Raw genomic sequence first — 57671 nt, 5'->3', positions numbered from 1 at the left:
CCCATCTTCGTCGGCACCCAGCCGGGGTCTACCGCGTTGGACAGCACGTCCGGCCACAGCCGAGCGACGGCGAACGTCAGCAGTACGTCGTACAACTTGGAGTCCGCATACGCCTGCGCTCCGCGCCACCGGCGCCGTACCCACTGGAGATCGTCAAGCTCGACGTCGCCGCCCTCGTGCATCCCGGAGCTGAGATAGATCAGCCGGTCCGGCCGGTCGATCAACGCGGTCAGCAGGTACGGCGCCAGCGCGTTGATGGCGAAGACGTGTTCCAGACCGTCGGCTGTCTCGACCCGTGGCTCCTGGTCTCCGACCGCCGCGTTGTGTACGACGACATCGAATCGACCCGACGCGTTCGCCTGCTCCGCCACCTTTCGGGTCTCGGCGATGCTCGCGAGATCACCCACCAGCACCGCCGCGGCACCCGGCACGGCTGCTGTCGCGTCAGCCGCGCGTTGCTCGTTGCGAGCGTGCAGGACGACCTCATGCCCTTGGTCGACGAGCTCACGCGCAACCATTTGCCCGAGGCCGTCGGCCGAACCGGTGATCAGAGTGCGAGTCACGCCCCCACTCTGCCTCACACCAGGACGTGGCCGCCGTCGACGGTGAGGATGGAACCGGTCGCGTACGGCTGGTTCATCAGGTACACGTAGGCGGCGGCGATGTCCTCCGGTTCGCCGACGCGTTGGACGGGGAGGTGGCGGGCGGTCTCGTCGTAGTCGAGGGCGTCGCGCCACAGTGGCGTGCGGACGACGCCGGGTTTGACCGCGTTCACCCGCAGCGGCGCCAGCTCGACGGCGAGTGCGCGGGTGAGCGAGTCCATCGCGCCGCAGATGCTCGCGGCGACCGACCAGCCGGGCCCGGGACGGTCCCCGGCGGCGCCGGTGGTGAGGACGATCGAACCGCCAGGACGGATCTTCGGTACGGCGGCACTCACCGCACCGAGCGCGCCGAAGTACCGCAGCTCGAAGGCCGTTCGCGCCTGGGCCAGATCCATCGAGCCGACCTCGAGCAACGTCAACGCCTCCCCGGCAGTGAAGACCAGGTGGTCGAACGGATCGAGCTCGGCGAAGAACGCGGCGACAGCGCCGGCATCGGTGAGGTCGACGGTCGCACCGGTGGCCGAGCCCGGGAGCATCTCGACAGCCCGCTTCACCGACTCAGGGTTGCTGGAGGCAACAATCACGGTGGCGCCGGCGCTCGCGGCGAGTTGTGCGGTGGCCAGGCCGATACCCGACGTACCGCCGAGGACGACGACGCGCTGATCCTGCAGAGTCACTGAACTGCCTTTCGTGGGAAGGGATTTCGCTTCCTACGATGCGGCGGCCCGGGCCCGGCCGTCCAAGACCTGTTCCGGCCGCTGTAATACCCTGAAGGTATTATGGATCTCGACCTCCGGAAGCTCCGGTACTTCGTCGCCGTCGCCGAGGAACTGCATTTCGGCCGCGCCGCCGAGCGCCTGCACATCGCGCAGCCGGTGCTGTCCCGGCAGATCCGCGCGCTTGAGGTCGAGCTTCGCGCGCAACTGTTCGTCCGCACGAAACGCAGTACCGAGTTGACCGCGGCCGGACGTCAGTTGCTCGACGATGCCCGCCCGCTGCTCGCCGGCGCGGACGCCACCCGCCGTCGGGTGGCCAGGGCGGCGCGCGGTGCGAAGACGTTCACGATCGGTTTCATGCCGGGGCTCACGGTGACCGAGGCGGTCCGCGCGTTCGGCGCGCTGCATCCCGAGATCGAGGTCGAGCTGATCCGGTCGACGTGGAACGACCAGGTCGACGTACTGCGGGACGGCCGGGCCGACGTGAGCGTGGTGCGGCTGCCGATCGATCAAGCGGGGCTGACGGTTCGGCCGTTGTTCGAGGAGCCACGGGTCGCGATGCTGCCGACCGGACACCGGCTGGCGGGCAAGCCGGCGATCGACATCACCGATCTCGCGGACGAGCACCTGCTGCAGGACCCGGACGCCGTACCGGAGTGGCGGGACATCGCGGTCGAACTCCGCACCGGAACGGCCAAGCCGGTGCCCGCCATGCGCAGTGTCGAGGAGAAACTCGAGCACGTCGCCACCGGTCGCGGCGTCTCGATCATCCCGCTCTCGGTCGCCACCTTCTATCAGCGCTCCGACGTCGTCGCGGTTCCCGTCGGCAACCTGGCCCACAACACCGTCTGCCTGGCGTGGACGGCCACCCGCCGCTCCCACCTCCTCCAGGACTTCGCCGCCCTGGCGCCCACGGTCGCCTGGACGACCTAGCCAAGCCGGGATTCGGTGGCATCATCGGAAGATGAGGTGGAGCGCAACCGCCCTCCTGGTGATTGCGTTGGTGGGGTGCTCTGGTGGGGGAGACGAGCCGGTACCCTCGCCCGGCACGCCGTCGGCCCGTAGTTTCCCGGAGCCCGGTGTGCAGACCCTCGACCCGGCGCGAGCACGGGCTTTGCAGACGGCGCTCTCGCGGATCACGGAGTTCCCGGACAGCCCGTCCGGGGCGAGCGGCGCTACGGCCGCCGTGGTCACCGATCACTGGACGTGGTCAGGCGCTGTCGGCAAGGACGCCCGCGGTACGCCGTTGCGCCCGGACACCAGCATGGGGATCGCGAGCATTACGAAGACCTTCGTCGCCGCCGAGGTACTGCGGCTCGCGCAGGAAGGGAAGATCAACCTGGACCTGCCGATCTCGAGGTACGTCCGCCACAGGCTGACCGCCAACAGTGCGACCGTTCGTCAGCACCTCGCGATGACCTCCGGCGTTCAGGACTTCCAGGAGTCCGACTACGAGCGGATGGACCGGGCAGTTGCCGCGGCGCCGGCCAAGCACTGGACACTCGCGCAGCCGCTCGACTACTACACGTCGACGGTCGGTTCACCGGACGGCGACTACAGCTACAGCAATCCCAGCTACGCGCTGCTCGGCATGCTGATCGAGAACGTCACCCGCGAGCCGCTCGCCCTTGCTCTTCGCCACGACCTGGCCACGCCGGCGCGGTTGCCGCACGTGGCCTTCCAGGACGGTGAGAAGCCGGAGTCGCCGGTGGTGGGTGACGCCAACGAATCCTGTGGCGCGCCGGACGGCTACGTCCCGTGCCGGGCGTTCGCGAGTGCCGGGGCCGCGTTCGGCGGCGCGGCGGCGGACGCGCCGACGGTCGCCCGCTGGGGATACCAGCTGTACGGCGGTCGCGTGATCCCGTTCGACCTGGTCGACCAGATGACCGCCGGCGACGGCGAGTACGGACTCGGGACGATGCGGTTCACCCGGGAGTTCGGCATCGGCGACGCCTACGGTCACGCCGGCATTTCACCCGACCACACCAGCCTGCTGGTGGTGATCCCGGACAAGCACGTCTCGATCGCCCTGATCCTCGCCGACGGAGACCGCAACATCGGCCGGCGCATGGGCGACCTCACCGACGCGCTCCAACCCCTACTCAGCTGAGCCCCGGACTCGGTACCGGATGTGGGTGGCCTGCACCGTGTCGATCACTCGAACGATCTCCAGCTCGATGCGCCGCGGCACGTTCTCGTAGCTCACCCGGCCCGGATCGTGACTCACCACGAAGATCGGTACGCCGTGGTGGTCGCCGCCGTAGTAGTCGACCTGTTCCGCCGTACGCCGACCGACCAGTACTGCGCCGGTCGCGTTCAGCTCGTCCCAGATGGCACCGGCGGCACCAGCCGGACGGCCGACCTCGCCGTCGCCGTCCTGGTACCACTCGTGCAGTCGCATGAAGCCGTCGCCGCCCGGGTTGTCCGGCCCGTCGTGTGGCGCCGCGATGTAGCCGTCGACGGACATCGACATCAACAGCACGGATGAAGACATGAGCGTTCTCCTTCGCTCCGCGGGCACGGTTCTTCCCTGCCCTCCTGTCTTCGCGTCGAAGCGACGACGGCCGATTCGACATCACTCCGCGGTGAGTGCCTCCAGGACGCCCTCGCCGTACTTGGCCAGTTTGTTCTCGCCGATGCCGCTGATGCTGCCGAGCTCGGCCAGCGAGGACGGCATTTCGGTCGCGATCTGCCGCAGCGTCGCGTCGTGGAAGATCACGTACGCCGGGACGCCCTGCTCCTTCGCCACCGCTGCCCGCCACGTGCGCAACCGCTCGAACACCGGCGCTGCCTCGGGCGGCAGATCGACCGCCGCCTTCTTGCCGCCGGACGACCTGGACTTGGAGCGCACCCGCTCGGGCTCGCGGCGCATCATCACCTCGCGCCGCCGGCCGAGCACCTCGGCGCTCTCCTCGGTCAGCACCAGCGTGCCGTAGTCACCCTCGACCGCGAGCAACCGCAACGCGAGCAGCTGCCGGATCACCCCGCGCCACTCGGTGTCCTTCAGGTCGGTGCCGATCCCGAACACGCTCAACTGCTCGTGCCGGAACTGCTTGACCTTTTCGGTCTCCTTGCCGAGCAGGATGTCGATCAGCTGGCCGGCACCGAACTTCTGACCGCGCTCGTGCTGCAACCGGTACACCGTGGATAGCAGTTTCTGCGCCGCGATCGTCCCGTCCCAGGACTCGGGCGGCGTCAGGCAGGTGTCGCAGTTGCCGCAGGCGTCACCGTGCTGACCGAAGTACGCGAGCAGTTGCGACCGCCGGCACTGGACGGTCTCGCACAGCGCGAGCATCGCGTCGAGGTGCGAGCTGAGCCGGCGCCGATGCGCGAGGTCGCCCTCGGACGTGTCGATCATCTTCCGCTGCTGCACGACGTCCTGGAGCCCGTACGCCAGCCAGGCGGTCGACGGCAGTCCGTCCCGCCCCGCGCGACCGGTCTCCTGGTAGTAGCCCTCGACCGACTTCGGCAGATCGAGATGCGCGACGAACCGGACATCCGGTTTGTCGATCCCCATCCCGAACGCGATCGTCGCGACCACGACCAGCCCGTCCTCGCGCAGGAACCGCGACTGGTTCGTCGCACGGGTCCGACTGTCCAGACCGGCGTGGTACGGCACGGCCTCGATCCCGTTCTGGGTCAGGAAGGCCGCGGTCTTCTCGACACTGTTGCGGGACAGGCAGTAGACGATGCCCGCGTCACCCGCGTGCTCGGTGCGCAGCAGATCGAGGAGCTGCCGCTGCGGGTTGTCCTTGGGGGCGATCCGGTACTGGATGTTCGGCCGGTCGAAGCTCGCGACGAAATGCTTCGCGTCGGACAGATTCAGGCGGGTCGCGATCTCCTGGTGCGTCGCCTCGGTCGCCGTCGCGGTCAACGCGATCCGCGGTACGTCGGGCCAGCGCTCGTGCAACTCGGACAGCATCAGGTAGTCGGGCCGGAAGTCGTGGCCCCACTGGGACACACAGTGCGCCTCGTCAATCGCGAACAGCGCGATCTTGCCCTGGTCGAGCAGCCGCACTGTCGCGTCGACCCGCAACCGCTCGGGCGCCAGGTACAGCAGGTCGAGCTCGCCGGCCAGGAACGCCTGCTCGACCTCACGCCGCTGCTCGAAGTCCTGTGTGGAGTTCAGGAATCCGGCGCGAACGCCGAGCGCCGTCAGCGCGTCGACCTGGTCCTGCATCAGCGCGATCAGCGGCGAGATCACCACACCGACGCCGGAGCGGACCAGGGACGGGATCTGGTAGCACAGCGACTTGCCGCCACCGGTCGGCATCAGCACCAGCGCGTCACCGCCGGCGACGACGGTGTCGATGATGTCGGCCTGCTCGCCGCGGAAGGCGTCGTACCCGAACACCCGCCGGAGGACCTGAAGGGCTTCGGAGTCGGGCAGTTCGGAAATCTGGCTCACCTCGGCGAGTTTAGTGAGATCGCGCCGACGATGCTGGCGCGATCGCCGATGCCTGTGGATTACTCGACAGGTTCGGCAGTTCCTCGCGCATCCACTGCCGTGGCGAGCAGCCCGCGATCGCCCGGAACTCGCGGGTCAGGTGCGCCTGGTCGGCGTACCCGGCGGCGGCCGAGAGGTCGGACAGCCGGATCTTCGGTTGCCGCCGCAGTCGTCCGGTGACGCGCTCGAAGCGCAGTACCCGCGCCGCGACCTTCGGTGGCAGACCGAACTCCGCGGTGAACCGATCGGTGAGGTGCCGCCGACTCCATCCGACCTCACTCGCCAGTTCCTGTACGCCGATTGCGCCGCCCGCCGCACACAGTCGCTGCCACGCCCACCCGAGCTCCGGCCGGACGCGTCCGAGACGGGTCTCGTCGAGTCGACGCAGCAGCAGGTTCTCGAACAGGTCGAAGCGTGTGTCCCAACTCGGCGACTCGCGCAGTTGCTCGGTCAGCTCGCGCGCGGGTCGACCGAGGACCTCGTCGAGACCGACCACCGTCGATGCGAGTGCCCCCGGTGGCAGGCCGAGAAGCGCGCGCGCCGCCGGGGGAGTGAGCGATACCTGGACGCCGGCGCGGCTCGGCGTCTGCCCGATGTGGACCGCGCTCGAGTGCAGTCCGCCGACGAGTGCGTCGTACTTCTCGACCGGACTGCCCGGCCACGCGACGCCGAGTGGCTCGTCGAGGGTGATGACGAGTGTGAGGTGGCGCGAGGGCAGGCCGCGGTGCAGTTCGGGGGGATCACCGGCGTACGCATATCCGCTGATGTCGCCCACGAACGGGCGCAGCGCGGGATGCGCCGTCCGGGTGTGATGCCCGAGCCCTGCCATGACCTCAGGCTAGGACCGTCCACCGACAGAAACCGCGGCTCCAGAATCCGGGACCCGCATACCGTCATTCGGACGGGCGTGGCACTATCAGGAGATACGCCACACCTAGCTAGGAGATGTTCGTCGTGCCTGCTCTGAGGTCCCGCACTGTCACCCACGGCCGCAACATGGCGGGCGCCCGCGCGCTCATGCAGGCCTCCGGGGTACTCCGGGAGGACTTCGGGAAGCCGATCATCGCGGTGGCGAACAGCTTCACCGAGTTCGTGCCCGGCCACACGCACCTCGCGCCGGTCGGCCGGATCGTCTCCGAGGCCATTCACGCGGCTGGTGGTATCGCGCGGGAGTTCAACACGATCGCCGTCGACGACGGGATCGCGATGGGCCACGGCGGGATGCTCTACAGCCTGCCGTCCCGCGACCTGATCGCGGACTCGGTCGAGTACATGGTCGAGGCGCACTGCGCGGACGCGCTGGTCTGCATCTCGAACTGCGACAAGATCACCCCCGGCATGCTGAACGCCGCGCTCCGGCTGAACATCCCGACCGTGTTCGTCTCCGGTGGCCCGATGGAGGCCGGCCGGGCGACGCTGGTCGACGGCACCGTCCGCAAGCTGGACCTGATCGACGCGATGTCCGAGGCCGTCAACGAGAACGTCTCCGACGCCGACATCCTGCGGATCGAGGAGAACGCCTGCCCGACCTGTGGGTCCTGCTCCGGCATGTTCACCGCGAACTCGATGAACTGCCTGACCGAGGCGATCGGCCTGTCGCTGCCGGGCAACGGTTCGGTCCTCGCGACGCACACCGCCCGCCGCGCGCTGTACGAGAAGGCCGGCGAGACCGTCGTACAGATCACCAAGCGGTACTACGACAACGACGACGCGACCGTGCTTCCGCGCAACATCGCCTCCAAGGAAGCGTTCGGGAACGCGATGGCGCTGGACATCGCGATGGGCGGGTCGACGAACACGATCCTGCACCTGCTCGCGGCCGCGCAGGAGGCCGAGGTCGGGTTCGACCTGGACGACATCAACGCGGTCTCGCGGCGGGTTCCGTGCCTGGCCAAGGTCGCGCCGAACGTCGCCCCGCAGGGCACGTACTACATGGAGGACGTGCACCGCGCCGGCGGCATCCCGGCCATCCTCGGCGAGCTGCACCGCGCCGGTCTGCTGAACGAGAACATCCACACCGTGCACAGCGACTCGATCGACGACTGGCTGAAGACCTGGGACGTGCGGGGCGGTTCGCCGTCGCCGGAGGCCGTCGAGCTGTGGCACGCGGCGCCGGGCTGCAAGCGGTCCGCGACCGCGTTCTCGCAGTCGGAGCGCTGGGAGACTCTCGACACCGACTCCGCGAACGGCTGCATCCGCGACCGCGAGCACGCGTACTCGAAGGACGGCGGTCTCGGCGTCCTGAAGGGCAACCTGGCCGTCGACGGCTGTGTCGTGAAGACGGCCGGCGTGGACGAGTCGATCTGGACGTTCGAGGGTCCCGCGGTGGTCTGCGAGTCGCAGGAAGAGGCCGTCGAGAAGATCCTCGCCAAGCAGGTCACGCCCGGCGACGTCGTCGTGATCCGGTACGAGGGCCCGAAGGGCGGCCCGGGCATGCAGGAGATGCTGTACCCGACCTCGTTCCTCAAGGGACGCGGCCTCGGCAAGGTCTGCGCACTGATCACCGACGGCCGCTTCTCCGGCGGTACGTCGGGACTCTCGATCGGTCACGTCTCGCCCGAGGCGGCGTCCGGCGGCACCATCGCGCTGGTCCAGGACGGCGACCGGATCAAGATCGACATCCCGAACCGCTCGATCGAACTGCTGGTCTCGGACGAGGAACTGGCGGCCCGCGAGGCGGCGCTGAACGGCGTCTACGCCCCGAAGAACCGCGAGCGCAAGGTCTCCAACGCCCTCAAGACCTACGCCGCGATGGCCACCAGCGCCGACAAGGGCGCCGTCCGCGACATCTCGAAACTGGGCTGACCCTGACGACCGACGAAGTCCTCCCCGGCGGCCGCTTCTCGAAGCCGGTCCGCCGGGGCGACACAGTCCCCGCCGCCGCGGTACGGCGAACTCCCACGCCCTGCTCCGGCATTTCGAGCACGTCAGCTTCGACCTCGCCCCGCGCTTGGTTGACGAACGCGTGCGGGCGGCTGACCCGGCATTCGCCGTACATGCCGAAGAGGATCACGCGGGTGGTTATCGCGCGGCAGCGGCGTACGTGCTGGCGCATCGGGGCGAGTTGCTCTAGAGCTCCAGGTTTGCTTTACAGCTCCAGGTCGAAGGCGAGGTTGATGGCTTCGGCGAGGGCTGGCTCCTGGTCGGTGTGGAGGTAGCCGATCAGGCGGCCCAGCTGGGACTTCGGGATCGTCTGGATGTTGTCGCAGGAGATCGCGCTCGTGTGGTCGAGGCCGTTGTCGGGGCCGACCAGGACCTCGGTGGACAGGCCGCGGATCGTGCTGGTGATGGGGGCGACCGTGACGTTGGTCAGCCGGGGGCGGATGAGTTCCCGCGTCAGCACCACCACCGGCCGAGGCTTGTCGAGCCGGGCGATGTGCAGCGGGCGCATCAGTCGAGGTCGCTCAGCACCGTGCCGGCGGCGGCCGGCGCCAGGCCTTCGAGGTCGGGGTAGTCGCCGTGCTCGGCGAGGATCGCGAGATCCCGCGCGGCCAGCTCGCGCCGGCGTTCACGTTCCATCGCCCGAGCGACCACGGAGGCCCGGCTGGTCGCCTTGTCGGTGGCGACGAGCTCGTCCATGAAGTCGACCAGGTCGTCCGGCAACCGGACAGTGATCTGCTTACTCATACCAAAACCATACCGCCCCGGGATTCATTTCGGTAGCGCAGTCTGTCCCTCCAGCGTCGTCCACAGCCGCTCGGCGGCCGCCCGGTCCTGCGCCGCCGCCGACGGGTCGGTACGCCGTTCGCGCGAGTAGTAGAGCCCCGACTCGTCGGCCACGTCGGGGGAGGTGGCCAGCCAGACCATCGTCTCGGCGCCCTGTTCCGGGGTGCGGGCGAACGGTTTGGTCATCGCCATCATCAGCTTCATCAGCCGGCCGTTGTTCAAGTTGAACCCGGTCGCGACCAGGCCGGGCTCGAACGTGTAGGTGTGGATCCGCGGCATCCGGCGCGCGAGTTCTCCGCTGAGCAGGATCAGGGCGAGCTTCGTCTCGCCGTACCGGCGCAGTGATCCGCCGGTCAGCTTCGCCGACGCGGAGAAGTAGCGCTCGCCGCCCAGATCATCGAAGTCGACGGACTTCGCCTTCTCGTGCTCGTCCGACGCGGTCCCGATCACGCGCGCGCCGGACACCAGCCGATCGGCCAGCAGCGTGGTGATCAGGTACGGCGCGACGACGTTCAGCGCCCACGTCAGCTCGATGCCCTCGGCCGAGACCTGGTGGCTGCCGTAGATCGCGCCCGCGTTGTTTACCAGCACATCGATCATCGGCGCCCGCCCCGCGACGTCGTCGGCCATCGCTCGGATCGAGGCCTGTGAGGTCAGATCCGCCTCGAAGACGTCCGCGCCGCCGAGCTCGGCGGCGACCTGCTCCGCCTTCGCCCCGTTCCGCGCGACCAGCCCGATCCGGGCACCCTGCTTCGCGAGCGCCCGCGCCCCCGCCAGCCCGATTCCGTTGGTCCCACCCGTGATCAGTACATACCTGTCGTTCATCGCCTGGGTCCCCTCCCCGTTGTCCCGATCGCAGTCTAGGGACGCCAGGCGGCCGGCGGGATCAGTTCGGGGAAAGCGCCGACCAGGAGATCAGGTCGGTGGCGGGGAGCGAGGGGAGTGCCGCGATGGCGGCCATCTCGCTGTCCATCAGGCCGACGAGCTGAACCAGCCGCGTGGTGGTGTCCGCGGCCTCGAGGAGTTTCTGCCGGTCCGGGGTCATGAGCTTCATGGCGGCCGACATCAGGTACGACAGCGTGCCCGGATCGTCCGGGAGGTCGCCGATGTGCAGGCCGGGCCGGCTGATCTCGCTGACCGCCGCGGCGTACTTCCGGAACCGTTCGACCGCGACCATCGCCGTACCCAGGGGGTCGTCGCCGCGTTCGTCGTCCAGCCACTCGACGTCCGCGACCAGGTAGTCGCCGCTGCCGTCGAGCTCGGACACCTTGAACCGACGGTTCCCGGTGAGCGTGACCTCGACCGGTCCGTCGTCGTCCGGGTCCAGCGTGATCTCGGAGATCGTGGCCGCGCAGCCGGTCCCGTACAGCGACCGGAAGACCCGCTCACCCAGCTCGTACCCGTCGCGGACCGCGAGGGCGCCACAGGCCAGCTCGCCCCCGTTCTCGACCAGGTCGCGGACCACCGCGCGGCCCTGGACGTCGGTCACCGGAATCGGGAGCACCAGCCCGGGAAAGATCACCGTGTCGACAGTGAGCAACGGCAGGCGGGAGTCCATGTCGACGAGCGTAGTGGACGCGGGCGGAGATCACGCCCGGTGACTGGCCGCCCTGTGGATGCGGCGCGGGGCCGAGGGGGTGTCACCACTAGACTGACGCCATGATTCGCCGCGTCGACCTGCGGGGCCGAGTGGCGGCCGGAGAGGTGACCGACCTCCAAGCCGAAGTACCTGCCCTCGTTCCCCGAGCCGTGTTCGACGTCGAGAAGGCCCTCGACGTCGCCCGACCGATCTGCCTGGACGTCCGCCATCGCGGCCTCGAGGCGATCAGGGAGTACGGCGAGAAGTTCGACCATGTGCGCGTCGACGACATCCGGGTCCCGGCCGCGGCGCTGAAGACCGCGCTCGAGGAGCTCGACCCCGAGGTGCGCAGCGCCTTCGAGGAGTCGATCCGCCGGGTCCGCGAGGTCAGTCAGGACGAGCTCACCGCCGACGTCACCTCCGAGCCCGCGCCCGGTGGCCGGGTCACGCAGCGGTTCGTCCCGGTGCAGCGCGTGGGGCTGTACGTCCCGGGCGGCCGCGCGCCGCTCGCGTCGTCGGTGCTGATGAATGTCGTACCGGCGCAGGTCGCCGGCGTGCCGTCGCTTGCTGTGGCTTCGCCGCCGCAGAAGGAGTTCGCCGGTCTGCCGCACCCGACCGTGCTGGCCGTGTGCGCGCTGCTCGGGATCGACGAGGTGTACGCGATGGGTGGCGCGCAGGCGATCGCCGGGTTCGCGTACGGCTTCGACGGGTGCAAGAAGGTCAACCTGATCACCGGTCCGGGCAACATCTTCGTGGTCGCCGCGAAGCGCTTCCTGCTGGGTGAGGTCGGTATCGACTCCGAGGCCGGCCCGACCGAGATCGCCGTCCTCGCCGACGACACCGCGGACCCGAAGTACGTCGCCGCCGACCTGATCAGCCAGGCCGAGCACGACCCGATGGCCGCCAGCGTGCTGGTCACGCCTTCGGAGGTGCTGGCCACGGCGGTCGAGGCCGAGCTGCCGCTCCAGGTCGCGAAGACCAAGCACCAGGACCGCGTCACCGAGGCACTGTCCGGTCAGCAGTCGGCCGTTGTGTTGGTCGACGACCTCGACCAGGGCACCGCGTTCGTGGATGCCTACGCGGCCGAGCACCTGGAGATCCAGACCGCGGACGCCGAGGAGCGGGCCGGTCTGATCACCAATGCCGGTGCGATCTTCGTCGGCAGCTGGTCCCCGGTGTCTCTCGGCGACTACTGCGCGGGTTCCAACCACGTGCTCCCGACGGCGGGTTGCGCCTGCCACTCGTCAGGCCTGTCCGTGCGCAGCTTCCTGAAAGCCGTGCACGTCGTGAACTACACCCGCGCCGCGCTGCAGGACGTTGCCGGCCACGTGGTCACGATGGCGCACGCCGAGGACCTGCCCGCCCACGGTGCCGCGGTGTCGGTGCGATTCCCAGAGGAGAACTGATGGGCCGCTTCGACGGGTTGCCGATCCGCGAGGAGCTGAAGAGCTTCGAGCCGTACGGCGCCCCGCAGCTCGACGTCCCGGTGCTGCTCAACGTCAACGAGAACCCGTACCCGGCGAGTGAGGCGACCGTCGCGGATATCGCCGCGGCGGTCACCGAGGCCGCCCGCGGCATGAACCGGTACCCGGACCGCGAGTTCCTCGGTCTCCGCGCCGACCTCGCGGCGTACCTGGCCCGGGAGTCCGGCGCGCAACTGGAGCCCGAGCAGATCTGGGCGGCCAACGGGTCCAACGAGGTGATGCTGCATATCCTGCAGGCCTTCGGCGGTCCCGGCCGTACGGCGTTGTCCTTCGCGCCGACGTACTCGATGTATCCGGAGTACGCGCGGGACACCAACACCGGCTGGGTCACCGGGCGACGCGCGGAGGACTTCACGCTGGACCGGAGCAAGGCGATCGCCGCGATCTCGCGACACCGTCCGTCGGTCGTGCTGCTTGCCTCGCCGAACAACCCGACCGGTACGGCGCTGCCGATCGACGTGACCGAGGCGATCGTCGCGCAGGCCGCGGCGCTCGGTTCGGTCGTCGTGGTCGACGAGGCGTACGCCGAGTTCCGCCGGGCCGGGACTCCGAGTGCGGTGTCCCTGCTGCCGTCGTACCCGAATCTGGCGGTGGCGCGGACGATGTCGAAGGCGTTCGCGATGGCCGGTGGCCGGGTCGGATACCTTGCCGCGAGCAAGCAGTTCGTGGACGCGCTGCGGATCGTCCGGCTGCCGTACCACCTGTCCGCGGTGACGCAGGCGACCGCCCGCGCGGCCCTGCGGCACTCGGACGAGCTGCTCGGCCGCGTCGAGCAGTTGCGTATTGAGCGCGACGAGACCGTCGACTGGCTGCGGTCGCTGGGACTGCGCGCGGTCGACTCGGACGCGAACTTCGTCCTGTTCGGCACGTTCGCCGACCGGCACGCGGTCTGGCAGGCGTTGCTCGACGACGGCGTCCTGATCCGGGAGACCGGACCGGACGGCTGGCTGCGGGTCTCGATCGGCACCGGCGAGGAGATGGCCGCGTTCCGCGCTTCGCTGGAGCGCATCCTCAAGACAGACACGGGAAGGCTGACATGACCCGCACCGCGCGGATTGATCGCGAGACCAGTGAGTCGAAGGTTCTCGTCGAGCTGAACGTCGACGGCGAGGGCCGGGCCGACATCTCGACGGGTGTCGGGTTCTACGACCACATGCTCAACGCGCTCGCCAAGCACGCGCTGCTCGACCTGCACGTGAACACGGTCGGCGACCTGGAGATCGACGCGCACCACACGGTCGAGGACACCGCGATCGGGATCGGCCAGGCGCTGAAGGAGGCGCTCGGCGACAAGCGCGGGATCCGCCGGTTCGGCGACGCGACCGTCCCGCTGGACGAGGCGCTCGTGCACTGCACGGTCGACCTGTCCGGCCGGCCGTACTGCGTGCACACCGGCGAGCCCGAGGGTCAGGTGTACGCGATCATCGGCGGCGACTACGCCGGTTCGCTGACCCAGCACGTGTTCGAGACGCTCGCGTTCAACGCCGCGATCTGCATCCACATCCGGGTGCTGTCCGGCCGCGACCCGCACCACATCGTCGAGGCGCAGTTCAAGGCGTTCGCCCGGGCGCTCCGGGCCGCCGCCGAGCTCGACCCGCGGCAGCCCGGCATCCCGTCGACCAAGGGCGCCCTGTGACGAAGGTCGTCCTGCTCGACTACGGCTCCGGCAACATCAGGTCGGGGGAGCGGGCGCTGCAACGCGTCGGCGCGGACGTCACGGTCACGTCCGACTTCGACGAGGCGATGAACGCCGACGGCCTGCTGGTGCCCGGCGTCGGCGCCTTCGAGGCCTGTATGACGGGCCTGAAGGCGGTCCGTGGCGATGTGATCGTCGACCGGCGGCTGACCAGCGGCCGCCCGGTGCTGGGAATCTGTGTCGGCATGCAGATCCTGTTCGCCCGCGGGATCGAGCACGGTGTCGAGACCGAGGGCTGCGACCAGTGGCCGGGCACGGTCGAGCGACTCCAGCCGGAGACCGGTGAGCCGGTCCCACACATGGGCTGGAACACGATCGACGTACCGTCCGGCAGCAAGCTGTTCGAGGGCATCGACAAGGAACGCTTCTACTTCGTGCACTCGTACGGCGTCCGCGCCTGGGAGCTCGTCGGCACCCGGGCGTCGGTCGCCCCGGCGGTCACCTGGACGTCGTACGGCGGCGACTGGTTCGTCGCGGCGGTGGAGAACGGCCCGCTGAGCGCCACGCAGTTCCACCCCGAGAAGTCCGGTGACGCCGGCGCGGCCCTGCTGGAGAACTGGGTCCGCTCGCTCTGACGGTGCGACGGCCGCCGGCTTGCGTCACCGACTGCGGCGAGCCCGCTGCCGGCGGTCGATGGCGACGGCGATCGCGGGGTACACCAGCACCGACAGGGCGCCCGCGCCGACCAGCGCGGCGGCGTTCTCGGGCAGCATCTTGCCGGTCTCGCGCCCGATCGTGGTGAGGGCGACGAGCACCGGCAACGCCGTCGACACGATGAAGACGAGCTCGAGCCGTCGCGCCCACGGCAGTGCGGTCCGATACACCAGCAGCGTCGGCAGACCGCGGACGATCAGCAGCAGGAAGAAGAACAGGAACAAGCGCGCCGGGGCTTCGGCGATGGACTCCACGGCGAGCCCCATTCCCGACGAGACGAAGAAGATCGGGATGAAGAAGCCGTAGCCGATCGTATCGAGCTTGCGGTCGAGCCCCTCGACGTTGCCGGGCGCCCAGCGACGCAGGACGACGCCCGCGACGAAAGCGCCGAGGACCGCGTCGAGCCCGAAGTCGCTGGCGACGACGAGGAGCAGCAGCAACAAGGCGATGGTCCACCGCAGCGTTGCCTGCGTCGTCGCGTCTTCGCCCTCCGAGAGGATCCGGGCGATTCGACGACCGCGAACCAAGCGGGGCAGCAGCGCGCTCAGGACCAGCGCGAACAGGCCCATCCCGATCAGCGAGATGAGCCCGACGAACCGGCCGTAGGACCCGAGCAGGATCGCGATCGCCACGACGGGCAGGAACTCGCCGACCGCCCCCGCGGCGAGAACGTGGGAGCCGAAGGACCCGCGCAGCATGTCGTTGTCCCGCAGGATCGGCAACAGCGTTCCGAGGGCGGTCGTGGTCAGAGCGAGCGCGACCGGCAGGAAGTCCTTCACGACGCCCAGCGCCGCGAGTCCTCCGACGACGGCACCGGCCAGCCCCACCGAGACCAGCCACCCGGCCACGGCGAGTTTGCCGGACCGCTGCTTGAAGAGCGCCAGCTCCAGCTCGTAGCCGGCGAGCAGGAACAGGAACCCCAGGCCGACGTTCGAGAGCAGCGCGATGCCGCTCGGATCGGCCAGGCCGAGCCCGTGCGGCCCGACGACCACGCCGCCGACCAGGAGCAGCACGACCTGAGGGACCCGGAGCCGGCCCAGCAAGCCGACCAGCACCGGTGTCACGGCCGCCACCAACGCGACCACGAACAGGCTGGTCAGTCCCGAACCGAGGTCAGCGTCCATCTCACCAGCCTGACCATGGCTGGGCGCCGCGGGCCTCCCTCAGGTCGGACGATCGTCGCGGCGCCGGTGGTGAATTTCTCCCTCCAAGGTCTTGTTGTTTGCGAATTGTTTACCGTACGTTCACTTCTCACCACTGCTTGTCATCGAGCCAGGAGGCCGCGCCATGTCCAGTTCCCTGTCCAGACGTCAGTTCGTCGGTCGTGCGGCAGCGGCCGGTGTCGCGGTGAGCGTGGCCGGGTCGGTCGACGCGCTGTACACCGCGCAGCCGGCCCTCGGTACGTCGGGACCGGCGATCGGCTACGGGCCGCTGATCGAGGACCCCGACGGCATGCTCGACCTGCCCCGCGGGTTCAGCTACCGGATCCTGTCCCGCGAAGGCACCGTACGGCCCGACGGGCTGCAGACACCGAGCCGGTTCGACGGGATGGGCGTCTTCCCGGACCGCGACGGCGGGACCCGGCTGGTCCGTAACCACGAGTGCAGCCCGACCTCGAAGATCAAGGTCGTCGCCCCCGCCGAGCGCACCTACGACCCGGGCGGCGCCGGCGGCACCAGCACGCTGGCGGTCGACCGGCACAACGCGACCACGAAGGAGTTCGTCAGCCTCGGCGGTACGGCGATCAACTGCTCCGGCGGCCACACGCCGTGGCGCACCTGGCTGACCTGCGAGGAGACCGAACTCAAGGCCGGCGACAGCGGCTACACCAAGGACCACGGCTTCATCTTCGAGGTCGACCCGTACGACGACCGCCGCAACGCGAACCCGTTCGCGCTGACCGCGATGGGCCGCTTCCAGCACGAAGCGGTCGCGATCGACCCGCGGACCGGGATCGTCTACGAGACCGAAGACGCCTTCGTCGCGCCGCTCGGTGGGTTCTACCGGTTCCTGCCGAATCGTCCGCGCGGTGGCTGGGGTGCGCTGCGGGCCGGCGGCGAGCTCCAGGCCATGCACATTCCGGGCCTGCCGGACCTGTCCGTGGTCCAGGAGGCCGGCGCCGAGTTCCACGACGTGCAGTGGGTGACGGTGCCGGATCCACTCGCGAAGACCGAGTCGGTCCGGGCGCAGGACTACGCCAAACCGATCACCGGCGGCTACAAGCTCGAGGGCTGCTGGTGGGGCGATCTGGACCGCTGTGTGTACTTCGTCTCGTCGTTCGCCCGGACCGAACTGGGGCCGAAGGTGGATCACGACGGTCAGGTCTGGAAGCTCGACCCGCGGAAGCGGACGCTGCGCCTCGAGGTGATCTTCACCCGGCCGAAGCCCGGCTCCGACGACCCGGAGTTCGACGCCCCGGACAACATCACGATGTCGCCGTACGGCGGTCTGATGATGTGCGAGGACGGGCTCGGTGAGCAGCACATCCTCGGCACCACCGCGGCCGGCGAGGTGTTCAAGTTCGCCCGCAACCGGGTGAACATCGGGACGCCGGACAAGCCGTCGTACGGCGAACTGTCCGGCGTCGGCTTCGCGGCGGACGGCCGGACGATGTTCTTCAACGTCTACAACCCCGGGATCACCTACGCGATCACGGGCCCGTGGCGGCGCCGCCGGTGAACTAGCCGCTGGTGAGCTAGGCGCCCGGGAAGGCCACGGGCGCTCCACCCCAGGTGAGCTGGGCGGTCGCGGATCCGAGCAGGCTGTCGACCGCGAACGCCCGGACCGCGGGTTGTTCGGCGGCCTCGACGAGGTCGCCGTACACCGCGGCGATCCGGCGCTCGATCAGCAGCACCAGCGCGGTCGCGGTCGCGGTGTTCGTCACGGCCTGCGGCAGGTCGTACGCCGGTTCGGCCGCGACCGGGGTCTCGCCGGCCGCGACCAGCAGCGCGCTCAGCCGGTCGCGGTTGTCGCGGTGCTGCTCGAACGTGTCGGTGGCGTCGCGGAACCTGGCACCGCTCAGCTTGCCGCCGGCCACGCCGACGCCGTACAGCGCGGCGTGCTCACCGGCCAGGGCGGCCTGCAGGGCTTCCACCTGGTTCACGACGCCGCCTTCTTCTTCTTGGGTGCGAGGGTGGAGCCGAGCTGGGTCTCGGCGGCGGCGATCGTCGCCAGCAGCCGGGCCGGGGCGCCGGACAGCTTGCCGGCCGCTGTCGCGTGGGCGGTCGCGGCGAGCTTCTCCTGCTGGGCGAGCGCCGCCAGCGCGGCCACCGACGACGCGGGGACCTTCGGCGGCTGGGTCGCCTTCGCGGCCACCCCCTGCGTCTCCTTGAGCTTCGCGAGATGGCTCACGTGGTACTTCGCTCCGGCGGCGAGCTGGGCCCGCAGCGCGGGAAACTTCCGGCTCAGGGTTGCGTAGTACTGGGACAATTGAGTCACCTGGGTCGCCGCCGTACTGAGCGCCGCGACGACCGCGGGGTCGACCGTCGGCGTCTCCTTGGCCGGACCCTGCGACGACGAGGGCGTTCCGTTGCCGGCACCCGGCGTACCGGACCCCGCGGCGGGATCGTCCTTGCAGCCGGTCAGCGCGAACGCGCCAGGCACGAGGGCGGCGGTCACGACGACGGCACGTCGAGTCAGCGATCGGCGGCGTTCAGGCACGGCGGAACCATACCTGGTGACGCGCCGACAACCGGTCCGGGACGAGCCGGTGACCCGGAACGGCGCAGCGGCCGGATAGGGTGGGCTACTGCCCTTGGCGCGATCGCCAAGGATGGAACGGGTGCACAACTGGAGAGAGGCAGGTCAACCTGTGAGCCGAAAGCCGAATCCCACGGGCCACACGGACACCACGAGCCTCGAGAACTTCCTGCGGCCGATCGTCGAGCAGTTCGGCTGCGATCTGGAGGCCGCGGACATCGCGCCGGCCGGCCGCCGCCGTTTGCTGCGGGTCCTGGTCGACCGCGACGGCGGGATCACCCTGGACGACGTCGCCGACGTCACCCGGGCCATCTCCAAGGCGCTCGACGTCGACGACATCATGGGCGAGGGCGCGTACACGCTGGAGGTCTCCAGCCCCGGCGTGGACCGGCCGCTCACCCTGCCCCGGCACTGGCGGCGTAACACCGACCGGTTGGTCGCGGTGACGCTGACCGCCGGCGGGAAGGTGACCGGGCGCATCAAGTCCGCCTCCGACGAGGCGGCCGAGCTGGACGTGAACGGCAAGCGGCGGACCGTCGCGTACGCCGACGTGGCCAAGGCCAAGGTCCAGATCGAGTTCAACCGGGCTGCCGGCAACGACACTGAGCCATCTTCTTTAGGTGGAGAAACACCTGCCGACGGCACGGTGGAGGAGAACTGACATGGACATCGACATGGCCGTGCTGCGGTCACTGGAACGGGAGAAAGACATCTCCCTGGACGTGGTCGTCGAGGCGATCGAGCAGGCGCTGCTGGTCGCGTACCACCGCACCGAGGGCGCCCAGCAGCACGCCCGCGCCGAGCTGGACCGCAAGACCGGGCACGTGACCGTCTACGCCCGCGAGCTCGCGGAGGACGGCACGGTCGCGCGCGAGTACGACGACACACCCGCCGACTTCGGCCGGATCGCCGCCACCACCGCGAAGCAGATCATCCTGCAGCGGCTCCGCGACGCCGAGGACGAGGTCCGGTACGGCGAGTTCTCGGGCAAGGAGGGCGACATCGTCTCCGGTGTCGTCCAGCAGGGCCGCGACCCGCGCTCGGTGATGGTCGACCTCGGCAAGATCGAGGCCGTGCTCCCGGCGCCCGAGCAGGTGCCGGGGGAGAAGTACGAGCACGGTTCCCGGCTGCGGGTGTACGTCGTCGGCGTCCGCAAGGGCTTCAAGGGCCCGCAGATCACCGTCAGCCGGACGCACCCGAACCTGGTGAAGAAGCTGTTCGCGCTGGAGGTGCCGGAGATCGCCGACGGCACCGTCGAGATCACCGCGATCGCGCGTGAGGCTGGTCACCGTACGAAGATCGCGGTCCGGACGCTGAACCCGTCGGTGAACGGCAAGGGCGCCTGCATCGGGCCGATGGGGCAGCGGGTGCGGAACATCATGCACGAGCTGCACGGTGAGAAGATCGACATCATCGACCACAGCGACGATCCGGCAACGTTCGTGGGGAATGCGCTGTCCCCGGCGCAGGTTACGTCGGTGGAGGTCGTCGACGCCGCGGCACGTGCCGCGCGGGTCGTCGTCCCCGACTACCAGCTCTCGCTGGCGATCGGCAAGGAGGGGCAGAACGCCCGCCTCGCCGCCCGCCTCACCGGGTGGCGGATCGACATCCGGCCGGATACCGATGTGACTCGGGATGGCGAGAAGGTAGACTGAGTGCTCGGTCGGTCGACTGAGTCGCAACCACACCCTGAGGATCACCTGACAGTGACGGCGGACGCGCGCCCTGGACTGAGTCAATCTCACCAGGCCCGGGAGCGCACCTGCATCGGGTGCCGGAAGCGATCCGGTCCGGCTGACCTGCTGCGGATGACGGTTTCTGGCGGTCTCGTACTGCCGGATCCCGATCGTCGGGCACCTGGCCGTGGGGCGCATCTGCACCCGACGACCAAGTGCTTCGATCTCGCCGTCCGGCGCAAGGCGTTCCCCCGGGCCTTCCGGCTCTCGGGTCCGCTCGACGTGACCGGGCTGCAGGACTACGTCGCGCAGCGTGATAAGTAAGAAGTAACACCAATGGCAGTCTCCGGGCTGCCCACGACGGTTCAGACCGTGCCGTCGTGACGACTTGAAGGCGGGTCCATCGACTCATGACCACTCGATGAGTGTCTACCGATGAGTGCAAAGCGATGAGCACGTACGTCAACTAACGGTCCGCGCCCAGGCTCGGACCAGAGGGAGAGTAGTGGCAAAGGTCCGGGTCTACGAGCTCGCGAAGGAGCTCGGAGTTACCAGCAAGGTCGTTCTGACCAGACTGAACGACATGGGCGAGTTCGTCCGGTCGGCATCCTCGACAATCGAGGCACCTGTCGTCCGGCGGTTGGCGGAGGAGTTCGAGAAGAACCCGCCGAAGAAGCGCACGGCCAAGAAGGCCGCTGCCAGCACGTCTGCCGCGCCGCAGGCGACCGCACCGGTCGCGCCCGCGGCGCCGAAGCCGGCCCAGCCGGCGACCCCGAAGGCTCCGGCCGAGCGTCCCGCTCCGGTCGCTGAGCCGACCCGGGCCCCGGTGGCCGAGTCGGCGCCTGCTCCGGCCGCTCCGGTGACCCCGGCAGCGACGGCTCCGGCGACCGAGTCGACGCCGGCTCCGGCGAAGGCCGCTCCGGCTCCGGGCGCCCGTCCGGGTCCGCGTCCGGGCCCGAAGCCGGGTCCGCGTCCGGAGCCCACCCCGGTGGAGTCCGCTCCGGCGGCTGCCGAGGCTCCGGCCCCGGCGGCTCCGGTGACCGAGACTCCGGCTCCGGCGACGCCGTCGTTCGAGGCTCCGGCCGCGAAGGCGGCTCCCGAGTCCCCGGCCTCGTCGGCTCCGGCCCCCGCGCCGCGCCGTACCGGTGGCGACAGCTCGGCCCGTCCGGGTCCGCGTCCGGGCGCTCCGCGTCCGGGTGGTTCCCAGCAGGGTGGCGGCGGCCGTCCTGGTCCTGGTGGTCAGGGCTCCGGCCCGCGTCCGGGTGCGCCCCGTCCGGGTGCCCCGCGTCCCGGCGCTCCGCGTCCGGGTGGTTCCCAGGGTGGCGGCGGTCCGCGTCCGGGTGCGCCGCGTCCGGGCAACAACCCGTTCAGCTCGACCCAGGGCATGCAGCGTGGTGGCCGTCCGGGTCCGGGCGGTGGCGGTGGCGGTGGCGATCGTGACCGTGACCGGCAGGCTCCGAGCCCGGCCGGGATGGCGCCGCGCCCGCCGCAGAACCGTCAGGGCGGTGGCGCCGGCGGTAGCGACCGGCCGCGTTCGGGCGGTGTGCCCGGCGCTCCGCGTCCGAACCCGGCGATGATGCCGAAGTCCTCGGCCGGAACCTTCACCGGTCGCCCCGGTGGCGGCTCGGGTGGTCCTGGCGGCGGTGGCGGTGGCGGTGGCGGTCGTGGCCGTCCCGGCGGCGGTCCGGGTGCCGGTCCGCGCGGTGGCGGCGGTGGCGGTGGCGGCTTCCGTCCCGGTGGCGGCGGCCCGAGCGGCCCGCCCGGTGGCGGCGGTGGCCGTCCGGGTCCGGGCAACCGTGGTCGTGGCGGAACGCAGGGTGCCTTCGGGCGTCCGGGCGGTCCGGCCCGGCGTGGTCGTAAGTCGAAGCGGGCCAAGCGCCAGGAATTCGACAACATGCAGGCTCCGGCCGTCGGCGGCGTGCGCGTCAAGCACGGTGACGGCGAGGTCGTGCGGCTGCCGCGCGGCGCCTCGCTGACGGACTTCGCCGAGAAGGTCGGAGTCGACCCGGCGTCGCTGGTCCAGGTGCTGTTCCACCTCGGTGAGATGGTGACCGCGACCCAGTCGGTGAACGAGGAGACGCTCGAGCTGCTCGGGACCGAGCTGAACTACGACGTCCAGATCGTTTCGCCGGAGGACGAGGACCGCGAGCTGCTGCAGTCGTTCGACATCGACTTCGGCAACGACGAGGGCGACGAGAGCGACCTGGCTCCGCGGCCGCCGGTGGTGACCGTCATGGGTCACGTCGACCACGGTAAGACGAAGCTGCTGGACGCGATCCGGATGGCGAACGTCCAGGCCAAGGAAGCCGGCGGTATCACCCAGCACATCGGTGCGTACCAGGTGACCACCGAGGTCGACGGCCAGGAGCGGGCGATCACCTTCGTCGACACCCCGGGTCACGAGGCGTTCACCGCCATGCGTGCCCGTGGTGCGCAGGCCACCGACATCGTGATCCTGGTGGTCGCGGCCGACGACGGCGTGATGCCGCAGACGATCGAGGCGCTGAACCACGCCCGTGCGGCGGGTGTCCCGATCGTGGTCGCGGTCAACAAGATCGACGTCCCGGCGGCGGACCCGACCAAGGTGCGCGGTCAGCTGACCGAGTACGGCCTGGTGCCCGAGGAGTACGGCGGCGACACGATGTTCGTCGACGTCTCGGCGAAGTCCCGGATCAACATCGAAGGCCTGCTCGAGGGCGTCGTGCTGACCGCGGACGCGGCGCTGGATCTGCGGGCGAACCCGAAGATGCACGCCGAGGGCATCGCAATCGAGGCGAACCTCGACAAGGGCCGTGGTCCGGTGGCGACCGTGCTGGTGCAGCGCGGAACGCTGCGGGTCGGCGACTCGATGGTGGTCGGTCCGGCGTACGGCCGGGTCCGGGCCATGCTCGACGAGCACGGCGACCCCGTCGAGGAGGCGACTCCGTCGCGTCCGGTCCTGGTCCTCGGTCTGACCGCGGTACCGGGTGCCGGTGACAAGTTCCTGGTCGTCGACGACGACCGGCGAGCACGGCAGATCGCCGAGAAGCGGGAAGCCCGCGCTCGTGCGGCGGCCAACGCGAAGCGTCGCGCCCGCCGTACCCTCGAGGACTTCATGGCCTCGATGGAGAAGGGCGAGAGCCAGGAGCTGCTGCTGATCCTCAAGGGCGACGTGTCCGGTTCGGTCGAGGCACTGGAAGACGCCTTGGTCCGGATCGAGGTCGGCGACGAGGTCAACCTGCGGATCATCGACCGCGGGGTCGGTGCGATCAACGAGAACGACGTCAACCTGGCCATCGCGTCGAACGCCGTCATCATCGGCTTCAACGTGCGGCCGGCGGGCAAGGCCGGAGACCTGGCCGAGCGCGAGGGCGTGGATGTCCGGTACTACTCGGTCATCTACTCGGCGATCGACGACATCGAGGCCGCCCTGAAGGGCATGCTGAAGCCGATCTACGAGGAGGTCACCCTCGGCCAGGCCGAGATCCGGGAGATCTTCCGCTCCTCGAAGGTGGGCAACATCGCCGGTTGCTGGGTGACCAGTGGCCTGCTGAAGCGGAACGCGAAGGTCCGGTTGATCCGGGACGGCGCTGTCGTCGTCGACAACACCGAGTTGTCGTCGCTGAAGAGGTTCAAGGACGACGCGTCCGAGGTCCGCGAGGGCTTCGAGTGTGGTCTGACCATCAACAACTTCAACGACATCAAGATCGGCGACGTCGTCGAGGCGTTCGAGCTCCGCGAGAAGCCGCGCAGCTGATAAGTAGGCGGTGACCCGGCCCCGGGTCACCAGGAGTAGCGTCCGGAGAGACTGCGGTCTCTCCGGACGTTGTTCATGAATGAGGGAGTGAGCCCTGATGGGTGAAGCAAGGGCGAAGCAGCTGGCCGATCGGATCCAGGTGCTCGTCGCGGAGCTGCTCGAGCGCCGGGTCAAGGACCCGCGGCTGGGATTCGTCACGGTGACGGACGCCCGGCTGACCGGCGACCTGCGCGAGGCCAGCGTCTTCTACACGGTGTACGGCGACGAGCAGGAGCGGGCGAACACCGCCGCGGCGCTGGAGTCGGCGAAGGGCCTGATCCGCAGCGAGGTCGGCAAGGCGCTCGGCCTGCGGCACACGCCGAGCGTCGAGTTCTTCCTGGACGCCGTACCGGAGACCGCCGGTCACATCGAGGAGCTGCTGGAGAAGGCGCGGATCGCCGATGCCGAGGTGGCCAAGAGCGCGTCGGGAGCGAAGCCGGCCGGTGACGCGGACCCGTACAAGCACAAGGACGACGAGGACGAGCAGGACTGAGTACTGCGTTGAGCTCTGACTTCACCTCGACGTCCGACGGGATCGTCGTCGTCGACAAGCCGGACGGAATGACCTCGCACACCGTCGTCGCCCGGATCCGCAGACTGGCCGGGACCCGCAAGGTCGGGCACGCCGGGACGCTGGACCCGATGGCGACGGGTGTCCTGGTCGTCGGTCTGAACCGGGCGACGCGACTGCTCGGCCATCTCCAGCTCGCCGACAAGTCGTACGACGCGACGATCCGGCTCGGCGCGACGACGACGACCGACGACGCCGAGGGCGAGATCGTGTCGACCGCGCCGGTCGACGGGGTCACCGCGGAGGCGATCTCGACCGCGGTCGCCGGCTTCCGCGGCGAGATCTCGCAGGTGCCGTCCAAGGTGTCGGCGATCAAGGTCGACGGGAAGCGCGCGTACGAACGCGTGCGCGCGGGCGAAGAAGTCGCGCTGAAGGCCCGCGCGGTGACGGTGTCGCGGTACGACATCCTCGACGTCCGGGCCGATGCCGAGGGGATCTCGGTGGATGTCACCGTCGACTGTTCGAGCGGGACGTACATCCGCGCCCTGGCACGCGACCTGGGCGCCGAGCTCGGCGTCGGCGGTCACCTGACGGCGCTCCGGCGTACCCGGGTGGGGGCGTTCGATCTCAAGGTCGCGCACACACTGGAGGGGTTGGCGGAGTCGTTCGACTGGCTCCCGATCGCGGACGTTGCCGGGGGCACCTTCCCGCGGTACGACGCCGACGACGCGCAGGCGGCCGCCATCCGGACCGGCCGTCCGCTGTCCGGCCTGAACCTCGAGCCCGGCCAGACCGCCATGTTCGCCCCAGACGGCACGTTCCTCGCCCTGTACGAACCTCACGGCCCGCTCGCCAAACCCACCGCCGTTTTCGTCGCCTGACCGCGTTCGAGGGGCGGACCCCTCAAACGGTGGGTTGGCACCCTCATTTCGCTGCTCGCGGACGAACGACGACCGGCCGGGGTCCTCCCGCCCATGCCTCGCCCCAGGCCCCGCCGCCTTTGTGGAAACAATGTCGCGCCGGCTGATCCTTTCTTTCCACAAAGCCGCTGGTGACCGCCGCCATCAGCCGCTGACTGACCGTCGCCCGGCAGAACGCCGAACGCCGCCTCGCTGCAGGCCCACCGCGAGTCGCCTGACCCCGCACGTACTCGAGCCCGCACGTATTCGAGCCCGCACGTACTCTGGGGAGGTGCGTTCTCGTCCGACGTTGGAATGGGCCCCGGGGCCCGAGGTACTGGCGTTGGCGCCGGGGTCGACCGATATCGGCCCGGTCGCGGAAACGCTCGCCGCTGGGAAGGTCGTCGTACTGAGTGGTGCCGGGATCTCCACCGAGTCCGGCATCCCGGACTACCGCGGTGAGACCGGCAGCCTGCGTACCCACACCCCGATGACGTACGGCGACTTCGTGGCCAGCGAGACGGGTCGTCAGCGGTACTGGGCGCGCAGCCACCTCGGCTGGCGCACGATCGCCCGCGCGGACCCGAACGAGGGCCACCGCGCCGTCGCCGCCTTACAGGCCCGCGGCCACCTGAGCGGGGTGATCACCCAGAACGTCGACGGCCTGCACCAGGCCGCCGGCGCCCGCGACGTGATCGAGCTGCACGGCAACCTGGACCGCGTCATCTGCCTGGACTGCGGTACGACGTCGGCGCGGGAGACCCTCGACCAACGGCTCCGCGACGCCAACCAGACGTTCGCCGCCGAGGCAACGAGGATCAACCCGGACGGCGACGTCGAGCTCCCGGACGACGTCGTCCGCACGTTCGTCGTCGTCCCGTGCACCGTCTGCGGCGGCATCCTCAAGCCCGACGTCGTGTACTTCGGCGAGAACGTCCCGAAGAGCCGCGTCGAGCGCTGCTACTCGCTGGTCGACGAGGCCAGCGCGGTCCTGGTGCTCGGATCGTCGTTGACCGTGATGTCCGGCTTCCGCTTCGTCCGGTACGCCGCGAAGGCCGGTACGCCGGTGCTGATCATCAACCAGGGTCTGACCCGCGGCGATCCGTACGCGACGTACCGGGTGAACCTGCCGCTCGGGCAGGCGTTGACCGAGGTGCTGGAAGAAACCACCGGGCCGAGCCACGCGTGAGGTGGCCCGGCCCGGAGTCCGCAGTACGGATTGGAAAGGGTCAGCGTTGCGCGCTGGTCCGTATGCGGTTCAGGGAGGCCACATAGGCCTGTTGGGGTGACGCGGCGGCCTGCTTTGCGAGCGCCCGCGCCTGGGAGGTCCAGGCGGCCTGCTCGGCCGCCGTGATGACGGCCGGCTGGCCGGTCAACGTCTTGTAGCTGAGGGCGGTCATCCCGGCTTCGCCCTCGTAGCGCGGGTGGAAGTTGAAGGCGCGGAGCAGGTCCACGTCCTTGCCCTGGATCCACGCCTGCCCGTCCGGTGCGCAGGCGTCGTGCCCGGTCGACGGCCCGAAGGTGTCGACGTACTTCGCTCCGCCGGCGGCCGCCGCGTTGGAGACGGCCGCGTTCAGCGCTTCCTCGATCGAGTACAAGTAGGTGTAGTCGCCGTCGGCAAACGGCAGGACCGAGGGGCAGGTGCCGTGCTCGGGCGCGATCTTCGGGTAGCCGAGCAGCAGGATCTCGGCCTTCGGCGACCGGGCCTTGATGCCCTGGACGACGACCGCGATCCGGGTCTGGGTCTGCGCGATCTTCGCGCGCAGTGTGTCCTCGCCGTTGACCGTGAAGTGCGCCTTGCACGGTGCGCCGGTCGGGTCCGAGGCGCGCAGCTTCGGGCAGGTGTCGATGATGCTGCCGAACACCCCGAAGTCGTTGCCGCCGATCCCGACCGTCACGAGGTCGGTGTCCGGCGTCAGCGCGTCGAACTGCGGAGCCGCCGTACCGAGCAGGGTGCTCTGCGGCTGCGTCATGTTCGTGGTGTCGGCGCCGCCGCAGCTCACGTCGGTGAGGTGCCGGACGTGCAACTTCGCCGCGAGCTGCTTCGGGTAGTTGTTGTACGACCGGAAGCAGCCGAGCGACAGGACGTCTGGCAGCGGGACGAACGGGGCGGCCGTGTAGGAGTCGCCGAGTGCCACGTACTTCGTGAATCGCGGGGTGGCCGCGGCGTTGGCGGCAGGCATGCCGACCAGCAGCGCGAGCGTCGCGCAGACGGCGACAAGACGGTGTAGCTTCACTGGACCTCCCCAGACTGACCAGATGCGCGGCCCAGACTAAGTTGAGTCACCTCGTGATTACAAGGGGTGATCATGGACCTGCTGCACGGATCACCGCTGGGACATGGAATCCTGCTGCCATGCGTGTCTGGCACGGAGTGGACCAGGTGAGCCCCGATTTCGGGCCGACGGTCGTCACCATCGGCAATTTCGACGGCGTCCACCGCGGTCACCAGCAGGTGCTCGCGCACGCCCGCGCGCGGGCGGCCGAGCTGGGCGGCCTCCCGGTCGTCGCACTGACCTTCGACCCGCACCCGATGCGGGTCCTGCGGCCGGATCACGCGCCGCTGATGCTCAGCGATCCCGAGCACCGTGCCGAGCTGCTCGGCGCGCACGGCGCGGACGCCGTACTGATCCTCCCGTTCACCAAAGAGGTGTCGGGCTGGTCGCCGGAGGAGTTCATCGAGCGCGTCCTGGTGAACGCGCTGCATGCGAAGGCGATCGTCGTCGGCGAGAACTTCCGCTTCGGCCACAAGGCGGCCGGGCACGTCGACACGCTCGTCGAGGCGGGCACGCAGTACGGCTTCCAGGTCGAGGGTCTGAGCCTGGCCGGTGACGAGCAGCCGTGGTCGTCGACGTACGTGCGGCAGCGGCTCGCCGACGGTGACGTCGAGGCCGCCGCGGAGGCGCTCGGCCGGCCGCTGCGGGTGACCGGCGTGGTCGTCGAGGGGGACAAGCGCGGCCGCGAGCTCGGGTACCCGACCGCCAACCTGCCGGCCGACCCGGGCGCCGCGGTCCCGCAGGACGGCGTGTACGCCGGGTGGCTGACCGTATTCACCCCGGCGCCGGGCGCTCCGGCGTACCCGGATCCGTTGCCGGCCGCGATCAGTGTCGGCAGCAACCCGACCTTCGACGGCGTGGACCGCCGGGTGGAGTCGTACGTGCTCGACCGCGACGACCTCGAGTTGTACGGCGCCACGGTGGCGGTCGACTTCGTCGCGCGGCTGCGGGGCACCCAGATCCGGTTCGACAGCATCGACGAGTTGCTGGTGCAGATGAAGGCCGACGTCGACGGCGCGCGCCGCATCCTCACCCCTCGTGCAGCTGATTAGGGTGACGCGTCCACGGACTGATACGCTGGCTGCTGCCGTCTGAACGGCCGCGGACAGAGAGTGCTCGGGTGAAGAAGCCCCGGTGCGCCGCGCAACGGAAATCGAGAGGACACCTGTGTCAGCTGTTGACGCTGCTACGAAGAAGAAGATCATGGGCGAGTACGCCCTGACCGAGGGCGACACCGGGTCCCCCGAGGTCCAGGTCGCGCTGCTGACCCACCGGATCAGCCACCTGACCGAGCACCTCAAGGAGCACAAGCACGACCACCACAGCCGTCGTGGCCTGCTGCTCCTCGTCGGTCAGCGCCGCCGGCTGCTGAACTACCTGGCGAAGAAGGACATCAACCGCTACCGGTCCCTGATCGAGCGGCTCGGCCTCCGCCGATGACGTCGCGAGGAGCGGCCCCCGAAACCTGGGTGGCCGCTCCTGGCGTATCCACGCACCAGTAGCGTGGGAATCCACAACTGAATACGTAGAGAGACGTACGAGGCGACGCGAAGCGCGTGGCGGGAGGACGACCGGTCCTCGGTAGTGGCTTTCGGGTGACAGGTAGCACTGCAGACACCCGCGGGCCTCGATCGAAGACCGGCACCCCGGAAGCTCGCGCCTCGCAGTCGTCACACTGCTAGAGAGGGGTATCCCGTGTCGGGATCCACAAGCGCGCCCATGGAGGGCGCCGAATTCGCTGAAGCCGTCATCGACAACGGCAGCTTCGGTACTCGCACCATCCGCTTCGAGACGGGCCGTCTGGCCCAGCAGGCCGCCGGCTCCGCCGCGGCGTACCTCGACGGCGACACGATGGTGCTCTCGGCCACCACGGCCAGCAAGAAGCCCAAGGACCAGTTCGACTTCTTCCCGCTGACGGTCGACGTCGAGGAGCGGATGTACGCCGCCGGGCGCATCCCGGGCTCGTTCTTCCGCCGCGAGGGCCGGCCCTCGGAAGAGGCCATCCTGACCTGCCGGCTGATCGACCGCCCGCTGCGGCCGTCGTTCGTGTCCGGCCTGCGCAACGAGATCCAGGTCGTCATCACCGTCCTGGCGCTGAACCCGGACAAGCTGTACGACGTGCTCGCGATCAACGCGGCCTCGATGTCGACCCAGCTCGCCGGCCTGCCGTTCTCCGGCCCGATCGGCGGCGTCCGCGTCGCGCTGATCGAGGGCCAGTGGGTGGCGTTCCCGACCCACACCGAGCTCGAGGACGCGGTCTTCGACATGGTGGTCGCGGGCCGGGTCACCGAGACCGGTGACGTCGCGATCATGATGGTCGAGGCGGAGTCCACGCCGACCACCTTCGACAAGGTCGCCGGTGGCGCGCAGGCGCCGACCGAGGAGATCGTGGCCGAGGGCCTCGAGGCCTCCAAGGCGTTCATCAAGACGCTGGTCGAGGCGCAGGCCGACCTGGCTCGCCGGGCCGCGAAGCCGACCGGTGAGTTCCCGGTCTTCCCGGACTACGCCGACGACGCGTTCGCCGCGGTCGAGGCCTCCGCGAGCGAGGAGCTCGCACAGGCGCTGACCATCGCCGGCAAGCACGAGCGCGAGGACGCCACCGATGCGGTCAAGGCCGCCACGGTGGAGAAGCTGGCCGCCGACTTCGAGGGCCGTGAGAAGGAGCTGTCCGCAGCCTTCCGCTCGCTGACCAAGAAGCTCGTCCGGCAGCGCGTGCTGACCGAGAAGGTCCGCATGGACGGCCGCGGCCTGGCCGACATCCGGCCGCTCAAGGCCCAGGTGCGGGTGCTCCCGCGGGTGCACGGTTCGGCGCTGTTCGAGCGCGGCGAGACCCAGATCATGGGTGTCACCACGCTGAACATGCTGCGGATGGAGCAGCAGCTGGACACGCTCTCCCCGGAGACGCGCAAGCGCTACATGCACAACTACAACTTCCCGCCCTACTCGACCGGTGAGACCGGCCGGGTGGGTTCGCCGAAGCGCCGCGAGATCGGTCACGGCGCGCTGGCCGAGCGGGCCCTGGTGCCGGTGCTGCCGTCGCGCGAGGACTTCCCGTACGCGCTGCGTCAGGTGTCCGAGGCGCTCGGGTCCAACGGTTCCACCTCGATGGGTTCGGTCTGCGCCTCGACGCTGTCGCTGCTGTCGGCCGGTGTGCCGCTGAAGGCGCCGGTGGCCGGTATCGCGATGGGCCTGATCTCCGGTGAGGTCGACGGCGAGACGCAGTACGTCGCGCTGACCGACATCCTGGGCGCGGAGGACGCGTTCGGCGACATGGACTTCAAGGTCGCCGGTACGAAGGACTTCGTCACCGCCCTGCAGCTGGACACCAAGCTGGACGGCATCCCGGCGAGCGTGCTCGCGGGTGCGCTGACCCAGGCCAAGGACGCGCGCCTGACGATCCTGGACGTGATGGCCAAGGCCATCGACGCGCCGGGTGAGATGAGCGAGTTCGCTCCGCGGGTCATCTCGGTGAAGGTCCCGGTCGACAAGATCGGCGAGGTCATCGGCCCGAAGGGCAAGATGATCAACCAGATCACCGAGGACACCGGCGCCGACATCTCGATCGAGGACGACGGCACGGTGTACATCGGCGCGACCGACGGTCCGTCGGCCGAGGCCGCCCGGGCCGCGATCAACGCGATCGCGAACCCGACCATGCCGGAGAAGGGCGAGCGCTACCTGGGCACGGTCGTGAAGACGACCAACTTCGGTGCGTTCATCAGCCTGCTGCCGGGCAAGGACGGTCTGCTGCACATCTCGAAGCTGCGTCCGCTCGCCGGTGGCAAGCGCGTCGAGGCCGTCGAGGACGTGCTGTCGGTCGGCCAGAAGCTGCAGGTCGAGATCGCCGAGATCGACGACCGCGGCAAGCTCTCGCTGATCCCGGTCATCGAGGGTGACGAGGCCAAGAAGGACGAGTCCGCCGCCGAGTGACTCGTGCGATCACCAGCACACTGCTGAGCCCGGAGGCGGGCGGTCCGGTCAAACGGACCGTCCTGCCCTCCGGGCTTCGTGTGCTGTCCCAATCCGTCCCAGGCTTCCGATCGGTCACGTTGGGCGTCTGGGTCGGCGTCGGCTCCCGGGACGAACCGGAGCAGCTGGCCGGCGCCACGCACTTCCTCGAACACCTGCTGTTCAAGGGCACCGAGCGCCGCGACGCGCTGGAGATCTCCGCCGCGATCGACGCGGTCGGCGGCGAGATGAACGCGTTCACTGGCAAGGAGTACACCTGCTACTACGCGCGGGTGCTGGACTCCGACCTCCCGCTCGCGGTCGACGTCATCTGCGACATGATCACCTCCGCCACGTTGACGAACACCGACGTGGAGAGTGAGCGCGACGTCATCGACGAAGAGATCGCGATGCACGCCGACGAGACGTCGGACCACATCCACGACCTGTTCGCCGAGCAACTCTGGGGCCGGTCACCGCTCGGCCGCTCGATCACCGGTACGCCGGAATCGGTCGCCGGACTGTCCCGCCAGCAGGTCGTCGGCTGGTACCGGCGCCGCTACAAGCCCTCGAGCATCGTCGTCTCGGTGGCCGGCAACGTCGACCACACCGAGATGGTCCGCCTGGTCCGCAAGGCGTTCGAGCGGCACTGGGTCACGACCGAGGCCGAGCCCGCGCTGGTCCGCAGCAGTGCGGCCAAGCGCGTTCCGACGTACGGCGGGGTGCGGGTCCACCACCGTGATGTCGAGCAGGCGCACCTGGTGCTCGGGATGCCCGGGCTGATCCGGAACGACGACCGGCGGTATGTGGCCGGCGTACTGCACGGGATCGTCGGTGGCGGGATGTCGTCGCGGCTCTTCCAGGAGGTGCGGGAGAAGCGCGGCCTGGCGTACTCGGTGTTCACCTTCGGCTCGGCGTACGCCGACTCCGGGATGGTCGGGGTGTACGCCGGCTGTCTGCCGAAGAAGGCGCCCGAGGTCCTGGACGTGATCCGCGGCGAACTCGAAGCGATTGCCAACGGCAACATCACGCCGGAGGAACTGCTCCGCGGCAAGGGCCAGATGCGTGGCTCGGTCGTGATGGGCCTGGAGGACACCGGCGCCAAGATGACCCGGATCGCCAAGGCCGAACTCGTCTACGGCGAACTCCCCACCGTCGACGAGATCCTGCACCGCATCGACTCGGTCACCCTCGACGACGTCACCCACCTCGCCACCGAGCTCTACGCCGGCACCCCCGCCCTCACCGTCATGGGCCCCTTCGAAGAAGACACCACCGCCTTCAACGGCTGATCACGCTGCACTCTGTCGGTCGGCAAGGCTGATCGGCAGGGTCTGGTAGCCGCGTAGGACGAGCCGGTCGCGGCGGGTGGGTTGGCCTGTTGGGGTGATGGTGGGGAAGCGGGCGAGCAACCGGGGGAACGCGATGGTGGCCTCGAGTCGGGCGAGGCTGTTGCCGAGGCAGATGTGGGCCCCGGCGCCGAAGCTCAATGGCTTGTTGTCCGCTCGCCCCGCGTCGAAGCGGTCGGGGTGCGGAAACCGCGCCGGGTCGCGGTTGGCGGCGCCGAGCAGCAGGACGAGATTGCTGCCCGCCGGGATCGTTGTGTCCGCGACCGTTCGGCCGGCACGCGCGACGCGGGTCGTGACCTGTACGGGCGAGTCGTAGCGCAGTACCTCCTCGACGAACGCTGCGGGATCGGTCAGTCGATCCGGTTGGTCGAGCAGGATCGCGAGCCCGTTGCCGAGTAGGTCGGTGGTGGTCTCGAAGCCGGCGACCAGGAGCAGGATCAGGTTGGCGAGCAACTCCTCGTCGGAGAGCCGCTCGTCGCCCGCGTCCCGAGCGGCGACCAGAGCACCCACCAAACCGTCGGCAGCGGGATCGCGAATGCGGTCGGCGAAGTACTCACCCAACTCGCGCGCGGCCGCGTCAGCGGAGGCATCCGCGGTGTCGGTGAGCTCGAGCGCCGCGGTGAGGTCGGACGCGAGCGGCCGGAAGCGATGGCGGTCGCACGCCGGGACACCGAGCAGTTCGCAGATGACCGTGACCGGGAGCTGGAACGCGAACCGGTCCATGAAATCGGCCTCGACTGGGAGACCGTCGAGCAGGTCGTCGACCGCCGCTTCGACGGCGGGCCTCAGCGCGGCTACTCGGCGAGGGGTGAACACCTGGGAGATCAATGACCGCATTCGTCGGTGGTCGGGAGGATTGGTCCGGAGGATCGATCGCTGCATCAGGTCCAGTGCGGGCCGGGTCGAAGGCTCTGACGGGATCTCGAAGGTCGGGCTGCGCAGTACGTCGTCGACGGCGTCGTACCCCACGACCAGATAGGCGTCGTCGGCGATCGGCAGCACGGGGCCGAGCCGGTGCGCTGCGGCGTACAGCGGGAACGGGTCGGCGCGGCCGACCGGGGACATCAGCTCCTGGAGGATCTCGAGTGCCGTCATGCCCGGCGGCCGATCAGGAAGTAGCCGACCGCGTACAGCGTCGCGCCGGCGACCTCGAAGAGCTGGATCAGGCCGAAGCGCGGGCCGGACGTGAAGATGAACAGACCGCCCAGGGTGTAGGCGACGGCGCCGACGCCGAGCAGTACGCCGGCCACTCGCAGCCCGTGGCGGCTCAGCGTCCGGGCGAGCCAGACATAGCCGAGGGGAAAGATCAGCAGCGCCGGGAACACGATCAGCGCGGCCGGTGTGTCGAGGTCGGCCGGCTCGTGCACCAGGCTCGGCGCGTACTCGGCTCGAACCGGGTTGTGTGATCCGTCGAAGATGATCAGCGCGAACCAGAACAGCGTTCCGGCCAGAGCGGCGTACCAGGAGCGCAGGTCGCCGCGTCGCGTCAGCTGGTTGCCGAGCGCAATCATGCTGGCGAGGCAGACGACCTGCAGGCCGAGCCCGAGGGCCTGGATGTCGTGGGTGAGCCCGTACCGCTCGCCGGCCGCCGCGATGCTCCAGCCGTCGCGGGCCGGATGCAGCAGTGTCCCGAGCCAGAACAACGGGCCGCCGGTGAACGCGGTCAGGCGGGCGGTGGTGCGTAGGGTCCGGCGCAGGTTGGTCGGCGCGGGCAGAGTTTCGGTCATCAGCGACCTCCGGGAGAATGTCACTAGAGTGAAGCACTAGCGAATCACTAGTGATGCGCTCTAGTCAACGGCTATGCTGGCGTCCATGGCGCGTCGAGCGGACAAGACCCAGGCGAATCGGCAGCGGATGCGGGCGGCGGCACAGGCGCTGTTCACCACCCGGGGGTACTCCGCGACGTCGATGCAGGCGATCGCCGACGAGGCCGGGATGGCCGTGCAGACGCTGTACTTCACCTTCGGCACCAAACGCGCCCTGCTCGGCGAACTCCTCGACGTGGCGGTCGCCGGCGACGACGAGCCGGTGCCGACCCTGGACCGGCCGCGGGTGCGGGCGGCGATCGCCGATCCCGACCCCGAGGCGCAGTTGCGCGCGCAGGCGCGATTGGCCCGGGAGATCTACGAGCGGGTCGCTCCGGTGCTCCAGGTCGTCGCGCACGCCGCGACTGCGGATGCCGAGATCCACGAGCTCTGGGAGACCAACAATGCCCAGCGAGCCGTCGTGATGGAGCAGCTGATCGCCGCGCTCGCGGCCAAGACGCCGTTGCGCGCCGAGCTGGACGCGGCGGAGGCGACAGATGTGGCCCTCGCTCTGCTCAGCCCCGAGGTGTATCAGTTCTTCACCGTACGGCGAGGCTGGGAACCGGCCCGCTGGGAGAAATGGACCGCGGCCGCCCTCGTGACGCAGCTCCTGCCTGATCGGTAGAGTGACGGCACAACATCACAACGTGATCTGCCACTGGATCCCTGGACGCACGGGCTGGGCCCGCTTGCTGGGATGACACGCATTTTGCGGCCTCAATCCGCGCCGGACTACCGGCGTGGATCCGGCTGCTCTTGCGTGAAAGAGGATCACCGTGCTGGATGCGTTCCGTACTGCCCGTGAATCGTTGGCCGATGCGCTCCGGGTCGCCCCCGGTTGGCTGACGACGTACTCCGTCCTCCAGCTGTTCCTGGCCGTCCTGCCCGGCGCACAGGTTGTACTGATCCGCGATCTGGTGGACGTAGGTGACGTCTGGCCACCGCTGCTCGGGCTGACCGTGGTGGTCGGGGCGATGTATCCCCTCACCCAGGTGTCGAACATCGTCGGCCAGCGGATGATGCTGCGTCTGCGGCTGTACCTTCGCGTCGAGCTCGCGCAGGCGGCGGCGCGGCTGAGCCCGAGCCGGCTGGCGGAACCTGACGTGGTCAGGGACCTCGAGGCCGGCCAGGCGGCGACGCATCCGATGAGCGACGTCGCCGGCAAACCGGTGCAGGTGCTGAGCGCGGCGGCGACGTCGGTCGTGCTGTGCCTGACGATCGCGTCGATCAACCTGCTCTCCGGGATTCTCGTGCTCGCCGCGCTGGTGCCGACCGTGCTGGCGTTCACGCTGATCTCCCGGATGGAGGCCAAGGGCTGGCCGCGGGTCGGTGCGCACGAGCGCGCGGCGGCGTACGCGACCGAGCAGTTGATCCAGCAGCGTCCCGGCACTGAGTTGGCGGTGCTCGGCTCCGCGTGGAAGGTCGCTGACCTGATCGCGGAGAGCCGGTCGCAGGCGACTCACGTCCTCGATCGGATGATCAGGACGGCGATGAACTACGAGCTGGCCGCGGCGCTGGTGACCGTCCTGCTCTTCGGCGGGGCACTGGTCGCGCTGGTGACCGGCGGCGCCAGCGGGGGAGCGGCTGCCGCGGCGGTGGCAGGCACGATCACCGGCCTCAACGCGATCCGCCAGTGCGGGTACGCGTTCGGGGGCATCGTCACCGCGGCTCCACAGGCGAGGATCTACCGGCGATTCGTCGGGAGCGTGCGGGCCGGGACGACGCAGGCCGTGGCGCCGATGGTCGAATCGGTTGCCTTGGACCACGTCAGCTTCAGCTACGACGGCAAACCCGCTCTCCGGGATGTCTGTCTCGAAGCGCGCCGCGGCGAACTGGTGGCGGTGGTCGGCGTCAACGGCGCCGGCAAGTCGACCGCGATCAACCTGCTGGTCGGCACGTTGAGCCCGGATCGCGGCCGGGTACTGATCGACGGCAAGGACGCGGCGACGATGACCGAGTCCGAACGACTCAGCAACTTCGGCCTGCTGGTGCAGGAGTTCGGGCGTTTCGAGTTCAGCCTCCGGCACGCCGTCGGTCTCGGCGCACCGCGTGCTGTCACGGATCAGGACATCCGCGGCGCGCTGGCCGGCACCTTCGCCGCGGAGCTGCCGCTCGACACGCAGCTCGGTCAGCAATGGGGTGGCACTGGGATCTCCGGTGGACAGTGGCAACGGCTGGCCCTCGCGCGGATCCGGCTGCGCGACGCCGGGGTCTGGATCCTCGACGAGCCGACCTCCGCGATCGACGCCGAGGCGGAGCGGGAGATCTTCGCCGAGTTACGCCGTACCAGCGCTGGTCGGGTGACGATCGTGGTGTCGCACCGGGCGTGGACGCTGCGGGAGATGGATCGGATCTACGTCATCGACTGCGGTTCGGTGGTGCAGCAAGGCACGTACGCCGACCTGATGGCCGAGCCCGGTGGCCGGTTCGCCCGGCTGTTCGCGGCACAGCAGGAGTGACCACTCCGCGGTGGTAAGTTGGCTGGCCCGCGTGGTGCCGGCAGACGAGATCGAAGGCGGTGGTCATGGCAGTCGGTACCGGACTTCGGCGATTCGCCTCTGTCGCCTGGCGAGCGGGCAACGGGCTCTCGATCCTGACCGTCACGACCATCGCGCTGTCCGCGGCCGCACCGATCGGGAGCGTGGTCGCGATCGGGCAGGTCGTCGCGGGCGTTGTCGCCGCCACCGAAGACGGGGCCGGCCTTCAGCGAGCGGTGAGCTGGGCCGTTGTTGCTGGCGGGTGCCTGCTGCTCCAGTGGCTCGCCGGTGCATTGCAACGAGCGTCCGCGACCGCGCTCGGCGAGCGGGTCGACGCGCTGTTGCAGCACGACCTGATGCGAGCTGTGTCCGCGCCGAGCGGCGTCCGCCACTTGGAGGACCCCGCGACGGCGGTGCTGGTGGAAGTCGGACGAGACACCCTGAGGGCGGACTGGGCGCGTCCGGGCCGGCTCGCGAGCACGATCGGCGGCCTGGCCACCGGGCGGGTCATCCTTCTGGCATCGGGGGTGATTCTGGCTGGGTTCCACTGGTGGCTGGGCGCGGGTCTGCTTGCTGCCGGCCTGTGGGCGGCGTACGAGGACAAGGTGGCGTCGCGCACCGAGGCTGGGCACCATTACGGCGCAACGGAGTCGGCGCGCCGGATGCAGTACTTCAACGATCTGGGGACCACGCCCACCGCGGCCAAGGAAATTCGCCTGTTCGGGCTGCCGGGCTACGTCGTCGACCGCCACGGCGAGACTTGGGCGGAGACGATGCAGCGGGTCCTGACGCGACCCGGTCGTCGTCCCGCGGTCGCGACCGCAGTTCTGGGCGTTGTCGTGCTGGGCGGGATCGTCCTGGTGGTCCGCGAGGCGATGGCGGGACATCTCCCGGCCGGCCAAACAGCGACGTACGTGCAGACGTTCATGGTCGCCCTGGCCGGTATCCAGCAGTCGTCGTGGACCGGCTTGCAGACCGAGCTCGCCCTGGCGACGCTGAAGCGGTACGACGACGCGATGGACGCGGTCGCACCGGCAGCCGATCCGGCGGACCGCGGATCTCGGCCGGCCGGCGGGATGCCGAAGCGAGAGATCGCCTTCCGCGACCTGTCCTTCGGCTACCCAGGAACAGATCGACGGGTACTGCGTGAGCTCGAGCTGGTGATTCCGGCCGGGCAGTCGGTCGCGGTCGTCGGGGTGAACGGCGCGGGAAAGACCAGCCTCGTCAAGCTGCTCTGCGGTTTGTACGAACCGACGCAGGGGTCCGTGATGATCGACGGCGTCGAACTACGGGAGCTCGACATCGACGACTGGCGGCGCAGACTGGCGGTCGTTTTCCAGCAACCGCTGCGGCTGCCGATGTCGGCGTTCAGCAATGTTCGGTTCGGCAGCGTCGACGCGCCGCCGTCCCTCGAGATCGCACAGACCGCCGTCGAGCGGGCCGGTGCGACCAGCGTCGTCGAGGCGTTGCCGAACGGCTGGGACACGGTGCTGTCGTCCGAGTTCGACGGCGGTGTGGAGCTGTCCGGAGGCGAGTGGCAACGGCTCGGCCTGGCGAGAGCCCTGTACGCCGTACAGCAGGGGGCGTCCGTGCTGGTGATGGACGAGCCGGCAGCGCACCTGGACGCCCGCTCCGAGGCGGAGCTGTACCGGCGGTTCCTGGACCTGACCGCGGGACTGACGACGATCCTGATCTCGCATCGCTTCTCCACGGTGCGGCAGGCGTCCTCGATCGTGGTGCTCGACGAGGGCAGGGTCGTCGAGCAGGGATCGCATGACGAGCTGCTCGAGCTCGACGGTACCTATGCGCACCTGTTCCGGCTGCAGGCCGCTCGCTTCGACGGAGGCCAGGCATGAAGTCGTGGGTCGCCACCGCCCGGCTGCTGATCGGGCTCGGCTGGGAGATCGGTCCGGGGCTGTTCCTGCTCTACACCGCGGTCACGATGTCGAGCTTCGTCAGCCCACTGCTCCTCGCCCTCGGGGTCCGGCCGCTGGTCGACGGCGTGGTCTCGGGGGAGTCACAGCAGATAGTTGCCGGTGGCATCGCAGTCGCCGTCGCGCTCTTCCTCGTACTGGTGGCCCCGATCGGTTATCGGTGGGCAACGATCCGGATGCGCGAGAGATCCAGCTTCGTCGCCGAGCGACGGGTACTGCGGCTCGCCGCGGGTGCCCCGCAGATCCACCATTTCGAGCGGCCCGAGTTCCTGGATCGCCTGCAGTCGTTGCGGCGCGAGGCACCCGAGCTCGGTGACAGCGTGACCCTGCCGTTCATCGGCCCCCTGGTTGTCGCACAGCTGGCGATCAGCACCGTCCTGCTGGCAAATCTGAAACTCGTGCTGGTCGTGCTGCCGTTGGTCGCCCTCCCCGCGCTGTGGTTGAGCCGCGGCGCGGAGAAGCTTCGCCAACGGTCCGAGCTGGAGGCGGCATCGCAGCGCCGGCTCGCCCAGCAGCTGTTCATGCTGTCGGTCGCCGCGTCGTCGGCGCAGGAGATCCACGTCGCCTCCTTGGGTGACGAACTGCTGCGTGAGCACCGCGAGGCCGTTGGCAAGGCCAACCGAATCGTTCATGCGGCCCGCTTCAGATCCGTCGCGATCGGGGCGGCCGGTTGGGCGCTGTTCCCGCTCGCGTACGTCGGGGCGATGGTGCTCCTTCTTCGGGAGGCAGTCGCGGGACGGGTCACTCCGGGCGACGTGGCCCTCGCACTGGCCCTGGCCAGCGCCGTCGTGAGCGGGGCGAACCGGATCCTCGATCTGGCCGGGTCCGTGCTGCGCGTGCGTACATCGGCCGAACACTACTTGTGGCTCGAACGCGAGGCTCGGCGGGAGCCGGGGACCGAGCCGGTTCCGGACCGTCTGGTCCACGGGATCGAGGTGAAGCAGGTGACCTTCGGGTACGGCGCGGACGATCGTCTCGCGCTGCCCGGTACCGACCTGTTCCTGCCCGCCGGACAGACGGTCGCCATCGTCGGAGAGAACGGGGCAGGCAAGTCGACCCTGGTCAAACTCCTCACCGGTATGTACCGCCCCGTCACAGGTGAGGTGCTCGTCGACGGCGTCGATCTCGCCTCGATGGACATCGAGGAGTACCGGCGGAAGGTGAGCGCCGGCTTTCAGGACTTCGTCCGCTACCAGCTGACCGTCGGCGAGGCCGTCGCGGTCGGCGGGCTGTCCGAGTCACCGGACCAGGTGACCGCCGCACTGAAGAAGGCGGACGCGAGCTTCGTCGAGTCCTTGCCGCGCGGCATCGAGACTCAACTGGGTACTTCGTGGGTCGACGGTGTGGAGCTGTCCGGCGGTCAATGGCAGAAGCTGGCGATCGCGAGGGCGCTCGTCAGACCGGCGCCGCTGCTGATGATCATGGACGAGCCGAGTGCTTCGCTGGACCCGCAGGCCGAGGCCGCCGTCTTCGATCGGCTCGCCGACGAGGCACGGGCCGGCCGCGCCGACGGGAGGATCACCTTGCTGATCTCCCATCGCTTCTCGACGGTGCGCGCCGCGGACCTGATCATCGTGCTGGAGAACGGCCGGGTGACCGAGCACGGCACGCATGACGAACTGATGAACCGCGACGGCACCTATGCGGAGGTCTACAGCCTCCAAGCCGCGGGCTATCGCTGACCGGATCCGGTCCACACAACAACCAGGGGCGTGAACACACAGCGCACTCGTGTAAGTGCGCATTCATCAGACTCGTCGTCCTCACTGTGCACTCGTCTCCCGCATCCCGTGTTCATGGCTCAATCACCAGGACCGGCAACACCCAGGCAGCTCCGATCAGCCGCTGGTTGGGCGCAGATAGCGAGCGAGAGCTGATCGACGGAGCGGATAGGGCGGGATGCCCGGGGACGATGGTCTTGCGCAATTCGGTCTGGTGGTGCCAGGGTCCGGTCAGTTCGAGTCCACCCTGGACGCCATCAGTACCGGCGCGCAGGAGACGGTCACAGGTCAGAGACGTCAGCGAGCCGTTGGCCGACGCACTTCGCCGATCAATTTCTGCTCGCTACACAGCTCCGCCAGCAGACGGAGGCATCGGGATCTGCGGCGGCAACTGCTGGGTTTCGCCCGACGACTGTGCGTGTCATCGTCGGGCAACTACCGGCACCCCGCCCAGGTCGCGCAGCGCCCTGCCGGCGTTGCGCAGCGGGGCCGGCTCAAGCCACGAGCGATGACCAGGTCACAAGAGACCGCGTCGTCGAGGTGCGTCAAGAGCGGGGCAGATTGATCACTGCCGCGAAACGACTCCACTCCCAGCCCGCGTCGCACGTGTGGTTGGCCAGCCGACCGACGGCTTGGGTCATTCTCGCGCCTTCAAAAGCCGACGCAAGGTAGGGGCACCCGCTTGAGTGGCTCGGCGCTCGAAGCGCCACGGGTTCTTCGTTCGTCGCCATCACGCCACCTCACCCTCGTTGATCGATCGAGTCAGCCAGGCCGGCGATGATCCCGAAGCCGCGGTCAGTGTCGAGCTGTCCACACCCAGTTGCCGTGCGACCTGACGCTGTGGAACGCCACGCGTGACCTGCCGATTCCGAACCCAACCGCCAGCGAGATCACCCAACCAATCTGTCTGGGTGGCCTCGTTTCGACCGTCGCGATCGCCCGTTTCGCGCCTGTCGACAGATGTACCTCCCGCCATCGACGTCGAAGCAGGACGCGAGATCTTTAGGGAACTCCACCGCACTCAACGACACCCGCATCACGAATTCGACATTCGTTTCGGTGACGATTGCTGGACTTGTTGGGTAGTCGAGTTCAGGTGTTCGACCGTCGCAGACGTGTCCGCTTTCCACTGCCGTTGTCCCATCGGAACAGTGGGTGGCGGTGGTTCGTAGACGGCTGAGCGGAGGCCGTCGCAGATGTCTCGCCAGCGCGGGGTTCGGCTAGAAGCGATGTCCAGGGAGGTTCGTCAGTCGAAGTGCCTGGGTGGCCGGCTCCGATGGCGGAGTGGAATCGGTGATGATTCCGGAAGCGGAGTCGGGCGGGCGATGTCGGGCGCGAAATGATCGCGGTAGTGCGCGATGGCGTGGAAGAGGCTGCGTGGTGATCCGCGACCTGATCCACACCGGCATCGACGATGGCCGCTCGCCACGACGCGACAGACACGTCAGGGACACGCCGACAGCGATTGACGGCCTCTTACTTAGGCACGTAGATTCATTTCATATCAGATCTGATATATCGCATCGGGCGTGCACTTCAAATAGTCTGGGGATGGTGAAGAGATGGCAAAGCGCATGGTTCAACTCTTTCGGCGATCGATTCGGATCGGCGGACGCTACACCTGGATCGGAAGTCATTCCTAATCCTTCAGGTGGGGTCATTGTGGCAGGCGTTAGCCTGCCGGCTTGACGTTGGCGGTATGTCAGCCAGGTTTGTCGTCGTGTCCGACGGCCGGAGTTACTGCAGTTGCTGTCCCTAAGGGGTGAGTTGTTGGCACGAGTCGCGAAGTTGATCGAGTGGGAACGTGGCCCCGGCGGAGCTGGAACGCAAGCCGTGACAGAACTCGGGCAACTCGTCGTTACCGCCGAGTTCGGACCGGTTCGGCAAGTAGTCGCATTCGTTGCGAGAGGCAACTGCGTTGCCGAGTAGGCGGTCGATGCGACGTTGCAGATGGCTAGTTTCGCAATGGGTCCCAACCGGGCGCGATCTCCTGGGTTTCGTTGCTCAACAGGTGATCCGCAATCTGATCCACACCGGCATCGACGATGCCGGTCGCTCGCCACGACGCGACAGGCATGACACGGACACGCCGACAGCGATTGACGAACCATTACGCAGGCACGTAGATTTATTTCATATCAGGTCTGATATATCGCATCGGGCCTGCACTTCAAATATTCTGGGGATGGTGAAGAGATGGCAAAGCGCATGGTTCAACTCTTTCGGCGATCGATTCGGATCGGTGGACGGTACACCTGGATCAGTCAGGGTCACTAACTGGTGAATCGCAATCGCGGATGAGCGGCAGGGTGGGCGCGTGCTGCGTTGCTCACCCTGCCGTTTCACTCGAGTGCGAGACGGCGAGAAACGGGTGTGAAATTGTCCCTCCGCTCCGAACTCCAGCAAACCATCAGTATGCTGCATGCCGTACGCGAATACGACAGAGATCGCCTCGGCTACATCGAACGGCAAAGAATTCAGGCTGGCAAAAACTTCTTCGTCGGTGACGGCAATCTGATCGTCACGGATGGTAAGCTCGCGAAGAAATTGCTAGCCGAGACTAACCGGGCGAATCACATCGACGACGGAATGTACCTGCGGACTAAGCCGATCGATACAGCGAAGGCGGCTACCGAAGAATGGGCCCCCGCTCGCTCCGCCGCCCATAAGCAGATGCGCCGGAAGCAGGTCGACGACCACGCTTCGATGATCCGTGACTCGTTCAGTGGATATCTGGACCGGATGCATGGCCGTCCGGTGGACGTCGTCAGTTGCCTCAAACTGGCGTCCGGTCACGCTATGAGCGAGCTGATCCTCGGCCAAGAGGATGCTCGCGGCATTCCAGAGCTGATCGAGTCTGCAGTCGAGGCGAACTTGCCCATTATGAACAGCTCACGACTGGTTCCGAGATGGTTTCCGACCCCAAAGATGCGCGCGCATCTTCGCAACACTGGTCGACTGAGATCGGTACTTGCGGCGACCATCGACAGGCGATCGCTCGCCGCAGCGGATTCACGTGGCGAAGATTCCTCCCTGCTCGGCGTCCTTTGTCGTGACGGACGGCTGACGCCCGAGCAGCTCCGATCTGCGGTGCAGGTCTCACTGCTGGCATCTTTTGGCGTTCCGGGAGCCGCCACGGCATGGTCCTTACTGGCGATCAAGTCCTCTGCGCAACTCGAGGCCCTGGCCCGCGACGAAGCCGAATCGGTCCAAGTGGTCGACGACCTCGCGCAGCGTGCGCCAGTCATAGCCGCAATAGTCAACGAGGCATTGCGCATGTACCCGCCAGCCTGGATGATTAGTCGGCTGATTACTGAGCCATGCGCCGTCGACAGCCTGACGATCCCTCGGGGAACTACGGCGAACATTGTAATCTACAGCATTCATCGTGACGAAGAAGAGTGGGATCGACCGCACTCGTTCGAGCCTGGTCGATGGCTGGAGCCCGATCGATGGCGCAAGGGAACCTATATACCCTTCGGCAGCGGTCCGAGAGTTTGTATCGGTTCTCATCTCGGAATTATCGAAATAATGACTATGCTCTGGACATTCCTGCGAGGGTACGATCTCGAGGTGGCGCAGATGCATCCCGAGCCGACGGTTCGTGCCTTGCTTACACCAAGGACGTTCACCGGCAGAATCCTCAAGATCAATGAGTAGCCAGCCCGAGTCCCGATCGGCTGTCAGAGGACCCTCAGTTGACTTTGTTGGGTCGCGAGCCGCCGTCTGATTGAGGCATCAGTTCTGAGTACGTCCACTGAACGGCCGAGCTGACGTTGATGTCGTAGATTTAGCCGATTTCGCAGAGAATCCAGGCGTAGTGCGACACGGCGAAATCTGATCGGGAAATCTGGGCTCAGACGACGGTGCCGCACAGAGAATCAAATCGCCGATGAGAAGCCTGCGCTGGTCATCGGCTGTTTCATTGACAGTCGGCGCGCGTACTGCCTGTGGTATCTGGCCGAATCGACTCGAGTGCCCGGAGGGTCTTGTATGCATGTCGCGGTCGTGGTCATCAACCTTGGGACGACCAATCTGATGGACCTTATGCTGAGATCGTTCTATGCGCACCACCGGAGTTCTCGGCACAAAATCTCGCTGCTGCTCTACGACAACGACACTGCTGATATCGGCCAGCTCGGCTGGACGGCCGCGATGGGAGTGGAGATCAGGCAGACCGGATATACCGCGGCCGACAATTCCGGACAGATCTACAACCATGGCGAGGTGCTCCGCGATGTCGTCCTGGCCGAGCCCGAATATGACGCATATCTATTCCTGGATACCGACACGTGTTTCGTGCGCGACAACACCGTCGACGCCCTGGTGGACGATCTCGAGGCGGATGACCGGCTCTTCGCGGTTCAGGCCACCTGGCTCGACCAGGCGGGGGAACTATTCGAGGAGCTGCCTGGCGGCATCGATCCGGCGACCGGCACGGTGCCGTACACCTGGATCCGGGAGGCTTGGAGCCGCAGTGCCGATGGTCCTTGGTCTACCCCTGGCTCCTATCGCGTCGAGTTCGGCGAGCGGGTGCATTCGTTCTGCGTTCTCGTTCGAAATGACAATGTATTCAGGTCCATCGTGTCGGCAGTGGGGTTGTCGGCCGCCCGGACCTACGAGATTCGCGGCGGCCGCTGGTGGGACACCCTCGGTCTGCTGACGCAGGTTATGAAGACCCACGGTCGGACCTGGCGGGTATGTGAGACCGGAGTCATTCATTTCGGTGGCGGCAGCTACAAGGACTGGGCACGAGCAGAGCTCGACCGGACCTGTGCTCGAATGCTGGAGCAGTACGAGGTTCCTCGCCCCGAGGCGTGGAAATGAGCGCTGTTGAGCGGCAACGACCGATGGCAATGTCGTTCGGTGCCGAAGCGGAGCGGTACGACCGGACCCGGCCGGCCTATCCAGCAGACATGATCCGGCGAGTTCTCTCCGCGAGTTCGGGGCGGGACGTTCTGGACGTTGGATGCGGGACGGGGACGGTTGCTCGCCAGTTCCGGGACGCAGGCTGCCGGGTGCTGGGGCTGGAGCCGGACGTGAGGATGGCGGCTCTGGTGCGCCGTAGTGGTATCGAGGTGGTCATCTCGGCATTCGAGAGCTGGGACGCGGCCGGCAGGCAGTTCGACGTCGTCAGCTCCGGGATGGCCTGGCATTGGATCGACCCCTTGGCCGGTGCCTGGAAAGCCGCCCAGCTGTTACGTCCAGGGGGAGTGCTTGCGGTGTTCTGGCACTTGTCCGAGCTTCCGCGGACTGTGCGGACCGCCTTCTTGACCGCCTACCAGCAGGTAGTTGCCGAGCTGCAGTTGGACGTCACCGTTCCGGAGCGCGATCAACGGTCCGCTGTCGAGCGGTACCAGGAAGTCCTGTCCGATGCGGCCAACGGTGCTCGGAAGACCGGATGCTTCGCGGAGGTCGACCAGCACCATTTCGGCTGGGAGGCCGCTTACACGAAGGCTGCGTGGCTTGATCAGCTACCAAGTCACGGCGCGTTGACATTACTGCCGGCGGTCGAGCGAGCACACGTAATCGGCGAGGTCGGGGCTGCCATCGATGAATTGGGCGGCAGCATGACCGTGCAGTACCTGACCGTCGCGGTGATCGCGACCCGGAGAGCGGGCGCTTCAGGTACCGCTGGAGTGCTCAGGTGCGGTAATTGACGGAGGTGCTTGGGTGACCGCAGCCGGAATATCCCCGACTGCAACCTCGACAAACTCCTGGCAGCCGTTCTGCGCGCACTCGCAGTCGAACACGTGAACGGCCAGATGCCCGGTCGTCTTGGCCCGTCCCGATCGCGGCCTTTGAATCGCCTGGGTGGCGATCCGGAGATTGCTGAGCCGAGTCAGCGCTTGCCGCTCATCGATACTGCGTGCGGCGGGGAGGTCTGTCAGGAATGTTCTGAAGTGCTGCTCAACGGCTCGGATCGTCTGGTCGACGGTCTGGCCGTCGACCACAAGGACAGTGGCGCGTGTTGGCGCCAGTTGGCTCCGCACCAGGTCCCAGCCCATGATGTAGCCTTCGTGCACGCCAGTCGGATGCCTGCGTTCGAGTCGTGCGCTCTGCTCTGCCTTGCTCGGCATCAGCCAGACCGCGTTCCCGGCAACTCCGGCCATTGCGGGAGTGACTCCCGCACCTTCGACAAGGACCGCCGTATTCAGCGCCAGGGACCGAATGTCCTCGATGATCATCGGTCGCCGGTCGAAGTTCCCCGGACCAGTGCCCATAACATGCAGACCAGCCGCGGCCGCGCGTTGCTCGTGATCGAAGGCATAGGCATCAAGGCTATACCAGAAGAGGCCGTGCTTTCGTGCCAGCAGTCGGCTCACGGTGGTCTTTCCCGCGGCCGCCGGCCCGCCGACCCAGAGTATGTTCACCAGTTCGCCGTTCGGTTCGCTACTCATATGACTGGAGTGTAACTTTGCCGACCTCACATCCCCGAGCGCCGCTGCGTATGTACTGGTGGCGGCCGCGATCACACGACTGGGGCAATTTCGGCGACGAACTCGGGCCGTACCTGCTCGACGCGCTGTTCGGTCGGCGGGCGGTCTGGGCCGAGCCTGACGCCTGCGAGATCGCGGGGACCGGCTCCGTCATCGAGATGCTGATGGCGTTCAAAGGCAAGAATCGTCCGGTGCTATGGGGCTGCGGCATGATCTGGGAGACGAGCGGGCTGATTGCGGCCGAGGAGTTCGGAGTCGCGGCGCTGCGTGGCAAGCTGACCAGGTCGAGAGTCACGGACCTGGAAGCAGACGTCGCCCTAGGGGACCCAGGTCTGCTGGCCCACGTCCTGCTCAAGGGGTCCCCGCGCAAGGAGTATCTGCTCGGGGTTGTCCCACACTTTCTGGACGCCGAGCGGCCGGCCGTTGCTGAGTTGCGCAATTGGCCGGGCGTGACTGTCATCGATGCGACCGGGCCACCGCCCACGGTCGTGCAGCACGTCGCGCGGTGTCAGTTCGTCCTGTCCTCAAGCCTTCACGGCCTAGTAGTCGCGGACAGTGTAGGGACCCCCAACGCGTACGTCGCTTTCAGTGACGACGAGCGGATCGGCGGGCCGAACAAGTTCCGCGACTACTATTCGGCCTTCGACGACCCCGACCGGCGGATTGCCTTGTCTCTGCCCGATGTGCTCTCGGGTGACACGCGATCGGTCGTCGCCGAGGTGGATCGCCGGTACCGCCGTGCCGCCGATCTGCCGACGATCACGGAACGCTTGATCAAGGCCTTCCCGCACTGATCGACGTTCCCGATTGCGCGTTTGTGCGCACAGAGCGCAATCGATACCGCTGCCATGACGTCTGATGACTTCGCTGCTGATCTCGACTCCTCAGGCGATGCCGGTGGCCGAGCCGGGCAGGTCATCTGAGGTCTTGGATGATAACTCCTACGTGTCGAGGGGTGGATTTGTGTCTGACAACGTTGACATGCGCAGTTTCGACCAGCCACCATGACGCTTGTTCCGTCCGCTTAGCGGCCCTCCCGCCGAGGAAGTTGGTTTGACCGTGCGACGTCTGAGTGGGGTTGTGGGGGTGGCACTTGGCCTTGCGCTGGTGCTCGCCTCTTGTGGAGACGGCAAGAGCAGCAGTGGAGGCGGCTCTGGCACCAAGAGCGAGGTCATCGCGATGGCGGCCGACCCGCTGGAGTACATCAACCCATTGAACGACAACAGCACCCCGGGTATCGGGGTCTCGATGGCGATCTTCGCCCCGCTGGTGACCACCGATCCGGAGACCGGCAAGCTGCAGAACGTGATGGCCGACTCGGTCACGCCGGACAAGACCAGCCAGACCTGGACGATCAAGCTCAAGGCCGGCAACACGTTCCAGAACGGCCAGGCGATCACCGCCAAGGACTACGTCGACAGCTGGAACATGACCGCCGAGGGCTCGAACGCCTGGAAGAACAACGGCTTCTTCTCCAAGGTCGACGGGTACGACGCGCTGAACCCGCCGACGGCGGACGGCGCCACGCCGAAGCCGACCGCGGTGAAGACGCTGAGCGGCCTGAAGCAGGTCGACGACCTGACCTTCACGGTGAAGCTCAAGGTGCCGTTCTCGCAGTTCGGCCTGACCCTGCAGTACCTGGGTCTGGCGCCGCTGCCCGAAGAGGTGCGGAAGAACCCGGACGCCTACAAGCGCAAGCCGATCGGCAACGGCCCGTACAAGCTGGCCGCCGACTGGAACGCCGGTGACGACATCAAGCTGGCCAAGTGGGACGGCTACAAGGCCGGCCCCGCGCCGCAGGCCGACGCCATCACGTACCGGTTCATCCCGAACGCGGACACGGCGTACAACGAGTTCCTGGCCGGCAACATCGACTTCGTCGACGTCCCGTCGACCAAGGTCAAGAGCTTCAAGACCGACGCACCGGACCAGTGGGTGACCAGCGTCAGCTCGGGCGCCAACTACCTGGTCTTCCCGGCGTGGGACGCCCGGTTCAAGAACCCGAAGCTGCGGCACGCGTTCTCGGAGGCGATCGACCGCAAGGCGTTCGCCGACCTGGTCGGCCTGTCCGAGCCCGCCAAGGGCCTGGTCGCGCCGGACATGAAGGGCTACCGCGACAACGCCTGCAAGTACTGCGACTTCGACGCCACCAAGGCGAAGGCGGACCTGGCTGCGGCCGGCGGCTTCTCCGGCGTGCTGAACATCAACTACAGCACCACGTCGGCGACCGGCCAGATCTTCGCCGAGGCGATCGGCAACATGCTGCGGCAGAACCTCGGCCTGCAGGTGAAGTACACCGGCAAGCAGAGCTCGGAGATCACCGAGCTGGCCGACAGCCGCAAGCTGGACGGTCTGCGGTTCAGCGGCTGGGGTCACGACTACCCCTCGATCGAGGACTACCTGACGCCGATGTTCAAGTCCAACGGTGACGCGAACTTCTCCGGCTACGCCAACCCGGCGCTGGACGCCGTCCTGGCCAAGGGCGACGCCGAACCGGACCCGGAGAAGGCGATCACGCTCTACCAGCAGGCGGAGGACATCGCGCTCGAGGACATGCCGCTGATCCCGCTGTACACCAAGTCGAACGCGTACCTGCACTCGCAGAAGATCGAGCCGCGAGTCTCGAAGTACGTCGGTGTCTCGGCGCTCTGGGCAACTTTCAAGTGATTCGCTTCATTCTGCGCCGCATCCTCGCGGCGATTCCGATCGGCCTGATCGTCACGCTGGGGGTCTTCGCGCTCGTCTTCGCGATGCCCGGAGACCCCCTGCGGGAGCTGGCCGGAGACAAACCGATCCCGGCCGCGGTGCTGGCCGCCAAGCGGGCTCAGTTCCACCTGGACGACCCGTTCATCGTTCAGTACCTGCTCAGCATGAAGGACATCTTCACCGGGCATTTCGGGACCACGTTCGCTGGCGCGGACATCGCCGACCAGCTGAGCCTGCGCATCCCGGTGACGCTGAAGCTGGCGTCGATGAGTCTCGTTTTCCAGTGGGTGTTCGGTCTGCTGTTCGGCCTGTACGCCGGATTCCGCCGCAACGGCGTCGTTGACCGGCTGTTGCTGCTGGCAACACTTATCGTGCTGGCGGTGCCCGGCCTGGTGCTGTACTTCACCGGCCAGTACCTGTTCGGTGTCCAATTGAAGTGGCTTCCGGTGTCAGGGATCCGTGACGGCTGGCCGCTGTCCTACTTGCTGCCGGCGCTCTGCATCGGCGTCACGGCCTTCGCCGGCTTGGCGCGTCTGACGCGGACCTCGATCGTCGATACCGCCAACGCGGACTTCGTCAAGACCGCGCGAGCCAAGGGACTGCTGGAGCAGCGGATCCTCTGGCATCACGTGTTGCCGAACGCGCTCCTGCCGATGGTGACGCTGATGGGCATCGATGTGGCCGGGATCTTCGCCGGTGCGGTGCTGGCAGAGAGCATCTTCAACCTGCCAGGCCTTGGCCAGTTCATGTTCCAGGCGATCAAGCTGAAGGAAGGTGGCGTCGTGATGCTGCTGTCCACGCTGGCGTTCCTGATGTTCATCCTCATCAACCTGGTCGTCGACGTTGTATACGGCGCGATCGATCCGAGGGTGCGTAATGTCTGAGACCCAGCAGGTTTTCGGGGCCGAGTCACAGGACCTCGAAGGCCGGACACTGTCCAACCGCGAGCTGCTCGTTGCGCTGCTGCGCAAACCGCAGTTCGACATCTGTCTGCTACTCGTGCTGGCCTTCTTCCTGATGGCCGCGGTGCCGCGGGTGTTCACTTCGGTGGACCCGCGGTTCTGCGAGCTCGCCAAGAGCCAGCACGGGCGCGAGCCCGGGCACCCGTTCGGCTTCGACATCCAGGGCTGCGACTATCTGGCCAACGTCATTTACGGCGCGCGGCCGTCGGTGCTGGTCAGCCTGGTAGCGGGGCTCGGCGGCTTCGTCGTCGCCGGGTTGCTCGGATTGCTCGCCGGATACTTCCCTGGGCTGGTGGACACCGTCATCTCACGAGTCGCCGATGTCCTGTTCGCCCTGCCAGGGCTGATCGCGCTGATCGTGATCCTGAACTCGGTGCCGAACCGGAGCATCTGGATCATCGTCGCGATCATCTTGGTCACCGGGTGGCCGCAGGGGATGCGAATCATGCGATCCACGGTGTTCTCGGTGCGCAATCGTGAGTACGTTCTGGCTGCGCGATCGATTGGTGCGCCGCCGTTGCGAATCCTGCGCAAGCACGTGTTCCCGAACGCGATGGCGCCGCTGCTCGCGATGACGACGCTCGGCATCGGTGGTCTGATCGGTCTGGAGGCCTCGCTGACGTTCCTCGGAGTCGGCCTGCAACCGCCGTCGATCTCGTGGGGATCGCAGTTCGGCGTGGCCGCCTCCTTGCGGGAGACCCCGCACCTGTTCATCTGGCCGGCGTTGTTCATCTCCACGATGACGATCTCGTTCATGATCATCGGCGACTCCATCCGGGACGCCCTCGACCCGAAGTTGATGCGATGAGTATTGGCGAAGTACTGCTCAAGGTCGAAGACCTCTCCGTGGAGTTCGACACTCCCCGGGGTGCGGTCAGGGCCGTCGACGGGGTGTCCTGGCAGGTTCGGGCCGGGGAGACGTTGGCGATCCTGGGGGAGTCGGGGTCGGGCAAGAGTGTCTCGACCCAGGCGCTGACCGGGATCCTGGAGATGCCGCCCGGCCGGATCGTGTCCGGTACGGCGGAGTACCGCGGTGCGGACCTGATCTCGATGACCACCAAGGAGCGGCGCAAGATCGTCGGCGACCGGATCACGATGGTGTTCCAGGACTCGCTGTCGGCGCTGAACCCGGTGCAGTCGGTCGGGACCCAGATCGCCGAGTGCTACCGGGTGCACCGCGGGCTGTCGAAGCAGGACGCGATGAAGCGTGCCGCGGAGATGCTCGACCAGGTGCGGATCCCGGCCGCGGCGAAACGGGTGCGGGACTATCCGCACGAGTTCTCCGGCGGTATGCGGCAGCGCGTCATGCTGGCGATGGCGCTCGCGCTCGATCCCGACGTACTGATCGCGGACGAGCCGACCACGGCGCTCGACGTGACGGTGCAGGCGCAGATCCTGGAACTGATCGCGGAGCTGCAGGCCGAGCGGGACATGGGGGTCGTACTGATCACCCACGACCTCGGCGTGGTCTCGGACGTCGCCGACAACGTCGTGGTGATGTACGCCGGTCACGTGGTCGAGCGGGCCGCGACGTCGGCAGCGCTGGAACATCCCGTGCACCCGTACACCGAAGGCCTGCTCGGCTCGATGCCTTCGGCCGACCTGAAGGGCCGGGAGCTACCGACCATTCCGGGAACGCCGCCGTCGCTGCGGGCGATCCCGTCCGGGTGCGCGTTCCGGCCCCGGTGCCCGATCGCGATCGACGACTGCGCCACCGAGGTGCCGCCGTTGCTCACCGTGGGACCGGGGCGTGATGCCGCGTGCATCCGGCGTACGACGCTCGAGGCGAAGGAGGCGGTCTGATGCCGGAAGAGTTGCTGGTGGCAACGGATGTCCAGAAGCACTACGACATCAGCCCGGCGCTGAACTTCGGCGCCAAGACTCTGGTCCGCGCGGTGGACGGTGTCGACCTGACGCTGCGCAAGGGCGAGTCGCTCGGCATCGTTGGTGAGTCCGGTTGCGGGAAGTCGACGCTGGTCCGGCTGCTCGCGGCGCTCGAGAAGCCGACGTCGGGACAGATCGCGTACGGCGGTGTCGATGTCAGCAAGCTGCGGGGTCGCGAGCTGCGGCGCTGGCGGCGGAACGTGCAGGTCGTGTTCCAGGACCCGTACTCCAGCCTGAACCCGCGGATGCGGGTCGGCGAGATCGTCGCCGAGCCGTTCGAGGTGCACCCGGACGTCGCGAAGGGGATCGACATCCGGTCCCGGGTCCGGGAGCTGCTCGAGATGGTCGGTCTGCGGCCCGAGGACGAGACGAAGTTCCCGCACCAGTTCTCCGGCGGTCAGCGGCAGCGGATCGGGATCGCGCGGGCGATCGCGCTGAATCCCGACGTACTGCTGTGTGACGAGCCGGTGTCGGCGCTGGACCTGTCGGTGCAGGCGCAGGTGGTGAACCTGTTGATGCGGCTGCAGCGCGAGCTCGGCCTGAGCATCATCTTCGTCGCGCACGACCTGTCCGTGGTCCGGCACGTCTCCGACCGGGTCGCGGTGATGTACCTCGGCAAGGTCGCCGAGCTGGGCGAGCACCAGCAGGTGTACGACGTCCCCGCGCATCCGTACACGCAGGCGCTGCTGTCCGCCGAGCCCGGTCTGGCTCGGCAAGGCCGGGAGCGGATCGTGCTGGCCGGTGACCCACCGTCGCCGGTGTCGCCGCCGTCGGGTTGCCGGTTCCACACCCGGTGCCTGCGGGCGGAGGCGAAGTGCAGCACGGACATCCCCGTGCTCCGGGAGATCGGGTCCGGTCAGACCGTTTCGTGCCACTTCGCGGAAGATGCGCAGAACGCCTACTCGGCCGGTGTGAAAGAGCAGCGCGCGGGATAGCTGTCGAGTGATGGCCTAGGGTTGCGGCCGTGAGTACGGTTTCGCCGGCGGGTAGACGTTTCGTGCTGCTCGTCGGGGTGATCGCGATCGCCGGTGGCCTGGCCGTCTGGTGGATCATCACCGCCGCCCGGGCCGCCCGCGAGGGGTTCGACATCACCGACGAGGGCTATTACCTGCTCTCGTACCGGTGGTGGGACAGCAACCCGCTCGCGTTGACGGGCGTGCAGTACCTGTACGGACCGGTTTTCGAGTGGTTCGGGTACAACATCGTCGCGCTCCGGGTGTTCCGGCTGGTGACCGTGGTGCTCGTCCATCTGGGCTTCGGTTACAGCTTCATGCGGTGGCTGCGCGGCCGACGGCCGGGCATGCCGCCGACGAAGCTGTGGGAGCTGGCCGGGATGGCGGTCATTCTCGCCGCGGGCGGTATGTGTTACAGCTGGCTGCCGAAGTCTCCTGGCTACAACGACGTGGTCCTGCTCGGCGCGCTGACCCTGGTCTCCTGCGTGCTCTGGATGGCGACCGCTGTCGATCGCGGTCGCCCGGCGCCGTTCTGGGTGTTCGTCGCGGCCGGTCTGGTGATCGGCGCGATGGTGCTGGCGAAGTGGACCTCGGTCGTGGTGATCGGGCTGATCGTGATCACCGCGATCGTCGTACTGGCTGGGCAGGGCCGGCGGTCCGTTGCCCGCGGCATCCTTTTCGCGCTCGGTGGACTCGCGCTGGCGGCGCTCGTCGTCCAGCTGTTCGTCGTCCGGCTGAACGTCGCGGTACCCGGGATCCTGACCGTCAACAAGTTCATCGCGGGTACGTCGTACTCGCCGGCCGAACTGCTGCAGCTCTACTGGACGAGCACGATGAAGTTGCTCGGGCGGACATTGTTCGCGCACGGCCTTCTCCTGGTCGCGACCGCGCTGGCCGTCATCGCCCGCTGGCGCTGGCTCCGCATCGCCGCCGCCGTACTCGCCGTGGTCGCGCTCGCTCTGTCGGTACGCCGGGTGATCGTCCACGACGGCGCACTCGGTGGCTCCCAGCACACCGCGATGTACGCCGAGACGCTGCTGGCCGCCGTACTGGTCGCGGTGGTGGCTGCCGTCGGCGCGGTGCTCGCGGGTCACTTCGGTGTGACGGACTGTTCGCGTCTGAGCCGGGAGAACCTGCGGACCTGGATCATCCTCGCGCTGCTCGTGCTGCTGCCGCTCGTGCAGGCGTTCGGGACCAACACGCCCCTGTACACGATCGGCTTCAACGGGTTCGCCGCATGGGCCGCGGTCATGATCGCTGTGCTGACCGGGATCTGGGCTACGCCGATCGCCGCGCGCGCCACGCTCGGGCTGGTGCTGATGGGCTCGCTCGTGGTGACGGCGACGATCGCGTACACGGGTCTGTTCCGCTACCCGTACCGCTCGGTCGGGCACTCGCAGTTGACCGCGCCCGCGACGCTGCCCGCGTTGCAGGGCCTGCGCCTGTCGCCGCCCGCCGAGCAGAACTTCAGTCGGCTCGCCAACGACCTGCGCCCGTACACCGAGCCGAGCGGTCGGCCGATGCTGGCCTTCGACAAGATGGCCGGGCTGGTGCTGATGCTCGGTGGCCGGCCGGTCGGCGAGGCCTGGATCGCACCACTGGAACGTGAACGGACCGCGGCCGGGATCGAAGAGGTCTGCCGCAAGGGTCGCCCGTGGGACGGCGGCCGCCCGCCGCTGATCATCCTGAACCGGGAGATCTCGGACCTGGAGATCAACGCGCTGCACACCTGCGGCCTGGACTTCCACGCGGACTACGAGCAACTCGCGCCGGCGCGGCAGACGATCGGTCTGCAGGTGTGGATACCGAAGGGCGAGCGCCCCGCTCCGGCGGCCGGATGAGATCCTGTCTCTCGATCGGACAGGCGGCAGACAGACGTTCGGGACGGGAAGGTTGCGCATGATCAAGGTCGGTGTGCTGGGGGCCAAAGGCAGGATGGGCGCTCAGACGTGCCTCGCGGTCGAGGAGGCCGCCGACTGTGAGCTGGTCGCGCGGCTCGACCAGGGTGACGATCTCGCCGCGCTCACGCAGGCCGGCGCCGAGGTCGTGGTCGACTTCACCCGGCCCGAGGTCGTGATGGACAACCTCGCCTGGTGCATCGAGCACGGCATCCACGCGGTCGTCGGCACGACCGGTTTCGACGACGAGCGCCTGGCCACGCTGCAGTCGCAGCTCGCCGCGAACCCGGGCACCGGCGTCCTGATCGCCCCGAACTTCTCGATCGGCGCCGTGCTGATGATGCGGTTCGCCGCGCAGGCCGCGCGGTACTACGAGTCCGTCGAGATCATCGAGCTGCACCACCCGGACAAGGTGGACGCTCCCTCCGGCACGGCCCGTCGTACGGCGGAGCTCGTGGCGGCCGCCCGCCGGGAGGCCGGCGCCGGACCGATCCCGGACGCGACCACGACCGCGCTCGACGGGGCCCGCGGCGCGGATGTCGACGGCATCCGGGTGCACGGCGTCCGGTTGCGTGGCCTGATCGCGCACCAGGAGGTGCTGTTCGGCGACGAGGGCGAGACGCTGACGATCCGGCACGACTCGATGGCCCGGGTCTCGTTCATGGCCGGCGTTCTGCTCGGCGTCCGCAGCATCGGCACCGCCCCCGGCCTGACCGTCGGCCTCGAGAACTTCATGGATCTAGCCTGAGATGACCGCTAAAAGGACCGCGTTCGTCCTGGCGGCGGTGTTCGTCGCGTACGGCGGGTTGATCGGCTGGCGTGGCGTCCTGCTGATCCGGGTCGGTACGCCGGTCCCTGTCGTGCTCGGGCTCGCGGTCCTGGTCATCCCGCTGGTGGGCGCGTACCTGGTCTGGCGCGAGATCCAGTTCGGCCGGCAGACCGAAGTACTGGCGCGTGAGCTGGAGGCGGCCGGTGGGCTGCCGGTCGACGATCTGCCGCGCCGGCCGTCCGGACGGGTCGAGCGGGCGGCCGCGGACGAGGCCTTCGGGAGGTACCGCGCCGAGGCCGAGGCCTCGCCCGACGACTGGCGGGTGTGGTTCCGGCTGTCGACGGCGTACGACGCCGCGGGGGACCGCAAGCGCGCGCGGGAGACGATGCGGAAGGCGATCGGGCAGCACGGCGCCCCGTCCTGATCCGGTGAGTTCCCTGCGAGTTCGCTGGGAACGGGCCGAGATGACTGACAATGCGTGGCCGGACGGGATACCTTCGGTGCGGAAGGTACGTGGCAGCCGCCACGTACAGGTCGGAGACTGGGTGGGGCCGTCCTGTGCCATCAGACGGGTCTCGCCGCGGCTCGGACGACGTGCAGGTGGACGGGTTCGGCGGCTTGTTGCGACGGCATCGGCGGGAGGCCGGGCTGTCGCAGGAGGCGCTGGCGGAACTCGCCGGTCTGAGCGTCGACGCGATCGCGGCCTTGGAACGCGGACGCCGGCGTGCACCGCGAGCGCATACACTGCGCCTGCTCGCGGACGCGCTGCGACTCCGCGAGCCCGACCTGTCGCTGCTCACCGCGGCGGCCCGCCAGGAGGCCGACCCCGGCCGCCCGCCGATGCGGCAACCGCCGGCACCGACCAACGAACTGATCGGGCGGACGACCGAGCTGACCGCGGCGAGTCGCGTGCTGGGCCAGCGAATCACTCGTTTGCTCACCTTGACCGGCCCGGGCGGCGTCGGCAAGACGCGCCTCACGATGGCGGTGGTGGCCGAGGTCGCCGACGCGTTCCCGGACGGCGTCTGCTGGGTGCCGCTCGCGACGTTGACCGACTCGTCGGCCGTCGTACCGGCGATCGCGGCGTCGCTCGGCCTGCACCCGATGGAGAGCACCCGGCTGGTCGAGGAGATCGCCGAGCGGAT

At 68.3% G+C, this 57671-nt stretch carries 52 protein-coding genes (2 of these 52 running past the window's edge); 36 read left to right on the top strand and 16 right to left on the bottom strand.

The genetic code is table 11. The features are described from left to right. Both AC0662_RS11850 and AC0662_RS11845 read right to left on the bottom strand, forming a co-directional pair. Positions 1 to 563, bottom strand: partial view of an SDR family NAD(P)-dependent oxidoreductase gene (locus AC0662_RS11850; RefSeq protein WP_452194342.1) — the 5' portion only. 199 nt of this gene lie to the left of the window's left edge; 563 of the gene's 762 nt are visible here — the first part of the coding sequence; the start codon lies at positions 561 to 563; its stop codon lies beyond the left edge, outside the window. A 14-nt stretch (positions 564 to 577) separates the two neighbouring features. After that, on the bottom strand, positions 578 to 1279 hold the full coding sequence (locus tag AC0662_RS11845; protein ID WP_452194340.1) for an SDR family oxidoreductase: 702 nt from the start codon (positions 1277 to 1279) through the stop codon (positions 578 to 580). A gap of 102 nt (positions 1280 to 1381) precedes the next feature. Between AC0662_RS11845 and AC0662_RS11840 the strand changes: the two genes are divergently transcribed. Next, positions 1382 to 2251 (top strand): LysR family transcriptional regulator, encoded by an 870-nt coding sequence (locus AC0662_RS11840; RefSeq protein WP_478300157.1) that lies wholly within the window; start codon positions 1382 to 1384, stop codon positions 2249 to 2251. Between the two features lie 148 nt (positions 2252 to 2399). Further along, complete coding sequence (locus AC0662_RS11835; protein WP_478300155.1) at positions 2400 to 3428, top strand: serine hydrolase domain-containing protein; 1029 nt, start codon at positions 2400 to 2402, stop codon at positions 3426 to 3428. On the opposite strand, the gene AC0662_RS11830 is transcribed toward AC0662_RS11835, so the two are convergent. The 3 genes from AC0662_RS11830 to AC0662_RS11820 form a co-directional block, all read right to left on the bottom strand. After that, positions 3417 to 3812: a dihydrofolate reductase family protein gene (locus tag AC0662_RS11830; RefSeq protein ID WP_478300153.1), complete on the bottom strand. Its 396-nt coding sequence runs from the start codon at positions 3810 to 3812 to the stop codon at positions 3417 to 3419. The two genes, AC0662_RS11835 and AC0662_RS11830, sit on opposite strands and share 12 nt — an antisense overlap. 81 nt (positions 3813 to 3893) lie before the next feature. Further along, the gene (gene recQ / locus AC0662_RS11825; RefSeq protein WP_452194332.1) at positions 3894 to 5726 is read right to left on the bottom strand and encodes a DNA helicase RecQ; all 1833 of its coding nucleotides are present in this window, start codon (positions 5724 to 5726) and stop codon (positions 3894 to 3896) included. Between the two features lie 10 nt (positions 5727 to 5736). Then, positions 5737 to 6594 carry an AraC family transcriptional regulator gene (locus AC0662_RS11820; RefSeq protein WP_478300151.1) on the bottom strand — a complete coding sequence of 286 codons (858 nt, stop codon included), beginning with the start codon at positions 6592 to 6594 and terminating at the stop codon, positions 5737 to 5739. A 125-nt stretch (positions 6595 to 6719) separates the two neighbouring features. Here AC0662_RS11820 and ilvD point away from each other — a divergent pair, with 125 nt between their 5' ends. After that, a complete protein-coding gene (gene ilvD, locus AC0662_RS11815; protein ID WP_452194328.1) occupies positions 6720 to 8570 on the top strand; it encodes a dihydroxy-acid dehydratase in 1851 nt (616 codons plus the stop codon). 283 nt (positions 8571 to 8853) lie between these two features. Here ilvD and AC0662_RS11810 read toward each other — a convergent pair whose 3' ends face one another. The 4 genes from AC0662_RS11810 to AC0662_RS11795 all read right to left on the bottom strand — a co-directional run bounded on the left by AC0662_RS11810 (position 8854) and on the right by AC0662_RS11795 (position 10989). Then, on the bottom strand, positions 8854 to 9156 hold the full coding sequence (locus AC0662_RS11810; protein WP_452194325.1) for a type II toxin-antitoxin system PemK/MazF family toxin: 303 nt from the start codon (positions 9154 to 9156) through the stop codon (positions 8854 to 8856). Further along, positions 9156 to 9392, bottom strand: coding sequence for a ribbon-helix-helix domain-containing protein (locus AC0662_RS11805; protein ID WP_452194324.1), 237 nt, complete (start codon positions 9390 to 9392; stop codon positions 9156 to 9158). The genes AC0662_RS11810 and AC0662_RS11805 overlap by 1 nt, the downstream gene beginning before the upstream one ends. A 24-nt stretch (positions 9393 to 9416) precedes the next feature. Beyond that, positions 9417 to 10256, bottom strand: a complete 840-nt coding sequence (locus AC0662_RS11800) for an SDR family NAD(P)-dependent oxidoreductase (protein WP_452194322.1) — start codon at positions 10254 to 10256, stop codon at positions 9417 to 9419. 61 nt (positions 10257 to 10317) lie between these two features. After that, positions 10318 to 10989, bottom strand: coding sequence for an LON peptidase substrate-binding domain-containing protein (locus tag AC0662_RS11795; RefSeq protein ID WP_478300148.1), 672 nt, complete (start codon positions 10987 to 10989; stop codon positions 10318 to 10320). Between the two features lie 101 nt (positions 10990 to 11090). Between AC0662_RS11795 and hisD the strand changes: the two genes are divergently transcribed. From hisD to hisH, 4 genes are read left to right on the top strand one after another with little or no spacing between them, the layout of a single operon-like run. After that, a complete protein-coding gene (hisD, locus tag AC0662_RS11790) occupies positions 11091 to 12416 on the top strand; it encodes a histidinol dehydrogenase (RefSeq protein WP_478300146.1) in 1326 nt (441 codons plus the stop codon). After that, positions 12416 to 13534, top strand: coding sequence for a histidinol-phosphate transaminase (locus tag AC0662_RS11785; RefSeq protein WP_452194316.1), 1119 nt, complete (start codon positions 12416 to 12418; stop codon positions 13532 to 13534). The genes hisD and AC0662_RS11785 overlap by 1 nt, the downstream gene beginning before the upstream one ends. Continuing rightward, positions 13531 to 14130, top strand: coding sequence for an imidazoleglycerol-phosphate dehydratase HisB (hisB, locus tag AC0662_RS11780; RefSeq protein ID WP_350276995.1), 600 nt, complete (start codon positions 13531 to 13533; stop codon positions 14128 to 14130). Before AC0662_RS11785 ends, hisB begins: the two co-directional genes overlap by 4 nt. Beyond that, complete coding sequence (gene hisH / locus AC0662_RS11775; RefSeq protein WP_478300143.1) at positions 14127 to 14765, top strand: imidazole glycerol phosphate synthase subunit HisH; 639 nt, start codon at positions 14127 to 14129, stop codon at positions 14763 to 14765. The genes hisB and hisH overlap by 4 nt, the downstream gene beginning before the upstream one ends. Before the next feature lie 24 nt (positions 14766 to 14789). Here the strand turns inward: hisH and AC0662_RS11770 are convergent, their stop codons facing one another. Continuing rightward, positions 14790 to 15968 (bottom strand): cation:proton antiporter, encoded by a 1179-nt coding sequence (locus tag AC0662_RS11770; protein WP_452194312.1) that lies wholly within the window; start codon positions 15966 to 15968, stop codon positions 14790 to 14792. 163 nt (positions 15969 to 16131) lie between these two features. On the opposite strand from AC0662_RS11770, the gene AC0662_RS11765 reads away from it, so the two are divergent. Then, positions 16132 to 17523 (top strand): alkaline phosphatase PhoX, encoded by a 1392-nt coding sequence (locus AC0662_RS11765; RefSeq protein WP_478300141.1) that lies wholly within the window; start codon positions 16132 to 16134, stop codon positions 17521 to 17523. 16 nt (positions 17524 to 17539) lie between these two features. Here AC0662_RS11765 and AC0662_RS11760 read toward each other — a convergent pair whose 3' ends face one another. Then, positions 17540 to 17947, bottom strand: coding sequence for a ferritin-like domain-containing protein (locus AC0662_RS11760; RefSeq protein WP_452194308.1), 408 nt, complete (start codon positions 17945 to 17947; stop codon positions 17540 to 17542). Next, positions 17944 to 18504, bottom strand: coding sequence for a cell division protein FtsK (locus AC0662_RS11755; RefSeq protein WP_452194306.1), 561 nt, complete (start codon positions 18502 to 18504; stop codon positions 17944 to 17946). The genes AC0662_RS11760 and AC0662_RS11755 overlap by 4 nt, the downstream gene beginning before the upstream one ends. Before the next feature lie 151 nt (positions 18505 to 18655). Between AC0662_RS11755 and rimP the strand changes: the two genes are divergently transcribed. From rimP to AC0662_RS11720, 7 genes are all read left to right on the top strand, one after another. Next, on the top strand, positions 18656 to 19204 hold the full coding sequence (gene rimP, locus AC0662_RS11750) for a ribosome maturation factor RimP (RefSeq protein WP_478300139.1): 549 nt from the start codon (positions 18656 to 18658) through the stop codon (positions 19202 to 19204). Position 19205: 1 nt separating this feature from the next. Beyond that, positions 19206 to 20198, top strand: coding sequence for a transcription termination factor NusA (nusA, locus tag AC0662_RS11745; RefSeq protein ID WP_452194303.1), 993 nt, complete (start codon positions 19206 to 19208; stop codon positions 20196 to 20198). Continuing rightward, positions 20199 to 20543, top strand: coding sequence for a YlxR family protein (locus AC0662_RS11740; protein WP_478300137.1), 345 nt, complete (start codon positions 20199 to 20201; stop codon positions 20541 to 20543). Between the two features lie 181 nt (positions 20544 to 20724). Further along, entirely contained in the window at positions 20725 to 23955 is a 3231-nt protein-coding gene (infB, locus tag AC0662_RS11735; protein ID WP_478300135.1) for a translation initiation factor IF-2, read from the top strand. A gap of 97 nt (positions 23956 to 24052) precedes the next feature. Beyond that, positions 24053 to 24487, top strand: coding sequence for a 30S ribosome-binding factor RbfA (gene rbfA / locus AC0662_RS11730; protein WP_452194297.1), 435 nt, complete (start codon positions 24053 to 24055; stop codon positions 24485 to 24487). 68 nt (positions 24488 to 24555) lie between these two features. Beyond that, a complete protein-coding gene (truB, locus tag AC0662_RS11725; RefSeq protein ID WP_478300217.1) occupies positions 24556 to 25386 on the top strand; it encodes a tRNA pseudouridine(55) synthase TruB in 831 nt (276 codons plus the stop codon). 310 nt (positions 25387 to 25696) lie between these two features. Then, positions 25697 to 26593, top strand: a complete 897-nt coding sequence (locus tag AC0662_RS11720; RefSeq protein ID WP_478300133.1) for an NAD-dependent protein deacetylase — start codon at positions 25697 to 25699, stop codon at positions 26591 to 26593. Positions 26594 to 26633: 40 nt separating this feature from the next. Here the strand turns inward: AC0662_RS11720 and AC0662_RS11715 are convergent, their stop codons facing one another. Beyond that, entirely contained in the window at positions 26634 to 27641 is a 1008-nt protein-coding gene (locus AC0662_RS11715) for an SGNH/GDSL hydrolase family protein (protein ID WP_478300131.1), read from the bottom strand. A 119-nt stretch (positions 27642 to 27760) separates the two neighbouring features. Between AC0662_RS11715 and AC0662_RS11710 the strand changes: the two genes are divergently transcribed. The 4 genes from AC0662_RS11710 (at position 27761) to AC0662_RS11695 (ending at position 32920) form a co-directional block, all read left to right on the top strand. Next, entirely contained in the window at positions 27761 to 28732 is a 972-nt protein-coding gene (locus tag AC0662_RS11710) for a bifunctional riboflavin kinase/FAD synthetase (protein ID WP_478300129.1), read from the top strand. Positions 28733 to 28847: 115 nt separating this feature from the next. Beyond that, entirely contained in the window at positions 28848 to 29120 is a 273-nt protein-coding gene (gene rpsO / locus AC0662_RS11705) for a 30S ribosomal protein S15 (RefSeq protein WP_171670133.1), read from the top strand. 279 nt (positions 29121 to 29399) lie between these two features. Continuing rightward, positions 29400 to 31610, top strand: a complete 2211-nt coding sequence (locus tag AC0662_RS11700) for a polyribonucleotide nucleotidyltransferase (protein WP_478300127.1) — start codon at positions 29400 to 29402, stop codon at positions 31608 to 31610. Beyond that, positions 31607 to 32920 (top strand): M16 family metallopeptidase, encoded by a 1314-nt coding sequence (locus AC0662_RS11695; RefSeq protein WP_478300125.1) that lies wholly within the window; start codon positions 31607 to 31609, stop codon positions 32918 to 32920. Before AC0662_RS11700 ends, AC0662_RS11695 begins: the two co-directional genes overlap by 4 nt. Here the strand turns inward: AC0662_RS11695 and AC0662_RS11690 are convergent, their stop codons facing one another. After that, a complete protein-coding gene (locus AC0662_RS11690) occupies positions 32921 to 34072 on the bottom strand; it encodes a cytochrome P450 (protein WP_478300123.1) in 1152 nt (383 codons plus the stop codon). Beyond that, positions 34069 to 34704, bottom strand: coding sequence for a hypothetical protein (locus AC0662_RS11685; protein WP_452194284.1), 636 nt, complete (start codon positions 34702 to 34704; stop codon positions 34069 to 34071). The genes AC0662_RS11690 and AC0662_RS11685 overlap by 4 nt, the downstream gene beginning before the upstream one ends. An 85-nt stretch (positions 34705 to 34789) precedes the next feature. Here AC0662_RS11685 and AC0662_RS11680 point away from each other — a divergent pair, with 85 nt between their 5' ends. From AC0662_RS11680 to AC0662_RS11650, 7 genes are all read left to right on the top strand, one after another. Further along, positions 34790 to 35407, top strand: a complete 618-nt coding sequence (locus AC0662_RS11680; protein ID WP_452194282.1) for a TetR/AcrR family transcriptional regulator — start codon at positions 34790 to 34792, stop codon at positions 35405 to 35407. Between the two features lie 151 nt (positions 35408 to 35558). Then, positions 35559 to 37241: an ATP-binding cassette domain-containing protein gene (locus AC0662_RS11675; protein ID WP_452194280.1), complete on the top strand. Its 1683-nt coding sequence runs from the start codon at positions 35559 to 35561 to the stop codon at positions 37239 to 37241. Between the two features lie 65 nt (positions 37242 to 37306). Beyond that, positions 37307 to 39115, top strand: coding sequence for an ABC transporter ATP-binding protein (locus AC0662_RS11670; protein WP_478300121.1), 1809 nt, complete (start codon positions 37307 to 37309; stop codon positions 39113 to 39115). After that, a complete protein-coding gene (locus tag AC0662_RS11665) occupies positions 39112 to 40875 on the top strand; it encodes an ABC transporter ATP-binding protein (RefSeq protein ID WP_452194277.1) in 1764 nt (587 codons plus the stop codon). Before AC0662_RS11670 ends, AC0662_RS11665 begins: the two co-directional genes overlap by 4 nt. 2412 nt (positions 40876 to 43287) lie before the next feature. Next, positions 43288 to 44574: a cytochrome P450 gene (locus AC0662_RS11660; protein ID WP_452194275.1), complete on the top strand. Its 1287-nt coding sequence runs from the start codon at positions 43288 to 43290 to the stop codon at positions 44572 to 44574. Between the two features lie 333 nt (positions 44575 to 44907). Continuing rightward, positions 44908 to 45741, top strand: a complete 834-nt coding sequence (locus AC0662_RS11655; protein WP_452194273.1) for a hypothetical protein — start codon at positions 44908 to 44910, stop codon at positions 45739 to 45741. Continuing rightward, complete coding sequence (locus AC0662_RS11650; protein WP_452194271.1) at positions 45738 to 46574, top strand: class I SAM-dependent methyltransferase; 837 nt, start codon at positions 45738 to 45740, stop codon at positions 46572 to 46574. The genes AC0662_RS11655 and AC0662_RS11650 overlap by 4 nt, the downstream gene beginning before the upstream one ends. On the opposite strand, the gene AC0662_RS11645 is transcribed toward AC0662_RS11650, so the two are convergent. After that, entirely contained in the window at positions 46539 to 47315 is a 777-nt protein-coding gene (locus AC0662_RS11645) for a P-loop nucleotide/nucleoside kinase family protein (protein ID WP_452194269.1), read from the bottom strand. The two genes, AC0662_RS11650 and AC0662_RS11645, sit on opposite strands and share 36 nt — an antisense overlap. A 50-nt stretch (positions 47316 to 47365) precedes the next feature. Here AC0662_RS11645 and AC0662_RS11640 point away from each other — a divergent pair, with 50 nt between their 5' ends. The 10 genes from AC0662_RS11640 to AC0662_RS11595 form a co-directional block, all read left to right on the top strand. Further along, positions 47366 to 48148, top strand: a complete 783-nt coding sequence (locus AC0662_RS11640; protein ID WP_452194268.1) for a polysaccharide pyruvyl transferase family protein — start codon at positions 47366 to 47368, stop codon at positions 48146 to 48148. A 292-nt stretch (positions 48149 to 48440) separates the two neighbouring features. Then, complete coding sequence (locus tag AC0662_RS11635) at positions 48441 to 50021, top strand: peptide ABC transporter substrate-binding protein (protein ID WP_452194267.1); 1581 nt, start codon at positions 48441 to 48443, stop codon at positions 50019 to 50021. Beyond that, positions 50018 to 50944, top strand: coding sequence for an ABC transporter permease (locus tag AC0662_RS11630; RefSeq protein ID WP_452194265.1), 927 nt, complete (start codon positions 50018 to 50020; stop codon positions 50942 to 50944). The genes AC0662_RS11635 and AC0662_RS11630 overlap by 4 nt, the downstream gene beginning before the upstream one ends. After that, positions 50937 to 51830: an ABC transporter permease gene (locus AC0662_RS11625; RefSeq protein WP_452194263.1), complete on the top strand. Its 894-nt coding sequence runs from the start codon at positions 50937 to 50939 to the stop codon at positions 51828 to 51830. Before AC0662_RS11630 ends, AC0662_RS11625 begins: the two co-directional genes overlap by 8 nt. After that, positions 51827 to 52825 carry an ABC transporter ATP-binding protein gene (locus AC0662_RS11620; RefSeq protein WP_452194262.1) on the top strand — a complete coding sequence of 333 codons (999 nt, stop codon included), beginning with the start codon at positions 51827 to 51829 and terminating at the stop codon, positions 52823 to 52825. The genes AC0662_RS11625 and AC0662_RS11620 overlap by 4 nt, the downstream gene beginning before the upstream one ends. Beyond that, complete coding sequence (locus tag AC0662_RS11615) at positions 52825 to 53841, top strand: ABC transporter ATP-binding protein (protein ID WP_452194261.1); 1017 nt, start codon at positions 52825 to 52827, stop codon at positions 53839 to 53841. The genes AC0662_RS11620 and AC0662_RS11615 overlap by 1 nt, the downstream gene beginning before the upstream one ends. A gap of 29 nt (positions 53842 to 53870) precedes the next feature. Then, on the top strand, positions 53871 to 55700 hold the full coding sequence (locus AC0662_RS11610; protein ID WP_452194260.1) for a hypothetical protein: 1830 nt from the start codon (positions 53871 to 53873) through the stop codon (positions 55698 to 55700). 58 nt (positions 55701 to 55758) lie between these two features. Next, positions 55759 to 56505 carry a 4-hydroxy-tetrahydrodipicolinate reductase gene (gene dapB / locus AC0662_RS11605; protein ID WP_452194258.1) on the top strand — a complete coding sequence of 249 codons (747 nt, stop codon included), beginning with the start codon at positions 55759 to 55761 and terminating at the stop codon, positions 56503 to 56505. 1 nt (position 56506) lies between these two features. Beyond that, positions 56507 to 56950 (top strand): hypothetical protein, encoded by a 444-nt coding sequence (locus AC0662_RS11600; protein WP_478300117.1) that lies wholly within the window; start codon positions 56507 to 56509, stop codon positions 56948 to 56950. 134 nt (positions 56951 to 57084) lie between these two features. Next, on the top strand, positions 57085 to 57671 hold the 5' end (the start) of the coding sequence (locus AC0662_RS11595) for an ATP-binding protein (protein WP_478300115.1). 1927 nt of this gene lie beyond the right edge of the window; only the first 587 of its 2514 coding nucleotides appear in the window; the start codon lies at positions 57085 to 57087; the stop codon falls past the right edge of the window.

It is taken from the genome of Kribbella sp. NPDC043289 (assembly GCF_056436705.1).
This window is presented reverse-complemented; position numbering and strand designations above follow the sequence as displayed.

What these genes read in the sequence shown, in the direction of transcription:
- AC0662_RS11840 (WP_478300157.1), top strand. Translation starts at nt 1,382, where the DNA reads ATGGATCTCGACCTCCGGAAGCTCCGGTACTTCGTCGCCGTCGCCGAG.
- AC0662_RS11830 (WP_478300153.1), bottom strand. Translation starts at nt 3,812, where the DNA reads ATGTCTTCATCCGTGCTGTTGATGTCGATGTCCGTCGACGGCTACATC.
- AC0662_RS11820 (WP_478300151.1), bottom strand. Translation starts at nt 6,594, where the DNA reads ATGGCAGGGCTCGGGCATCACACCCGGACGGCGCATCCCGCGCTGCGC.
- AC0662_RS11810 (WP_452194325.1), bottom strand. Translation starts at nt 9,156, where the DNA reads ATGCGCCCGCTGCACATCGCCCGGCTCGACAAGCCTCGGCCGGTGGTG.
- AC0662_RS11805 (WP_452194324.1), bottom strand. Translation starts at nt 9,392, where the DNA reads ATGAGTAAGCAGATCACTGTCCGGTTGCCGGACGACCTGGTCGACTTC.
- AC0662_RS11800 (WP_452194322.1), bottom strand. Translation starts at nt 10,256, where the DNA reads ATGAACGACAGGTATGTACTGATCACGGGTGGGACCAACGGAATCGGG.
- AC0662_RS11795 (WP_478300148.1), bottom strand. Translation starts at nt 10,989, where the DNA reads ATGGACTCCCGCCTGCCGTTGCTCACTGTCGACACGGTGATCTTTCCC.
- hisD (WP_478300146.1), top strand. Translation starts at nt 11,091, where the DNA reads ATGATTCGCCGCGTCGACCTGCGGGGCCGAGTGGCGGCCGGAGAGGTG.
- AC0662_RS11785 (WP_452194316.1), top strand. Translation starts at nt 12,416, where the DNA reads ATGGGCCGCTTCGACGGGTTGCCGATCCGCGAGGAGCTGAAGAGCTTC.
- hisB (WP_350276995.1), top strand. Translation starts at nt 13,531, where the DNA reads ATGACCCGCACCGCGCGGATTGATCGCGAGACCAGTGAGTCGAAGGTT.
- AC0662_RS11770 (WP_452194312.1), bottom strand. Translation starts at nt 15,968, where the DNA reads ATGGACGCTGACCTCGGTTCGGGACTGACCAGCCTGTTCGTGGTCGCG.
- AC0662_RS11765 (WP_478300141.1), top strand. Translation starts at nt 16,132, where the DNA reads ATGTCCAGTTCCCTGTCCAGACGTCAGTTCGTCGGTCGTGCGGCAGCG.
- nusA (WP_452194303.1), top strand. Translation starts at nt 19,206, where the DNA reads ATGGACATCGACATGGCCGTGCTGCGGTCACTGGAACGGGAGAAAGAC.
- rbfA (WP_452194297.1), top strand. Translation starts at nt 24,053, where the DNA reads ATGGGTGAAGCAAGGGCGAAGCAGCTGGCCGATCGGATCCAGGTGCTC.
- truB (WP_478300217.1), top strand. Translation starts at nt 24,556, where the DNA reads ATGACCTCGCACACCGTCGTCGCCCGGATCCGCAGACTGGCCGGGACC.
- AC0662_RS11710 (WP_478300129.1), top strand. Translation starts at nt 27,761, where the DNA reads ATGCGTGTCTGGCACGGAGTGGACCAGGTGAGCCCCGATTTCGGGCCG.
- AC0662_RS11700 (WP_478300127.1), top strand. Translation starts at nt 29,400, where the DNA reads ATGGAGGGCGCCGAATTCGCTGAAGCCGTCATCGACAACGGCAGCTTC.
- AC0662_RS11690 (WP_478300123.1), bottom strand. Translation starts at nt 34,072, where the DNA reads ATGACGGCACTCGAGATCCTCCAGGAGCTGATGTCCCCGGTCGGCCGC.
- AC0662_RS11685 (WP_452194284.1), bottom strand. Translation starts at nt 34,704, where the DNA reads ATGACCGAAACTCTGCCCGCGCCGACCAACCTGCGCCGGACCCTACGC.
- AC0662_RS11680 (WP_452194282.1), top strand. Translation starts at nt 34,790, where the DNA reads ATGGCGCGTCGAGCGGACAAGACCCAGGCGAATCGGCAGCGGATGCGG.
- AC0662_RS11670 (WP_478300121.1), top strand. Translation starts at nt 37,307, where the DNA reads ATGGCAGTCGGTACCGGACTTCGGCGATTCGCCTCTGTCGCCTGGCGA.
- AC0662_RS11665 (WP_452194277.1), top strand. Translation starts at nt 39,112, where the DNA reads ATGAAGTCGTGGGTCGCCACCGCCCGGCTGCTGATCGGGCTCGGCTGG.
- AC0662_RS11655 (WP_452194273.1), top strand. Translation starts at nt 44,908, where the DNA reads ATGCATGTCGCGGTCGTGGTCATCAACCTTGGGACGACCAATCTGATG.
- AC0662_RS11650 (WP_452194271.1), top strand. Translation starts at nt 45,738, where the DNA reads ATGAGCGCTGTTGAGCGGCAACGACCGATGGCAATGTCGTTCGGTGCC.
- AC0662_RS11645 (WP_452194269.1), bottom strand. Translation starts at nt 47,315, where the DNA reads ATGAGTAGCGAACCGAACGGCGAACTGGTGAACATACTCTGGGTCGGC.
- AC0662_RS11640 (WP_452194268.1), top strand. Translation starts at nt 47,366, where the DNA reads ATGTACTGGTGGCGGCCGCGATCACACGACTGGGGCAATTTCGGCGAC.
- AC0662_RS11625 (WP_452194263.1), top strand. Translation starts at nt 50,937, where the DNA reads ATGTCTGAGACCCAGCAGGTTTTCGGGGCCGAGTCACAGGACCTCGAA.
- AC0662_RS11620 (WP_452194262.1), top strand. Translation starts at nt 51,827, where the DNA reads ATGAGTATTGGCGAAGTACTGCTCAAGGTCGAAGACCTCTCCGTGGAG.
- AC0662_RS11615 (WP_452194261.1), top strand. Translation starts at nt 52,825, where the DNA reads ATGCCGGAAGAGTTGCTGGTGGCAACGGATGTCCAGAAGCACTACGAC.
- dapB (WP_452194258.1), top strand. Translation starts at nt 55,759, where the DNA reads ATGATCAAGGTCGGTGTGCTGGGGGCCAAAGGCAGGATGGGCGCTCAG.
- AC0662_RS11600 (WP_478300117.1), top strand. Translation starts at nt 56,507, where the DNA reads ATGACCGCTAAAAGGACCGCGTTCGTCCTGGCGGCGGTGTTCGTCGCG.